This window comes from Nocardia nepalensis (assembly GCF_048910785.1).
Taxonomy (GTDB): domain Bacteria; phylum Actinomycetota; class Actinomycetes; order Mycobacteriales; family Mycobacteriaceae; genus Nocardia; species Nocardia nepalensis.
Genome location: NZ_JBKBET010000019.1, coordinates 1 through 57,671 on the forward strand (window position 1 = coordinate 1; position 57,671 = coordinate 57,671).

Annotated in this window: 43 protein-coding genes and 3 CRISPR repeat arrays (1 of these 46 running past the window's edge); of the genes, 20 read left to right on the plus strand and 23 right to left on the minus strand. The window is 62.2% G+C overall.

What is annotated here, in order from left to right; genetic code table 11:
• Positions 1–67 precede the first annotated feature (67 nt).
• The gene (gene istB / locus ACHQ4I_RS10910) at positions 68–862 is read right to left on the minus strand and encodes an IS21-like element helper ATPase IstB (protein ID WP_420771240.1); all 795 of its coding nucleotides are present in this window, start codon (positions 860–862) and stop codon (positions 68–70) included.
• Positions 862–2,103 carry an IS21 family transposase gene (gene istA, locus ACHQ4I_RS10915; protein ID WP_420771243.1) on the minus strand — a complete coding sequence of 414 codons (1,242 nt, stop codon included), beginning with the start codon at positions 2,101–2,103 and terminating at the stop codon, positions 862–864. The genes istB and istA overlap by 1 nt, the downstream gene beginning before the upstream one ends.
• A 79-nt stretch (positions 2,104–2,182) precedes the next feature.
• Positions 2,183–2,818: direct repeats of the CRISPR family, unit length 24 nt; unit sequence CATCCCCGCGTGCGCGGGGAGCAC.
• Positions 2,819–4,806: 1,988 nt separating this feature from the next.
• A CRISPR array of direct repeats spans positions 4,807–5,079; the repeat unit is 29 nt; unit sequence CGGATCATCCCCGCGTGCGCGGGGAGCAC.
• A gap of 1,337 nt (positions 5,080–6,416) precedes the next feature.
• Here istA and ACHQ4I_RS10920 point away from each other — a divergent pair.
• Genes ACHQ4I_RS10920 through cas6e (ACHQ4I_RS10940) form a run of 5 tightly spaced genes read left to right on the plus strand, consistent with a single transcriptional unit; the run spans position 6,417 to position 11,461 of the window.
• Positions 6,417–7,985 carry a type I-E CRISPR-associated protein Cse1/CasA gene (locus ACHQ4I_RS10920; RefSeq protein WP_420771579.1) on the plus strand — a complete coding sequence of 523 codons (1,569 nt, stop codon included), beginning with the start codon at positions 6,417–6,419 and terminating at the stop codon, positions 7,983–7,985.
• On the plus strand, positions 7,982–8,548 hold the full coding sequence (gene casB, locus ACHQ4I_RS10925; protein ID WP_420771580.1) for a type I-E CRISPR-associated protein Cse2/CasB: 567 nt from the start codon (positions 7,982–7,984) through the stop codon (positions 8,546–8,548). Before ACHQ4I_RS10920 ends, casB begins: the two co-directional genes overlap by 4 nt.
• Before the next feature lie 2 nt (positions 8,549–8,550).
• On the plus strand, positions 8,551–9,870 hold the full coding sequence (locus ACHQ4I_RS10930) for a type I-E CRISPR-associated protein Cas7/Cse4/CasC (protein WP_420771581.1): 1,320 nt from the start codon (positions 8,551–8,553) through the stop codon (positions 9,868–9,870).
• Positions 9,867–10,724: a type I-E CRISPR-associated protein Cas5/CasD gene (gene cas5e, locus ACHQ4I_RS10935; protein ID WP_420771582.1), complete on the plus strand. Its 858-nt coding sequence runs from the start codon at positions 9,867–9,869 to the stop codon at positions 10,722–10,724. Before ACHQ4I_RS10930 ends, cas5e (ACHQ4I_RS10935) begins: the two co-directional genes overlap by 4 nt.
• On the plus strand, positions 10,721–11,461 hold the full coding sequence (cas6e, locus tag ACHQ4I_RS10940; protein ID WP_420771583.1) for a type I-E CRISPR-associated protein Cas6/Cse3/CasE: 741 nt from the start codon (positions 10,721–10,723) through the stop codon (positions 11,459–11,461). The genes cas5e (ACHQ4I_RS10935) and cas6e (ACHQ4I_RS10940) overlap by 4 nt, the downstream gene beginning before the upstream one ends.
• 122 nt (positions 11,462–11,583) lie before the next feature.
• Here the strand turns inward: cas6e (ACHQ4I_RS10940) and ACHQ4I_RS10945 are convergent, their stop codons facing one another.
• Both ACHQ4I_RS10945 and ACHQ4I_RS10950 read right to left on the minus strand, forming a co-directional pair.
• Positions 11,584–14,862, minus strand: a complete 3,279-nt coding sequence (locus ACHQ4I_RS10945; protein ID WP_420771584.1) for an NB-ARC domain-containing protein — start codon at positions 14,860–14,862, stop codon at positions 11,584–11,586.
• A 146-nt stretch (positions 14,863–15,008) separates the two neighbouring features.
• Positions 15,009–15,488 (minus strand): hypothetical protein, encoded by a 480-nt coding sequence (locus tag ACHQ4I_RS10950; protein ID WP_420771585.1) that lies wholly within the window; start codon positions 15,486–15,488, stop codon positions 15,009–15,011.
• 57 nt (positions 15,489–15,545) lie between these two features.
• On the opposite strand from ACHQ4I_RS10950, the gene ACHQ4I_RS10955 reads away from it, so the two are divergent.
• Positions 15,546–16,076 carry a hypothetical protein gene (locus ACHQ4I_RS10955; RefSeq protein WP_420771586.1) on the plus strand — a complete coding sequence of 177 codons (531 nt, stop codon included), beginning with the start codon at positions 15,546–15,548 and terminating at the stop codon, positions 16,074–16,076.
• Between the two features lie 444 nt (positions 16,077–16,520).
• Positions 16,521–16,793: direct repeats of the CRISPR family, unit length 29 nt; unit sequence CGGATCATCCCCGCGTGCGCGGGGAGCAC.
• Positions 16,794–17,266: 473 nt separating this feature from the next.
• On the opposite strand, the gene ACHQ4I_RS10960 is transcribed toward ACHQ4I_RS10955, so the two are convergent.
• The 3 genes from ACHQ4I_RS10960 to ACHQ4I_RS10970 all read right to left on the minus strand — a co-directional run bounded on the left by ACHQ4I_RS10960 (position 17,267) and on the right by ACHQ4I_RS10970 (position 20,547).
• Positions 17,267–17,875: a nuclear transport factor 2 family protein gene (locus ACHQ4I_RS10960; protein WP_420771587.1), complete on the minus strand. Its 609-nt coding sequence runs from the start codon at positions 17,873–17,875 to the stop codon at positions 17,267–17,269.
• A 518-nt stretch (positions 17,876–18,393) separates the two neighbouring features.
• Positions 18,394–19,053, minus strand: coding sequence for an MmyB family transcriptional regulator (locus tag ACHQ4I_RS10965; RefSeq protein ID WP_420771588.1), 660 nt, complete (start codon positions 19,051–19,053; stop codon positions 18,394–18,396).
• 783 nt (positions 19,054–19,836) lie between these two features.
• On the minus strand, positions 19,837–20,547 hold the full coding sequence (locus tag ACHQ4I_RS10970) for a hypothetical protein (RefSeq protein WP_420771589.1): 711 nt from the start codon (positions 20,545–20,547) through the stop codon (positions 19,837–19,839).
• A gap of 165 nt (positions 20,548–20,712) precedes the next feature.
• Here ACHQ4I_RS10970 and ACHQ4I_RS10975 point away from each other — a divergent pair, with 165 nt between their 5' ends.
• A complete protein-coding gene (locus ACHQ4I_RS10975; protein ID WP_420771590.1) occupies positions 20,713–20,991 on the plus strand; it encodes a hypothetical protein in 279 nt (92 codons plus the stop codon).
• A gap of 817 nt (positions 20,992–21,808) precedes the next feature.
• On the opposite strand, the gene ACHQ4I_RS10980 is transcribed toward ACHQ4I_RS10975, so the two are convergent.
• Entirely contained in the window at positions 21,809–21,940 is a 132-nt protein-coding gene (locus ACHQ4I_RS10980) for a hypothetical protein (RefSeq protein WP_420771591.1), read from the minus strand.
• A 33-nt stretch (positions 21,941–21,973) separates the two neighbouring features.
• Entirely contained in the window at positions 21,974–22,156 is a 183-nt protein-coding gene (locus ACHQ4I_RS10985) for a hypothetical protein (protein WP_420771592.1), read from the minus strand.
• A gap of 642 nt (positions 22,157–22,798) precedes the next feature.
• Here ACHQ4I_RS10985 and ACHQ4I_RS10990 point away from each other — a divergent pair.
• Positions 22,799–23,284: a hypothetical protein gene (locus ACHQ4I_RS10990; protein WP_420771593.1), complete on the plus strand. Its 486-nt coding sequence runs from the start codon at positions 22,799–22,801 to the stop codon at positions 23,282–23,284.
• Positions 23,285–26,049: 2,765 nt separating this feature from the next.
• Here ACHQ4I_RS10990 and cas6e (ACHQ4I_RS10995) read toward each other — a convergent pair.
• From cas6e (ACHQ4I_RS10995) to ACHQ4I_RS11050, 12 genes are all read right to left on the minus strand, one after another.
• Positions 26,050–26,673, minus strand: coding sequence for a type I-E CRISPR-associated protein Cas6/Cse3/CasE (gene cas6e / locus ACHQ4I_RS10995; protein ID WP_420771646.1), 624 nt, complete (start codon positions 26,671–26,673; stop codon positions 26,050–26,052).
• Positions 26,674–26,778: 105 nt separating this feature from the next.
• On the minus strand, positions 26,779–27,942 hold the full coding sequence (gene cas5e, locus ACHQ4I_RS11000) for a type I-E CRISPR-associated protein Cas5/CasD (RefSeq protein ID WP_420771594.1): 1,164 nt from the start codon (positions 27,940–27,942) through the stop codon (positions 26,779–26,781).
• Positions 27,943–28,521: 579 nt separating this feature from the next.
• Positions 28,522–29,046 (minus strand): hypothetical protein, encoded by a 525-nt coding sequence (locus ACHQ4I_RS11005; RefSeq protein ID WP_420771595.1) that lies wholly within the window; start codon positions 29,044–29,046, stop codon positions 28,522–28,524.
• A gap of 327 nt (positions 29,047–29,373) precedes the next feature.
• Complete coding sequence (locus ACHQ4I_RS11010; RefSeq protein ID WP_420771596.1) at positions 29,374–30,069, minus strand: alpha/beta hydrolase; 696 nt, start codon at positions 30,067–30,069, stop codon at positions 29,374–29,376.
• Positions 30,070–30,104: 35 nt separating this feature from the next.
• Positions 30,105–31,991: a primary-amine oxidase gene (locus ACHQ4I_RS11015; protein WP_420771597.1), complete on the minus strand. Its 1,887-nt coding sequence runs from the start codon at positions 31,989–31,991 to the stop codon at positions 30,105–30,107.
• Positions 31,988–32,902, minus strand: a complete 915-nt coding sequence (locus ACHQ4I_RS11020; protein ID WP_420771598.1) for a 3-oxoacyl-[acyl-carrier-protein] synthase III C-terminal domain-containing protein — start codon at positions 32,900–32,902, stop codon at positions 31,988–31,990. The genes ACHQ4I_RS11015 and ACHQ4I_RS11020 overlap by 4 nt, the downstream gene beginning before the upstream one ends.
• Entirely contained in the window at positions 32,899–35,370 is a 2,472-nt protein-coding gene (locus tag ACHQ4I_RS11025; RefSeq protein ID WP_420771599.1) for a class I adenylate-forming enzyme family protein, read from the minus strand. The genes ACHQ4I_RS11020 and ACHQ4I_RS11025 overlap by 4 nt, the downstream gene beginning before the upstream one ends.
• A 16-nt stretch (positions 35,371–35,386) precedes the next feature.
• Complete coding sequence (nadE, locus tag ACHQ4I_RS11030) at positions 35,387–36,277, minus strand: NAD(+) synthase (RefSeq protein ID WP_420771600.1); 891 nt, start codon at positions 36,275–36,277, stop codon at positions 35,387–35,389.
• A gap of 476 nt (positions 36,278–36,753) precedes the next feature.
• Positions 36,754–37,941, minus strand: a complete 1,188-nt coding sequence (locus tag ACHQ4I_RS11035; RefSeq protein ID WP_420771601.1) for a hypothetical protein — start codon at positions 37,939–37,941, stop codon at positions 36,754–36,756.
• Positions 37,935–38,207 carry an acyl carrier protein gene (locus tag ACHQ4I_RS11040; protein ID WP_420771602.1) on the minus strand — a complete coding sequence of 91 codons (273 nt, stop codon included), beginning with the start codon at positions 38,205–38,207 and terminating at the stop codon, positions 37,935–37,937. The genes ACHQ4I_RS11035 and ACHQ4I_RS11040 overlap by 7 nt, the downstream gene beginning before the upstream one ends.
• Positions 38,208–38,231: 24 nt before the next feature.
• On the minus strand, positions 38,232–39,230 hold the full coding sequence (locus ACHQ4I_RS11045) for a PLP-dependent cysteine synthase family protein (RefSeq protein WP_420771603.1): 999 nt from the start codon (positions 39,228–39,230) through the stop codon (positions 38,232–38,234).
• Positions 39,227–40,171: a radical SAM protein gene (locus ACHQ4I_RS11050; protein WP_420771604.1), complete on the minus strand. Its 945-nt coding sequence runs from the start codon at positions 40,169–40,171 to the stop codon at positions 39,227–39,229. The genes ACHQ4I_RS11045 and ACHQ4I_RS11050 overlap by 4 nt, the downstream gene beginning before the upstream one ends.
• A 697-nt stretch (positions 40,172–40,868) precedes the next feature.
• Between ACHQ4I_RS11050 and ACHQ4I_RS11055 the strand changes: the two genes are divergently transcribed.
• The 10 genes from ACHQ4I_RS11055 (at position 40,869) to ACHQ4I_RS11100 (ending at position 53,743) form a co-directional block, all read left to right on the plus strand.
• Positions 40,869–42,044, plus strand: a complete 1,176-nt coding sequence (locus tag ACHQ4I_RS11055) for a PLP-dependent aminotransferase family protein (RefSeq protein WP_420771605.1) — start codon at positions 40,869–40,871, stop codon at positions 42,042–42,044.
• 570 nt (positions 42,045–42,614) lie between these two features.
• Entirely contained in the window at positions 42,615–43,403 is a 789-nt protein-coding gene (locus tag ACHQ4I_RS11060; RefSeq protein WP_420771606.1) for a hypothetical protein, read from the plus strand.
• Positions 43,396–44,265 (plus strand): 2OG-Fe(II) oxygenase family protein, encoded by an 870-nt coding sequence (locus ACHQ4I_RS11065; protein ID WP_420771607.1) that lies wholly within the window; start codon positions 43,396–43,398, stop codon positions 44,263–44,265. Before ACHQ4I_RS11060 ends, ACHQ4I_RS11065 begins: the two co-directional genes overlap by 8 nt.
• Before the next feature lie 382 nt (positions 44,266–44,647).
• Positions 44,648–46,963 (plus strand): excinuclease ABC subunit UvrA, encoded by a 2,316-nt coding sequence (locus ACHQ4I_RS11070; RefSeq protein WP_420771608.1) that lies wholly within the window; start codon positions 44,648–44,650, stop codon positions 46,961–46,963.
• The gene (locus ACHQ4I_RS11075) at positions 46,960–47,910 is read left to right on the plus strand and encodes a hypothetical protein (RefSeq protein WP_420771609.1); all 951 of its coding nucleotides are present in this window, start codon (positions 46,960–46,962) and stop codon (positions 47,908–47,910) included. The genes ACHQ4I_RS11070 and ACHQ4I_RS11075 overlap by 4 nt, the downstream gene beginning before the upstream one ends.
• Positions 47,907–49,088, plus strand: coding sequence for an alanine racemase (locus tag ACHQ4I_RS11080; protein ID WP_420771610.1), 1,182 nt, complete (start codon positions 47,907–47,909; stop codon positions 49,086–49,088). Before ACHQ4I_RS11075 ends, ACHQ4I_RS11080 begins: the two co-directional genes overlap by 4 nt.
• 57 nt (positions 49,089–49,145) lie before the next feature.
• On the plus strand, positions 49,146–50,060 hold the full coding sequence (locus ACHQ4I_RS11085; protein WP_420771611.1) for a cupin-like domain-containing protein: 915 nt from the start codon (positions 49,146–49,148) through the stop codon (positions 50,058–50,060).
• A gap of 103 nt (positions 50,061–50,163) precedes the next feature.
• Positions 50,164–51,105, plus strand: coding sequence for a fatty acid desaturase family protein (locus ACHQ4I_RS11090; protein ID WP_420771612.1), 942 nt, complete (start codon positions 50,164–50,166; stop codon positions 51,103–51,105).
• A 2-nt stretch (positions 51,106–51,107) separates the two neighbouring features.
• Positions 51,108–51,830, plus strand: coding sequence for a dithiol-disulfide isomerase (locus ACHQ4I_RS11095; RefSeq protein WP_420771613.1), 723 nt, complete (start codon positions 51,108–51,110; stop codon positions 51,828–51,830).
• Entirely contained in the window at positions 51,827–53,743 is a 1,917-nt protein-coding gene (locus ACHQ4I_RS11100) for an ATP-dependent DNA helicase (protein WP_420771614.1), read from the plus strand. Before ACHQ4I_RS11095 ends, ACHQ4I_RS11100 begins: the two co-directional genes overlap by 4 nt.
• A gap of 723 nt (positions 53,744–54,466) precedes the next feature.
• On the opposite strand, the gene ACHQ4I_RS11105 is transcribed toward ACHQ4I_RS11100, so the two are convergent.
• Both ACHQ4I_RS11105 and ACHQ4I_RS11110 read right to left on the minus strand, forming a co-directional pair.
• Positions 54,467–54,634 (minus strand): site-specific integrase, encoded by a 168-nt coding sequence (locus ACHQ4I_RS11105; RefSeq protein WP_420771615.1) that lies wholly within the window; start codon positions 54,632–54,634, stop codon positions 54,467–54,469.
• 202 nt (positions 54,635–54,836) lie between these two features.
• Positions 54,837–55,109 carry a hypothetical protein gene (locus ACHQ4I_RS11110; RefSeq protein ID WP_420771616.1) on the minus strand — a complete coding sequence of 91 codons (273 nt, stop codon included), beginning with the start codon at positions 55,107–55,109 and terminating at the stop codon, positions 54,837–54,839.
• A gap of 276 nt (positions 55,110–55,385) precedes the next feature.
• Here ACHQ4I_RS11110 and ACHQ4I_RS11115 point away from each other — a divergent pair, with 276 nt between their 5' ends.
• Positions 55,386–55,589: a hypothetical protein gene (locus ACHQ4I_RS11115; protein WP_420771617.1), complete on the plus strand. Its 204-nt coding sequence runs from the start codon at positions 55,386–55,388 to the stop codon at positions 55,587–55,589.
• Positions 55,590–55,806: 217 nt separating this feature from the next.
• A protein-coding gene (locus tag ACHQ4I_RS11120; protein WP_420771618.1) for a hypothetical protein crosses the window boundary here: on the plus strand, positions 55,807–57,671 show its 5' portion. The gene runs 1,234 nt beyond the window's last position; 1,865 of the gene's 3,099 nt are visible here — the first part of the coding sequence; it begins with the start codon at positions 55,807–55,809; its stop codon lies beyond the right edge, outside the window.

Sequence of the window (57,671 nt, forward strand, 5' to 3'; positions counted from 1 at the left end):
TGTCAACTCCGGTTGAATCGTGACCCGGTCGTTCCGGTTGAATCCGGACCCACCCCTGCTGGTTTGGTTAGTCGTTGGTCTTGGCCGCTGGGACGCGGCCGAGGTCTCGGTCTTTGAGTCGGTAGCTGTCTCCCTTCATTGAGATGACTTCGGCGTGGTGGACGAGGCGGTCGATCATTGCGGCGGCGACGACGTCGTCGCCGAAGACCTCGCCCCAGCGGCCGAAGGGTTTGTTGCTGGTGACGATCAGCGAAGCTCGTTCGTAACGGGACGAGACGAGCTGGAAGAACAGGTTCGCGGCCTCGGATTCGAACGGGATATAGCCCACTTCGTCAACGATGATCAGCGGAATCCGGCCGAGCTTGATCAGCTCTGCCTGCAGTTTTCCGGCGTGATGAGACTCGGCCAGCCGGGAGACCCACTCGGCAGCGGTGGCGAACGCGACGCGGTGACCTGCTTGGCAGGCGCGGATCCCGAGCCCGATCGACAGATGCGTTTTGCCGGTGCCAGGTGGACCGAGGAAGACGACATTCTCCTTGGCGGTAATGAAATCCAAGGTCCCGAGGTGGGTGATGGTGTCGCGTTTGAGCGAACGCTGATGGTCGAAATCGAACTCCTCCAACGATTTTCGCGACGGAAATCGAGCACTGCGGATGCGTCCTTCACCGCCGTGGGATTCGCGGGCGGAAACTTCTCGTTGCAGGCAGGCGGCCAGGAACTCTTCGTGGCTCCAGTTTTCCGAGCGGGCGCGTTCGGCCAGTCGCTCAACCGCGCTGCCGAGTGTCGGTGCCTTGAGTGCTCTTGCGAGATAAGCGATTTCGGAGGTTACGTTGCGTGAACCATTGGCGGTCTTGGTGGCCATCAGGCGATTTCCTCGCTGCTGCTCGCCTCGTCGAGGTCGAACATGCGGTCATAGTCGGACAGGTTTCGATGCTCGACATCGGTGTCGATCGCGGGAACCGCGACCAGGCGCCGGGATCGGCGCAGATCTGCGGCTGCGGCCGCATGATCGGGATCGGTGATGGATTGGTGATCGGCCCAACACCGTTGATGGCGAGCAAGTTCGGCGCCGGCCAGGGTGATCACCACCTCGGTCAGGTCGGCGCGGACTTCCACTCGCCGGCCGATCGCGACCGGATGAACGGAGTAGTCGTTGGAGTCCAACCGGACGTAATGATCGCGAGGCAGCCTGGTCGTGAGCCTCCATCCGACCACCGGATCCACCGGCGGCAGCTCGAGCATCGAGCGCCGGTCGGCATCCCAGCGATCAACCGGGCGACACTCCAACCGCCGATGGTGACGGTGGTTGGCCTTGACCAACCATTCACCCAGCTGGGTGTTGAAATCAGCCGGGCTGGTGAACACACGGCCGGGCAGGAACGAGGTCTCCAGATATCCGTTCGCTCGCTCGACCAGCCCCTTGGCCTCCGGATCGCCTGGCCGGCACTGAATCACCTTGATGCCCAACGTTCCCCGGAACGCGTTCATCGTCTCGGTCAGCTGCGGTTTGCCGCCGCGCCATTGCCCGACCGCGGACTCGTTGTCCCAGACCAGAGCTCGCGGAACACGCCCCCAATCCGAGATCAACGCCCAATGCCCGGCCAGCAGATCAGGGCTTTGCCGGGTCGGGATCATCGTCGCCGCCATGACCCGCGAATAGCCGCTGACCATCACCAACACCGGCGGACGACCGACATGGCCGAACCCCAACGGAACATCGACCGGCGGAAACCACAAATCGCACTGAGCAAGCTCGCCGGGCTGATACTCAGTGCGCGAGGCCGGGTCCACCGGCTTGAACAACGGCCGCAGCTGCTGCACTCGCTCGAAGAACACCGTCTTGCCGCGTTGCCAGCCAACACGTTCCATGATCACCGTCGTCGGCATATCCGGGAACTCGGCGAGCACCGCCCGAATCTGCGGCTCGAACTCATCGACCGCCGACCCCTTCGGCTTGCGCTGATACCGCGGCGGCTCATGGGAACCGAGCGCCTTCTTCACCGTGTTCTTCGAAACCTTCATCCGACGAGCGATCGCGCGAATCGCCATCCCCTCAGCGCGATGCAACCGTCGGATCTCCGCCCAGTCCTCCACGTTCAGCACCTCATGATCGTTCACAGGGTGGGTCAGCATTCACCCGGAATCAGAGGGTCAGTCTTCAGGCGGAAGCGACAGCCCGGATCATCCCCGCGTGCGCGGGGAGCACTCGAAGATCCGCATCATCGAATGGGGCTACACCGGATCATCCCCGCGTGCGCGGGGAGCACCGCGATGCGGTGAAGTCGGACATACTCGTCGAGGGACCATCCCCGCGTGCGCGGGGAGCACGGCAGCATCCACGCCTGGCCGGAGGTCACCCCGGGATCATCCCCGCGTGCGCGGGGAGCACATCGTCGGTGTCGCCAATACCGCTCGTCAGGCCGGATCATCCCCGCGTGCGGGGGGAGCACCTCGCGGTGGCTGACACGAGACCACCTTTGGTGGGATCATCCCCGCGTGCGCGGGGAGCACATGAAGATCGCGTTGGAGCGGTGCCCGCCGAGCGGATCATCCCCGCGTGCGCGGGGAGCACATCCCGGGCAAGACCACCACCGGGGCGGGCTCGGGATCATCCCCGCGTGCGCGGGGAGCACACGGACGAACGCAACGTCGCGGCCCTGTGGGTGGGATCATCCCCGCATGCGCGGGGAGCACGATCATGTCGGGTATCTCGGATCCGTTGCGGCAGGGATCATCCCCGCGTGCGCGGGGAGCACTGCTGGGCCAGGCAACTGGGGTTGTCCAGGTTCGGATCGTCCCCGCATGCGCGGGGAGCACCGCACCGCCTGTGCGACCAGCGGCGGCCGGATCATCCCCGCGTGGCGGGGAGCACGCGGTCTGCGCCAGCGACAGGTGCGACAGCGACGGATCATCCCCGTGTGCGCGGGGAGCACGCCAGAGCTTCCCGGACGCGATGGTGTCAGCTACGGATCATTCCCGCGTGCGCGGGGACCGCGGCCGGTTCCGTTGGTGCTCATGCGTTTTCGCTGGATCATCCCCGCGTGCGCGGGGAGCACTGCTTTTGGCCCTCACTCAGGGGCGGCGCGTTCGGATCATCCCCGCGTACGCGGGGAGCACACTTCCCCGCGTGCGACACGGGCTTTCGCTGCCGGATCATCCCCGCGTGCGCGGGGAGCGCCCGAGCGCGGGCATGTGGACGCACGTCACCGAGGGATCATCCCCGCATGCGCGGGGAGCACTCGAACGGAACCTCGCTGCGCGCCCGTGAGGACGGATCATCCCCGCGTGCGCGGGGAGCACGCGGCCACCATTTGCCATGCGTTCACGGTCGGGGGATCATCCCCGCGTTCACGGGGAGCACCCGTCCTGATGCTCGCCCTGCTGGTCGACGTGCGGATCATCGCCGCGTGCGCGGGGAGCACTGCTCCTGTGGGCACTCGCCGTACCGGTAGTCAGGATCATCCCCGCGTGCGCGGGAGCACACCAAACGGCTACGCAAGGTCGTGGACAAGCAGGGATCATCCCCGCGTGCGCGGGGAGCACTCGTTCGAGTTGGTCGACGGCGATACCGGCCCGGGATCATCCCCGCATGCGCGGGGAGCACGCCCCCTCCAAACAGCTGGATTGCGATGTGGTGGGATCATCCTCGCATGCGCGGGGATCACGGCGCCGCATGGTGTGTCGCACGGCTGGCCGCCGGATCATCCCCAATGCGCGGGGAGCACTAGTCGTGGTCGTATTCTCTGGTGTCGTCGTAGGGATCATCCCCGCGTGCGCGGGGAGCACTCGGGCACCGCGACACCCTCACCGGGCGATAGCAGATCATCCCCGCGTGCACCGGGGGCACAGGATCGATCAGAAGTGCCGCACTAATCCGGACGGATCATCCCCGCGTGCGCGGGAAGCACGGAGCCGTCATCCGCTCCTGGCGGTCAATGATCGGATCATCCCTGCGTGCGCGGGGAGCACCGCGGTGTCCCTGCGGTCAGGTTCGATAACGAGGGATCATCCCCGCCTGCGCGGAGAGCACTAAATGTATCTGATGTTCGCGGCTGTCGGCAGCGGCTGGTCTCCGAGGATCATCCCTGTGCGCGGGGAGCACATCATCGCGGCGGCCACCTGCGCGGTCTTGCCCGGATCATTCCCGCCTGCGAGGGGAGCGCCGTTCGTCTTCGGTGAGGCGTATGCGCTGATCGGGATCATCCCCGCGTGCGCGAGGAGCACTCCGGCTGGATCGCTTGGGCGACGTCGTGCAGAGGATCATCCCCGCGTGCGCGGGGAGCACCGCTTCGTTTCCTGGGCGGAGCCGCCGGTGTAGGGATCATCCCCGCGTGCGCGGGGAGCATGCTGTAGTCCCTCCAGCGCAATCATGAGGGGCCGGATCATCCCCGCCGTGCGCGGGGAGCACGGGTGCCTTGTGGCGACTATCACCAAGCTCGCAGGATCATCCCCGCGTGCGCGGGGAGCACACTGGCATCGCGCCCCATAACTTTCTCTCGTCGCGGCTCATCCCCGCGTGCGGCGGGGAGCACTCGTCCGCCAAACCCGCGTGCCGGTTCCCCTGCGGATCATCCCCGCGTGCGCGGGGAGCACCCCAACTGCTTGAGCCATTCGCTCAGCTTCGACGGATCATCCCCGCGTGCGCGGGGAGCACGGCCCCGGTAGACGCGGCATGAACCTGATGCAAGGATCATCCCCGCGTGCGCGGGGAGCACGAAGGGTCGTGCGGGGCGTGATCCATATTTCGAGGATGCTCCCCGCGCGCGGGGAGCACAGCGCATCCACCGGTTTGACTGTGGCGCAACAGGGATCATCCCCGCGTGCGCGGGGAGTACCAGGTTTTCCACCGGCCGCGGTCGTCTTGGAACGGATCATCCCCGCATGCGCGGGGAGCACTCGGTGACGCGCACGCTGATTGCCCACGACGCCGGATCATCCCCGCGTGCGCGGGGAGCACTTGTACATCCCGGCATCGCCGTCGTACGTCCAGGGATCATCCCCGCTTGCGCGGGGAGCACCGCATGGTGGTCGTCGTCAACCGGGGCGTGGGCGGATCATCCCTGCGTGCGCGGGGAGCACGGACAGCCGAATGTAGCAGTCGATTTCGCCGGAGGATCATCCCCCCGTGCGCAGGGAGCACGTCTCGAACTCGCTGCGAAGCTCTCCGATGTCGGATCATCCCCGCGTGCGCGGGGAGCACTCGGGCTGGCTTGGCGCGGTCTTGTTCCGGTTCGGATCATCCCCGCGTGCGCCGGGAGCACATCGCTTCGGTGAGCGCGCCCCTACTGCGAGCGGGATCATCCCCGCGTGCGCGGGGAGCACGTCGCCGGCTACATGCTGGTGATCCAGAACTTCGGATCATCCCCGCGTGCGCAGGGAGCAGCGCAGCACCTGCTTGCGTGTCTTCTCGGCCTGCGGATCATCCCCGCATGCGCGGGGAGCACGCCGCCGATGCTGTATCCCGCCTGACTGGCGATGGATCATCCCCGCGTGCGCGGGGAGCACCGCAAGCAGATCGGCCGCACCTGGCTGTTCGACGGATCATCCCCGCGTGCGTGGGGAGCACTCAGTGGCGCGCAGGGGGGAACTGAACTGGGCGGGATCATCCCCGCGTGCGCGCGGAGCACCTGTCTCGGCAGACCTGGCGGTCACCGCTGGGCGGATCATCCCAGCGTGCGCGGGGGCACTTCCCGAATTCTGGACAGCTAACGTTGGGAAACGGACCCGCGTGCGCGGGGACCACCACACCCCATGGAGGTCTTGCGCGGCGGCGGTCGGATCATTCCCGCGTGCGCGGGGAGCAACGGGAGGCATCTCAGAAAGCCCGTCATGTCTTAGGATCATCCCCGCTTGCGTGGGGAGCACAACGTCGCTGCGGCAGCGTTTCATTCGGTTTCGGGATCATCCCCGCGTGCGCGGGGAACGCGGGTCGGATCGGCGAGCAGCAGGTTGTTCGGTCCGATTATCCCCGCGTGCGCGGGGAGCACCTACGTCGAATCATGGTCGCTGCCGCCCACGCATGCGGGGAGTACCAGCAAGATCATCAAGCTCCCCGCCTTCAGGCGGATCGTCCCCGCGTGCGCGGGGAGCACCCCGAGGCGCGGCAGACGAGGACCATCTCGCATGCGCGGGGAGCACTGTCGCATGGACCGTTCGGGCGGTTTCGTCGGCGGATCATCCCGCGTACGGGGGAGCACCAAAGGGACCGGCTGATGAATCGGTGTTACCAGGGGTCATCCCCGCGTGCCGGGGAGCACTGTCCATGTCCTACACCCCGTATGACCGGTTCCAGACCATACCCGCATGTACAGGGAGCACCGTCTACCGGCCATAGTTTCGGTTCGCTGAATTGAGTTGCTATCGGTCGTATTCGGCGTAATCTGCACAAGGTCATCTTTCACCTGGAGGGGGCAGGAGTGGCAGAATTCGAAACATCATGTAGTCCAGTATGTTTCGACCTATCCTCCGAACCGTGCATTCCTGTCCTGACCTCTGAGGACGGGTTGCAGTGGCGAAGTCTGCGAGACGTTTTCGCCGCAGCCGACTCGGATGAGATCGCCGTCAGCCACCCATGCCCCGGCACTGAGATCGCCTGTTACGAGCTCCTTCTCGCGATCTGTCACGCGGCCGGTTACACCCCTCGTGCACCCCGCGAGTGGTCCCTGTGGGTCGACCAGGACCGATCATTCGACGATGTGGTCGACTGGCTTACAACGGGTGACGGCCGAGGCCATTTCGACCTGTTCGATCCCGAACGACCCTTTGGTCAGAACGCCTTTCTGGCCGCGCCGCTCAGGGACCTCGGCTACAGCCCGGTCCAGCTGATGCTGGAGCGCGCGAAGAACTACAACCAGTTCGCCGACCATGTACATCTGCACGATCCAGATCCGGTCAGTGCTCGCGACGCGTTCTTATCGATGATCACTCAGCATTGCTATGGGCTCGGCGGCCGGATGATGACCGAGGGTGTTGTGAAGCAAGTGGAGCACACTCTCGGCTACAAGGATCCTTTCACTCGTGGTGCTGTGGGTCGCCTCGGGGCTCGGGTGCGTGTCCTTGCTCTCGGCGACACGCTCGGCGACACGATTCGGCTCAACCTCAGCATCAATCGAACGAGTGGCACGTTCAACGCCACGTGGCGCGGTCGCCCGCGACGACGATTCATCTCCGCTCGGGAGAGCCGGACGATTGATGGACCTGCCGACTGGCACAGCACCCTTGGTCGCTCGGTACTGTTGCGCGGCAAGAGTATCGGTGAGGCGACTCCGACCGTTGATCGTGTGCTGCTCGGCATGGGTGAGACGGTTACTGTTGCAAATGACAGCGACAGCTACGCCGACCACGACACCGTGTATCTCGGCACGAAGCCACTGCAAGCCAGCCTGAGCAGGGCGCTGTGGCGCGATGCGCACGCCATCTATTCGGCCAGCCTCACCCCCGGAAGCGGTGATGGGCTGTTCGGCCTGCTGGGAAACGAACTCAAACGTCCGGTGCAACTACTCGCGGTGGGGCTGGCCGCTAATCAGCAGAGCGTAGATGGCTGGGTTCGGGATATCTTCCCATTCGACCCGGATCGGAAGAACTCACTGAAGCAAGCTGCCGAGCTCGGTGTGCAGCTGACCGATGACGCTGTCACGGCGTTGAATTCTGCAGCATCTGAAGCCTTCCGCTACACCTATCCCGCCTGCCCACGGGAACAGCGCGAGAAACTGATGAAGCGTTTCTACGCCTCGGACTATGTGTGGGCGCGAGCCGGCACGCCGTTCCATCGACTCCTCGACCGCGTCGCGGCTGGACACGACCCGCGACCCGAGCTGCTTGCGCACGCAGAGACAATCCGCGATATCACGATCGAAGCACTCGACGAACGGCTGAGATCGCTGACACCGAATGCGCGCGGCTGGCAGGCCAAAGTCCGTGCCCGGGAGAAGCTTCTGAAGGGGCTACAGGCACGTCACTTCAAGCACCAGTTGGGACCGCAATGACCGACAACGGCGCAGTTAGCCCACCGGAGCGCGACGCGGACGAGCGGGCTGCGGCACGCCTCGCAAGCTGGTTGCACGGCCTGATCGCGGCAGGGAACATTGGGTACCTGGCCGATCTGCGCCGAGCCCGCGCCGACACAGTAGCGCGGCTTCTGGCTGGCAACTACGCAGCGCCCAATGGTGTTGCTCTGGGCCCGAATTCGATCAAGGTGTTCGAAACGGTCGCCTCTCTATTCGCGCGGTTCCATGCAGGCGAGTCGACCTTGCAGAGGGGGTCGGGGTCGCTCGGGTATGCGATGACCAAAGTCGGCAACCCTGGCCACCGGGGCACCGAGAACCCTGGCTGCGTACGACTGATCAACCAGATCCTGGTTTCCCGAGAGCCTCCGTATCGCCGTATCCAGCACGGGATCGATCTGCTACGAGCCGATTCGGGCACGCCGCCGAACTGGTACCAGCTGGCTGTCGATCTACTGCGCTGGACGGACCCAGACCGCACGATCCAACACCACTGGGCCCGGGACTTCTATCTGCCCCATACCAACTCGAGAAGGGTGCGCTGATCGTGGATGATCAGTACCTGTCCCTGCACGCGATCACGACGTTCTCTGGCGTGCTTCTCAACCGCGACGAGAACAATCTGCCCAAGGAGCTTGTGTACGGCGGAGTCACTCGTACCCGTGTATCGGCACAAAGCTGGCGCAGGGCCGAACGGATGTACATGCGAAACCAAGCCAACAACGGCAAAGGGCCACTGGCAGGCCACACCTTCGGGATTCGGACTCGCGAGTGGGCGATCGAAACAGCCGATGCGCTTGTAGAACTCGGCTGGCCGAGAGAGAAGGCCAACGACATGGCACGGCTCGCTCTCGAGCATTGCAACTTGAACTTCGGAGATCCCGACAAGGATCCGATGAAGACCAAGGTTGCCATCTTCGCACCCGCTGACGCCGGCAGCAGGATGGCGACAATCCTGCACTCTCCCCCCGTCACGCTCGACAGCTGGTTCGAAGCCGAGACGAAGCGACTGCGCGAAGAGGCCGAAAGACGCGCGGCTGTTCAAGCTGCCAAGAAGAGTCGGAAAGGCCAGACCTCCGAACCAGCCAGCACGGAGCAGCAGCTCGAGGTGACGCCCATCCCGAAGAAGGTGCGTGACGCTCTCGTAGCGGCTCTGGCTCCGGCCGACGCTATCGACATCGCGCTCTTCGGCAGGATGCTCGCCGAGATCGCCGAAGCGACCGATGTGGACGGTGCCATCCAGTCCATGCACGCGTTCACCGTGGACGCCGCAGAAGTTGACGACGACTTCTTCACCGCGGTGGATGACCGGAAGGAAAGCCGCAGAACTGCATTCGATGCGATCGATGGCTGGTCGGGCGACGACAGCGGTGCCGCTATGACCGGGTATCAAAGCCTGACATCCGGCACCTTCTACCGGAATGCCGTTCTCGACCGCGCTCAGCTTCGCCGGAATCTCATCCGCGCCAGCATTCCTCCCGAGGTAGTCGCAGAACGCGCTGACGCCGCGGAACGCGCATACATAGAGTCCTTTTGCCACTCTGTGCCGAATGCGAAGAAGAACAACACCGGCGCGCTCGGCACATTGCCAAAACTTGTTCTCGCAGTATGTGGTTCGCGTCCAGTCAACTATGCCTCCGCTTTCGAGCAAGCTCTCGTCGCCAACGGCCAGTCGGTCAGTATCCAAGCCGCCCAGCGACTCCTTCGCCAACATGAGTTCGCGGCGGCGAAACTGCCCGGAATATCAGCCGGAAGAGCGTTGACCTACGACATCGACATCGCTGATCAGATTCTCGGCAAGAACGATTCGACGAGCGTTGTCTCAGTCGACTCGCCCGCGGAGCTGATGCACGCAACGCTGCGATGACGTCAACGCTGCTGATTCGGCTTGCGGGTCCTCTGCAGGCGTGGGGAACACTGTCCAAATTCCGGCACCGCGATACCGATCCCGACCGTCCAACCAAGAGCGGCGTTATCGGGCTGCTAGCCGCCGCGGACGGGCACGACCGCAGTGGAACCAACCCTGCTTATCCGGACGCGCTACCACTGGAAACACTCGCAGCACTGCGATTCGGAATCCGAGCCGACCGCCCCGGCGTGTTGGTGCGCGACTATCACACAGTCGGTGGCGGGCGCTTCCCGATCCGACCGCGCGATCTAATCCTCGACGGGCGGCGTGTTTCGGCAGCCCATCTTCCACCTGAATCCAGCGAGCCGACCCCCTTCGGCTCGTTCGATGCCCCCGGCTGGTATGGGGCTCCCAAAGGCATTGCACCTGATTCGTCGGGGGTTCTGCAGGCAAACTCCGCATTAAGGCGCAACGGGCTCGTCACCGAACGCTGGTATTTGTCCGATGCCGCATTCGTGGCCGCCGTCGAGTCCGATGATCCGGAACTACTCGGGCGGCTTGCTGAGCGCCTCGACCATCCGCGTCGCATGGTATGGCTGGGGCGCAAGAACTGCCCGCCTGCCGAGCGCCTCAACCATGGCGTCCACGAGGGAAACCTCCGGACTGTCCTCCTCAGCACTGCCCTGCTTCCCAATGCTAGTGAAGCCGAACCATATTCGTGGATCGAGACTGGCCCCAACGAGCCGGATTCCGTACCCGTCCAGGATCAGCCCGTCTCCTTCTCCTCCCGGCACCGAGTCCACATACAGAGATGGGAGCGTCGGCAGCGCATGGCAATCACAGATCCGATAATCACTTGGGAGGTGCCATGAGAGCCGCGCTGATCGCCTGCCACAGCATCCTCGAGCTGAATGCGCGACACCCCGAGACCCAACGCGCTTTGCTCGATGCCCAGGCGATGCATCGTCTGGTGATGAAGGGTTTCCTTGGCTGGGTCGAGGATGGCGCTCCCGACGCTCGCGCCCAGATGGGCGTCTTGCATACCTCGAACGTCGACTTGAAGAACCAGCTGCTGACCGTCGTCGTTCAATCCAAGGTCCCACCGGACTGGTCCCGCCTGGACAAACGCCAGCTCAAGGCCGAACCCCAGGTCATCAAGGTCGACGAGTCTATCGAGACCGGCCAGCGGTACCGGTTCCGCACTGTGGTCAACCCGGCCCGAATGAGCGATCGCCATCTTCCACCCAACGCCAGAAAATCAAGCCGACCCGAACGAAAGCGGCTGGCCGACACAACGGCTGAGCACGCACAGCAATGGTTCGCCGAACGTCTTCAGTCGCTGGGGGAAAGCGCCGTCAATCAGCGCGGTGTCCACCGAATCGGCGCAGATGCGAACCCTCTCCAGCTCGCTGTTCGCATTCTCCCGAAGCTGAGCCATCTCCAAGGAAAGCCCGGCATGCGAATCGGTCGGGCAGAAGTACGCGGCGAATTAGAGATTACCGACCCAGATGTCTTTGTCGACACCGTCATCGGTGGACTCGGGCACGCCAAGGCATATGGATGCGGGCTGATCCTGATCAAACCTGTACTTGCCAGGGCTGCCAACTGATCTGGACAAATGCCGATCTCCGCAGTCCTAGTGCCCTTGAACTCGGCCGGGGCGGAAGAAAATTCGAAGCGAAGATGAAAACGACTTGGTCACCCCTTATCTCTGCATGACATGGGCGCCCGTCAATGCCTCGGGCAGGGCTCGCGCAAGGACAGCACGACCATCTGTCCGGACTCGTCGCCGTACACCATGGCGGTGGGATCGTCCGGGTGGCCAACGCAGGCTGTGACAGTCGTTGTGTCGGTGACCCAGCGTGCTAGCTCCACTCCGCTCTCCAGATCCCATAGCCGCAATGTCCGGTCGCTGCTACCGGAAATGATATGTCGGGCGTCCGCCGTGACCGCTACCGTACGGACCCAGCCAGTGTGGCCTCGCAGGGTATGTACCAGGCGTTTGTTGTCCAGGCTCCAGACCCGTACCGTCTGATCCTGACCGGCGGACACGATATAACGACTGTCGACGGTAACTGCCAGCGCGTCGATCCTGTCGTCGTGGCCGTGCAGGGCGCACTCCAGTTGTCCGCTGTTCAAGTCCCATACGCGCACGGTCCGGTCGTAGCCAGCGGAGACGATGCGCCGACTGTCGGCGGTCACCGCCACCGCGTACACCTCGCTATCGTGATGTTTCAGGATGCGTTCCAGGTGTCCATTGTCCAGATCCCATACCCGCACGGTCCCGTCGCTACTGCTGGTAACGATGTGCTTGCTGTCGGCGGTGACCGCCACCGCGTAGACCACGCCGATATGGCCTTCCAAGGTGTGCAGCGCTTCTCCGCTGGACAGGTCCCAGACGCCTACGGGCTGGTCGTAGCCAGCGAAGACAACGCGCCGACTGTCGGTAGTGATCGCCACCGCGTTAATTGAGCCGACCTGACCTCGCAGAGGGCGTTGCAAATCTCCGCTGGCCAAATCCAAGACGCCCACAGGCTGGTCGTAGCCAGCGAAGACAACGCGCTGACCGTCGGTAGTGATCGCCACCGCGTTAATTGAGCCGACCTGACCTCGCAGAGGGCGTTGCAAATCTCCGCTGGCCAAATCCCAAACCCGCACCGTCTTATCGTGGCTGCCGGAGACGATATGCCGGCCGTCGGCCGAAACCGCCACCGCGTAGATATGGCTTGCGTGGCCTTGCAATTCACGTTCCAGACGGCCACTGGCCAGATCCCACACTCGCACGATCTGGTCGTCGCCAGCGGAGACGATCTGAATGCCTTCTGCGGTGACCGCTACTGCGTGGACAGAGCCGGTGTGACCGTGCAGAATGCGTCCACAAACTTCATTGTCCAGATCCCAGACCCGCACAGTTCCATCGCGGCCACCGGAGACGACATACCGGCCATCAGCCGAAACCGCCACTGCTTCGATGTCCCTAATGTGGCCTCGCACTGTATGTTTCAGATCTCCGCTGGCCAAATCCCAGACCCGCACCGTTCGGTCGAACCCGCCTGAGACGACATACCGGCCATCAGCCGAAACCGCCACCGCGTTGACATGGTTGTTGTGGCCCGGCAACGTGCATTCCAGGCTTTTACTGGCCAGATTCCATACTTGCACCTTCCGGTCGCCGCTGCCGACGATAACGCGCTGGCTGTCGGCAGTGACCGCCACCGCGTAGATGTAGCCGGAGTGGCCTTGCAGAGTGTGTTCCAGACGTCCGCTGGCCAGGTTCCACACCCGGACGGTCCCGTCGAAGCTACCGGACACGACGCGTTGGCCGTCGGCGGTGAGCGCCAGCGATTTGACCTCTTGCTCATGGCCTTCGACGACGCGTTTCAGTTGCCCGCTCTCCAGATCCCATACTCGCACGGTCTTGTCGCGGCTCCCGGAGACGATGTGCTTGCCGTCGGCTGAGACTGCCACTGCGTTGATGCGCTCGTCGTGACCTTGCAGGATGCGTTCGAGCGGTCCGCCGGGTTCAGTGAGACTGCCAGGAGTTCGGGGGCACAACCAGAGATGTTCATCAGATGGGCAGGCCGTATCTAAAAGGGCGCAAATTTTCGGCTCAGGGTTCCCGAGCAGGCGGCCAACGAGCTGGCCGGCGAGCAGCCGCGGTTCGTGAGCCAAGGTGTGCGCCGAGAGCTGAAGGGCGCCATGAGCTGCTTCGACTGGAGTTGAGCGGCGCCGCTGATAGGAATAGTCGGCGAGCAGATCGCTGATGCCAGTCACCGAGAGCTTGCGTTCCATCCATGCGAAACTCATGAGCAGTTCGTCGAGCCGCTCATGGCGCTCAGCATGCGCAAGGTGGAAGGCGAGATTCTGGAACAGGTAGCCGTCGTCCGGGCCACTCTCCCACGGAACCGGGTCGCCCTTGCCGCCACCGGGGTCGGTCACTTGCAGTATCTGTGAGCGATAGCCGTCGATGAAGCGGCCGTGAGTGGCCATGACGCCACCAGGACTGGCGGTGAGCTGATGGGCAGCAACGTCGAATTCGAGATCGTGCAGGGTGTACCACTCTCGGGTGTCGCGCTGCACCAGGCATCGGTCGACGAGCCGGGTAAGTCGCCGTTCGACATCCCCGACAGCATCGCCTGCAGATACCCACAGGGCCCTTACCGCGTTGAGCGGGACGCTGCCGCGGCCAGCGAATACGGCGAGCTCCCGATAACGATCCCGATCAGCCGGGGACAGGTCGTCCACGCTGAGGGTTATCGAAGCCAGGACACTGGCATGCTGATAACCGTCAGGCCCGTACTCGTCCGCGATCGCCTGAACGTCTGCCCCTTCGAGCAGGTCCGATACGTCCTGCCAGACCTGCGGACTGCCACCCCGAGCCTTGATCATCCCACCGAGCAGCGCCACGCCCAGCGCCAGATTGCCCACCCGTAGGCACAGCGCATCCGCCACGGGCGGGAGTCGATCGAAAGCAGTATCAGTCCAGCGGCCCAGCAGCGTCAGGGCTTGGTCAAGCGTCAACTGGTCCACCTCGTGCGTGGTGGCGCCGGAAGAACGAGCGATCCCGCGGTCGCGTGTAGTGAACAACAGCGCACCCCGTGCGCCAACCACGTCGAGTGCCCGTAGGATATCGATGCCCCAGACATCGTCGACGACTAGTAGAACTGCTCTGCCAGCAAGCAACTCAGCGAGACGGTGCCGACCCGCCTCGACAGTCGAGAAGGACACCACCTCACCGGTTAGCAGCCCGACAAGCCGTTCCTGTAACAGCGTAGGCGCCACGCCGCGCATCGCATCGACCCAAACAATGCCTTCGGAGAAGGCCGCCTGCATGTCCGGGTGCCGTGTGATCGCAGTCGCGAGAGTCGTCTTTCCAGCACCGCCCATACCGACCAAAGCCACCGTGGCACGCGCTAATACCTCACCTCGCGCCACCTCGACGATCCCGGGCCGCGCGATATACCGCGACGGGACGTCGGGGACGAAACCGATGAACGCGGTACCCGACACCCGTGGGAACTGCGGGGTAGCAGGGTGCCGGGCCGGTAACGGGGCTGTCGGGGCGTGGACAATGGTTATTTTCTCCGCGTTCACCCCCGCGAAAGTGTTGATCGCTGCCCCAGGTCCCCAGCTGGGTGAGGCGGCCGGGACAGGGGCTACCGGCGCGCCGACGAAGGGTCCTGTTGGTCTCGGCTTCCCGCGCGCACTGACCCAATCTCAATGTCACCGTCGAAACTGCCCTCGACCACCCGCACCCCGGTGCCAGCAGAGTCCACCTCGCGGATCCGCAGCGCCGCGGCCTCCACCCGTTCCAGATCAACCCCTACCGCTGCACCGGCCGCAGCTTCGTGGGCGCGGACCGCCGAGAGAAGCGCTTGAGCGGCAGCCAGCAAGTCCACATCACCACCAGCACCCGCGGCCGCCAGATCCTCGGCGAATTCGTCCCGCCGGTGCCGCGAGTCCGGTCGCTGTTCTAACGTCTCCACCTCGACCTGTCCATAGCGGCCCGTAACCAAACCCTTCAGCCGCTGATATGCTTCAGCGACCGCTGCTTTGGCCGTATCCCGCAGACCGGCAACCGCCCCAACCGCTAGCGCTTCGGCCACGACCTCTGGCACCGTCTCCAACATCGACATCCCCTCTGCTTCCGCGCTGGCAGGCGAAATCACTGACCGAGCCCCGACTGTACTACTATGTTGAGCTTTAGCGAGAACGAATCGCTCTGCGGTATAGCAACTTTCGAGTGTATACCGACTGTTGGCTCGCTCCCCCCCGTCGGCGCCAGCCCACTACAAATCCTCACCACCCTGCGGGCCATCGTCACCGTCCTCACCGGCCGCGACGACACGAAAGCCACCGAACTACTCAACGCCATATCGCCGGTCCCTGCCGGCCAGGACGACACCGGCGTCGCAGGCAGTATCGGCGTCGGTACCAGCCTGCTCGACGACTGGCTGTCGGGCCGCGCCCCCGAAACACCGAAAGGGCTGGCCACCGCCGTCCGCCTGCCCCGCGGCCACTGGACCGGCGAACGCGCCGCCACCTACCTGCTCGCGCTGGCCCGCAACACCGCGCCTTCGCCAAAACAAGACGCCGTCATCGCCAACCACGGCGGCCTGCACGTCCTCTACGGCACCGCGCTCGCACTCACCGGCCCCATCCACACCTGGGCGCAACTCACCAACACCCTGGTCACCGAACTCACCAACACTCACATCGCCTGAGTATCAACACATTTCACGAATTCTGCGCGCCAGAGCCCTTCAGGCTGGCAGGCGACACAAAACGCACTATGTCTGATATCGGATCATCCCCGCGTGCGCGGGGAGCACGGCGGCAACCACGGTGGATATCAATACAAAGAGGGATCATCCCCGCGTGCGCTGGGAGCACCGGTCGCGGATTTCGCGGTCGAACATCTCGTACGGATCATCCCCGCGTGCGCGGGGGGCACCACACCCCATGGAGGTCTTGCGCGGCGGCGGTCGGATCATCGCCGCGTGCGCGGGGAGCACCGGTAGGCATCTCAGAAAGCCCGTCATGTCTAAGGATCATCCCCGCGTGGGCGGGGAGCGCCCGAAGGACCCCGTCGTCGAGTTCCCTGGCCGGATCATCCCCCGCGTGCGCGGGGAGCGCATCACCGTCCTGCGCCGCGCGGCCCGAGACAAGGGATCATCCCGGCGTGCACGGGGAGCACTCCATCGAGGACGTTTACCTGATCATCGACGCGGGATCATCCCTGCATGCGCGGGGAGCACCCACGAAGATAGACCTCCGACCCGAACCAATCCGGATCATCCCCGCGTGCGCGGGGAGCACCTCGAACGTTAGACGTCAACCTATGGTGCGAGCGGATCATCCCCGCGTGCGCGGGGAGCACCGCGCACTCCAGGACACCGACTTCGCCGGGAACGGATCATCCCCGCGTGCGCGGGGAGCACACTTGTTGACCAGCGGTGATTCTGCCAGAGTTGTTGATTCTCATTCGGTTTCACCCATGGTGCGTCCTGTTCTGGGGTGATGCGGATTCGGACCGAACGGTCACGTAAGAATGCAGCCGGACATCCTCTCTTCCCACGTCAGTCATCACATGCCACTACCCACAGGATCACAGCTTCCGGCAGCAGGACGGGACCCGGACCTGTCACCAGTCTCTAAGTAGCCGAATTGAGTGCATTCGGTCGGCCGCGTGCGGAGGCGGTCTGGGCCGGTTTGAGGGTGTCCGTGTTGGCTCGGCAGGGATGGCAGGGATGGCAGGGCCGAGCCGGTACAGCAGCATCGCATCGTCATGCGAATGCCAGTCGATGGTTCTGTGAGCTTCCGTCCGGCTCCGATCGATGCTCAAGCATCGGCGACCGGGTGCCTGCAACCTCTCGAGTCCGAGCAGCCATGACGGCACTGTCCGGAGCGCGTCTCAGCTCTGTGCGACGTTCGCCTCGGCCAGCCATGCGTTGCCTGCTTCCAGAATGGCCGCCTCCTGCTCGCTGAAGCGAGTCGGGTAGGTGCCGATCACCGGGTGCCCGGCGGTTTCGAGCAGGTAGGCCAGCGCCGCGTACTCCCGAGGATGACGACCGGAAAGCGACTCCGCGTCGATGTCCGGGGCACCCGCGACGCCGAACGGGTAGGTGAATCCGCCCATGTCGTAGACGGAGTCACGATGCTCGATGCGCCAGATCCCATCACGTCGGCTCACACGGTCGAGGAATCGGTTGTGGATGGTCACGCCGATCCCCGCACCAGTGAGTTCCGCGAGGAGGATCGCGTTGGTCTCGACAAACGCGCGATCGCCCGCGAAGCGGATGGTGGGAGCGCCGATGAAGTGCTTGCTACGCAGCGGCCCGTGCCCCATACGACGAGCGCCGTCGACGAAGTCGTGGGCGGAGCCGGAGAACCACAGGATCCTCAGCGTGGCGTCTTCATGGAACAAGCCGGCCAGCTCGTCCCACTGCTCCTTGTCCCGATGAATCCAGCCTATCATCAACTCGCTGATCGCCCAGCGGTCTTCGATTCGGTTGTCGCTCATGGCTTCCCACCATGCCTCAACACACCTCAGCCCGCACCTCTACCGCCATCACCGTCTGGACCGGACACACAGGCGCCGTCCAAATTCGTGGACACTACACCTGTCCGAATTTCCGGTGCCGTCCAAATTCGTAGACGGACTCCGTCCAGATCAGTCCTGCCTCTTCATTCACCCGGAATCCGTTACCAGCGACTGCACCTCGTCCAGACCAGCGACCCCGCAACGCTGCCGCCGCAGCCGCCTGTTTCGCCGCGCTGCAGGACGTACGCCGACCGGTCGTCACCGACAAGCATGCCGATGCACTGCGGATGCCGGACAAGCCGCGTAACAACCTGTCCGGCAACCAGACTCGCACGGTATGCGTTATGGCCATCGCAGTGGTCGAATGCTCGGCAGACACACCGGCCAGACCTGCGAGACGCTTTTCTGGTGGCCAGGCCTTCTTCACGCATCGGCACCAACCAGAACGTGCCATCCCACGGAGCCCGAACCAAAGCCGTTCACGCAACCACCCCGCACTACCCCACCGCCGCGTGATACGGCTCCCGATGCTCCACCCACGGACGCTGCCGCTGCTCCTCACTCATCGCCAACAACTCACGCAAATTCACCCACGCCACCTCATCGGTCGGGGTATAGATCTGCATCCACGCATGCGGAAGCGACGGCAAGGACATACTCGTCAAGAACATCTCCAACTCCCCCACCGCCAGATTACGAATCTGCTTGGTCCGGCTCGCCGGAACAGCTACATCATTGCGCGCCCACAGCGACGCGAAAGTCTCACTCTCCGAGCATAATTCAGCGATGAAATCTTCCCAACCCGGATCACCCAGATTCTTCGCATGCGAACCACGCAGACAACCAACCATGCGGCGCAAATCATCCCAATTGTGGTGGTAGGTATCGCAGCACTCTGGAGTCAGAAACACCCGACGCGCCACATTCCGCTCTCCCAGCAGGAAACCCGGGCACAACACCTCATACGGTTTATTGTGAGCAAGCACGTCATAACGCGCGCTCAGCACCACACCCGGCAACGGCTCCAAATGATCCAAAATCACCTGAAGCTCTTCCGGCAGAGCAGTTCCCGCATGCGCGGTCGGCACCGTGGGCACATCAGCGAGGCGGTATAGATGCGCCTTCTCCGCGGCATCCAGCGACAGCGTACGAGCCACCGCATTCAACACCTGTACGCTGACATTTATATTTCTGCCCTGTTCCAGCCAGGACAACCACGGAAAGGCGTCGCCATGAGCAACGCCTCCACCGGAGCGCAAAGACGCAGCTCAGAACCACCTTTCGCGTGGATGCACTTCTCGAGACAGCTGTATAGCCGGCTTAACGCGACACGAACTCCAGTACTCGACCGGCAGCGTCATGGACGACCGGAAATGGCGGACCGCTTCAGCACCTGCTGTGACGAAAACATGATCAGCGAGCCTTCCAACCATCCCCGCGCCCACACAACGCACCCAGCAGATCGCTGTAGCGCCGGCATACCCAGGCGAGCCACGTACCGAACTGACAGGGTCAGGACACCGCCCTCGACTCACATGCGATCCGCCGTAGAGCAGACTGGGCGCGCTGGGCGGATGCTCGACATCGCTTCGTCGCTTCGCCACAAGAGTCGATCCCCGAACCCGCGTCCAATGGATTATGAGCCAGAGGCTGAACTCGACCTTCGATCCAGTTCGACCAGCTTCGAATTCCTACACCTAGCTACACGAACACCTTTGAAGAGAGTGGATTCGAGATGCGATGGCGTTCACTAGGTTTCGATTGGATTCGGATGAAAAGTAAACAGAGACCTGCTGGGCGCAGCACACTGATCGAACCTCCGCCCCAGAGTCTACTTCAACCGCCAGTCCTCCTCCCGCGCGAACACGCGAGCAATCAATCTGCAAACTACTCGGTTTGATGATTTTGATCCGATGGACGTGTGGGCGGGTTCGTTGTGGTCAGGACGACGATTCGGGGAACATCTCGTCCAGAAGCTTTTCAACGGGCCCAATGATGCGTTCTAGCCACTCGACTCGGTTCTTCTCCGCCCAGTTGTCGATTTGCTCACCGAGTAGTCGCATATCGACAGCCTTGATGGTCTTGAAGCTCGGTACGGGGCCGCGGAACGCCTTGTTGAGCCAGGCCTCCACCGTTTCCGCAGTCGGTGCCTGCCTTCGGAACGGGATGGATGAAGGGCACGGAATCGTTGGGATATCGGCTCGTCCACCAAGCTTGGCGTAGAGATCGCGCCTGATCCGCAACCATCGGTACATCTGCATCGTCGGCTGCAGCAGCATAGCCGGCAACACCAACGATACTAAGACCACGATCGCACCCACCCACTCAGAGACTCGAGAGAGAAGGAGGGCGACCCCATAGAGGCCCAGCGGGATCGCCACGGCACTGAACAGTTGCAAGAATATAAGAAACTTCTCGTAACCGGTGTAGCGGACAGCCTCGTAGGAGGCGACACGATACGCCTCACGAATCATGCTATCTCGCAACACCTTTGGGCAATCCTCTCCGGTCACATTGACGATCTCTGCGAACCGTTTCACCCGGTGGACATGTCGTCGCCGCCTCGACAGTGGCACCAGAGACCACAGCGACACCAGAGCCGCCACAGCCCCTGGCACCGCGACGAGAACAGTCGGCCACGGAGCAGTCATGCAAGGAGGATAAGCGGCCCGGAGACGTCGGAATCCCGATCAGCTGGCGGCAGCATCGACCTCCGATTCGACTCGGGCAGTGGCGGACAGGGAGTCGGTAGCTTGTAGCATCAACTAGTGAAAACTGGAATGTGCTCTGTCGCAGGCGCTCTCGTTGTCGCTGCAGTGTCCGTCGCGGCTCCCGCTGCCTCCGCCTTCCCCATCCCCGGCTCAGCCGGGGATGGGGACAGCCGGGAAGTGGTGATCATCGACGGCCAACTGGAGCTGAGCGACCTGGACTCGTGCTGGGCTAGTGGCTTCCCGCGTGACATTCGCTTCGAGAACCGTAGTAAGCGCAATTTCCTGGTGTACGCATCCAAGGATTGCAGCGGTGAACCCACTGCGACCGTGGCTGCGGGTGGATCCGCGACGTATTACGGCTGGTCGGCCGTGGCGGCCAAGTAAGAAGCGGTCGGGCGCGTAAGGAGCAAGCTCCGAACGAAACTGGTTTCGTTCGGAGCTTGCGTTTCATGAACCGTGCCTCTCAGTCCGGCAGGCCGCAACCGGTGCTGGCAGCGGACAACTCGAGACGGTCGGCCTGGTCGCGAATTCTTCGGTCCCGCAGCAGCTTGCGGAGCGCGCGGCGGAATCTCTTGTGTAGCCGCCTTACCGACGGCCAGACATCTGCGTCCAGCTCGTTGATCGCCACACCACCACTGGGGACGCCCGCCATAGAACGTGGCACCGTGCGGCGTGGGAATGACGGTGTGCGAGATCATGCCCCATCATCACTCCCGTTCGGGGCTGGCCGATAGAAGTCCAATGGTAGAACTTCTGCTTCTGGCACAACAGGATTCGGCTCTCTACGATCATCTTCGCTTACATACTTCTACCAGCATGAATAGCTTGTAGCTATCTTCTGTCGAATCAAGCTGCGTCGCATCGGATTCTGCCGAATTCGGCTGAAAATATGGAGTAAAAGTGGAGTTCCGGATGCTCCTCGCCTCATGTGGGCGGCGCAGCAGCTTGGCTCTTCGGGCCAATCCGGACCTGCGATCTCTGGGTTATGACAGACACCGATACAGCCACCTTCGGATGGCTTCGGTTTCCTACATCTACCTGCACAGACTCAAGTCCTGACCATGCGCCTACCTGACATCGCATTCGGGCGTATTCGGACCAAAAGATCCAGTAAAGATCCAGCAGGAGAATCTTTTCAGCAAGGCCGCAGCCACAAGCGCCGCACCTCGTCGAGAACAGCGACTACCGCCGATTCAGAAGATCACACCGTCGCTTCCGGCTCGCGCGTGGCCTCGGTAGCGGTCAACAACCGGAAATAGCCGATGAGCGCGCTTGCGGTCCCGCACATCTGGTCCGATACGGCAACGTGGCGGATCGCGATCCGCTGCGCCACTGTATGCTCGAAGGCCTCAACGATGCCCTCGACCTACTCGAACGCACCGCCCAGCCGAATGAAAATTGAAGTGGTCAGGCTGTCTGACATCGCGGTGAGCGACGTTATCAAGGCGTCAGATGGTGACTTGTGGCGAAAGGTCGAGCGGATTGAGTCGATCGCCCCGCAGTCGAAGAACGACAGGTCCGGTGAGTACTGGAGCGGTGCTTCTTTCATCGGTCCCGTTGTGACCGGGGATGGGTCCCTGGCCTACGACACTGTTAGCGACAGGTTCAGCTTTCGCGAGGATGAGGAGATAACCCGCCGGACAATTCCATAGCCCTAGCCCGGCCTGCCGGTGTACCGTTCCGCCGATGCTTGGGTCTTGCGCTCAAAGAGGGGTCGCTGCGTGGCAATTCGATTGGAATGGTTCCACCGTCTGGAGTCGGTGTTCGTTAGCCCAGCGGATGTAGTTGGGGCGACATTCGACACGACGGTCGCAGGCTACGCGGCAACGGTCCACTTCCCATCGCAAGGTAAGGCGGGAAACCTTTGGCCTCCTGAAGGCGTAGTCCAGAAGCCGTCGGCTGAGTGGGGGACGCTGGCTATGGCGCCAGGTAAGGCACCGCCTGGTGTTGTGATTCAGAGCTTCATGCTCAGCGCCGACGTGGATTGCGATGAAGGTGGCCTGCAAGGCGTAGCCGAGAGCATTGTGGAGGCGAGGACCCGTGGTGGGAGGCAGCGAGCTCATGGCTGGAAATCGTTACGGGGCAGCGGTTAACGGCTGTCGGGCACGAGGCGCGAGCTGGATTCCGCAATGCAACGCCTATCTGGAGGGTGTCGGCGGATGGTTCGGAACCGGCGCGCTTCTCTATCGCAATGACGTTCGATGTGTTTCCGCCAGGCTTCACCAACGGGGCATCAGTAGAGATCCTGCGGCATTGCTTTACGTTAGCGGGGGCGATGAAGACGCCTTCGCTTCCGTGGCTCTTGATCAGGGATGCACGATCACTGCACCACGTGCGCCAGTATCGACGCGCGGTGATCGACGCTGGGAGCGCCGCTGAGATCGCGGTGAAGGAGCTGATCCGTGCGAACCTCCCTGCAACGCTTCCCCCGAAACTGGCCGAGAAGCTTACTGAGGGCCAATTGGGTCCCGCGCTCAACACTCTCAAGGATTCTGGCTACATCACGACACCACGCGACTTCACGACGCGCCTGGTGCGGGTTCGCAACAACGTAGTGCATATGAACGCCGATGGAGCAGTGAGCGGTGCTCAAAGCTTGGACGCAATTGTGGTGGCAGCTGAGTTGGTCGAAGCCGCCGAGCCGTTGCCTCCTGGGCTCGTCCGAGAATGGCTGTGACCCGCCATCGCTCTTCCTTCGCTTCCTCATACAGACCATCTCTGAGCTGACGGTAGGGGCTAGTCAAGGGTGCCGTAGGCATCACGGAATGACGCGAAGCGCGCTTTACTCGTCCGGACGGTTGTCAGGTGATCGGGCCAATGAGGAAGTGGGGGAAGTCCGCACGTGTCACCGAGTTTGGTTGAAGCCGCGGCTTCTTATCGGACTTCCTTCGGCGGGACCACAGCCAGTCGAGTGAGCAGTGCTGGCTGATTCGGGCTCGGGCTGCGGGAGAGACGGGCGGGGACGGCTCACACGCTGTGCCCACACTTCCGCACCCACGCGGGCGGGCGGATCATCCCCGCGTGCTCGAGGAGCACTTCGGCGCTGGTTTGTGGTGGATGTTGACCGCGGATCTTCTCCGCGTACGCAGGGGGCACATGACGCGGCGGTGTGCGATGAATCTGCCGGTTGGCGGCTCATCCCCGCGTGTGCGGGGAGCACATGGACGAACGCGACGTCGCGGCCCTGTCGGTGGGATCATCCCCGCATGCGCGGGGAGCGCGGGCTCGCCTCGTAGACCGGCACGCCCATGCCAGGATCATCCCCGCCTGCGCGGGGAGCACGTCGCTGCGCAGCTGCTCGCGGTCAGCGCGGGCGGATCATCCCCGCGTGCGCGGGGACACCCCGTATCGAACACCTTCGGTGCCTTCAGGTTCGGATCATCCCGCGTGTGCGCGGGGAGCACCCCGTGACGATCGAACGTCGTTGGCGTTGGCCGGGATCATCCCCACGTGCGCCGGGGAGCACGACGTTGGCCGCCGACCATAGTGCGTCCATGCCGGATCATCCCCGAGTGCGCGGGGAGCACGCGAACACGGCGGTAGCGATCTTTCCGGCCTTGGGATCATCCCCGCGTGCGCGGGGAGCACGAGTTGATCAGGTGCGGAAGCCCGGTGGTCAGCGGATCATCCCCGCGTGCGCGGGGAGCACGAATTCTGATGCGTCGGCATCCAGCAGCAGTCAGGATTATCCCCACGTGCACGGGGAACATGCGGTGCTGCCGAAGAAACGCGGCGCCATCGTGGGATCACCCCCGCGTGCGCGGGGAGCACTGCTCGCGTAGGTCGGCAATTCACTGCCGCCAGGGATCATCCCCACCTGCGCGGGGAGCACGCATCGCCACCCAACCTGTCAGAGGCGTGAAACGGATCATCCCCGCGTGCGCGGGGAGCACATTGCGCAGGTGACCATCCCATACGAAAGCAGCGGATCATCCCCGCGTACGCGGGGATCACGTCAGGTCTAAGCCGTACCAGTTGCGGTAGTAAGGATCATCCCCGCGTGCGCAGGGAGCACGCGGTGCTTGCTCGTGTCTACAGCCGCGTGTTCGGATCATCCCCGCGTGCGCGGGGAGCACGGTACCCCGACCGGTGGCACTTTCACGCTGACCGGATCATCCCCGCATACGCGGGGAGCACGATGTGGGTTGAGGACCGGGCGGGCCGCCGGATCATCCCGCGCGCTCAACGGCTCATCGACGAAATGATCGAGTACGGATCATCCCTGCGTGCGCGGGGAGCACAGAGGCCCAGTCCCCCAACGCAATTCGGCCCACGGATTATCCCCGCGTGCACGGGGAGCACGCGCTCGACAAAACCGGCGACGCGCTCAAAGAAGGATCATCCCCGCGCGCGGGGAGCACGTCGGATTGGGTTACTGCGGGCGACACCGTCGACGGGTCATCCCCCGCGTGCGCGGGGAGACGGTGACCGACCTGTCGAAAGTCCTGCGCGCCTTCGGATCATCCCCGCGTACGCGGGGAGCACCCAAGTTCGCCGAGTTTGACCATGTGCCGCAGTGGATCATCCCCGCGTGCGCGGGGAGCACCCAAGTTCGCCGAGTTTGACCATGTGCCGCAGTGGATCATCCCCGCGTGCGCGGGGAGCACACATCGACGCCCCACCACTGTTGTTACTCGCGAGGGATCATCCCCGCGTGCGCGGGGAGCTTGCTCACCCGGTTCGGCACGCTGCTGGTATCCGGGACCATCCCGCGAACGTCCAGCGCCTTGCCCACCGCTCAGTGCACGTGTGGATCATCCCGCGTGCGCAGGGAGCCCGTACCGTTTCTGATGGGTACTATTTTCGCCCGGGGAACATCCCCGCACATGCGGGGACCATTTGGAACTGGGCAATAATGTCAGCGTTCCAGTCCGGATCATCCCAGCGTATGCGGGGAAGCAGGACACACCGGATCGGGAAGGGGCTTTTCTTCGCGATCATCCCCGCGTGCGCGGGGACACACTCTTCGATCGAGATGTGCGCGGTCTTGGCGATCGGATCGTCCCCGCGTGTGCGGGGAGCACTCCGGTTTCCCGAACAAGGTGACGATGCCGACGGGATCATCCCTGCGTGCACGGGGAGCACCCGAAGATCCGGCGGGGGGCAGAAGCTCGGCGGGGGATCATCCCCGCATACGCGGGGAGCACCTATCGAGACGGGGCCGGGGAGGTTACAGGAGGGGGCCATCCCCGCGTGCGCGGAAAGCACTGTCTCAGCTAATTCCCGCATTTCCGTCGCCCAATCCCCTCGTGTGCCGGGAAACACACATGATGACGTTTCGGATGTTGGTGCCGATCCCGGGCTCAGCCCTGCGTGGACATTGAGCACCCATTACTGAGTCACTGTGAAGTTTTCAATGAGCTAATCACTGCGTCATGGATCGTCCTCGCGTACCTGGAGGCGACCAACCGCGTCGGGTCGGTCTCGGTGACTGCGAATGGATCAGCGTATTGGCGCAACGGACATTAGGCCGCACCCGTATGCTCGTCCGTGGCCGACGCCGGCAAGGATCGCGTCGTTTATTGCGCGAGGGTCGGTGACAATTGTGGTGCCCTCGAAGGTTGTCGTGTCGATGACAAGCCGTGAACGCCGTCCGTCTTTTGAGCGCTTGCCAGTAAGTCGCGTGTGAGCCGTTAGATCGGTGCTGGTCAGTTCCAGTCCGGATTGGTTGGCTTTGCGAGCCCACCACGCTGCCGCTTCGTCTCCGGCCAATGCTTGGAGGCGTCCACGTTTGTCCGGTCCTTGCGGGATGCTTTTGGTTGGGTTGGCGAGGATGCGGTAGCGCACGTGTGTGCCCGCGTTGAGTTGGTCTAGCAGCGGTGCGAGGTCGACAGAGCCGACGACGTCGTAGCCGGGAGTGAGGCGGTCTCGGCTGGGCTGAGTGAGGGATTGCATCAGGATGTGCACCCCTGCGGCAGTGTGTTCGATGCGGTAGAGCAGTCCGGCGGCGGATCGGCTGGAGGGGCCGAAGTCGGGTCGGCAGGCCAGAGTGGTGAGGACGTGGTGCATTCTTTGGATATCGCGAAGGTCTTGTCGCACTTGGGGTTGTGCCGCGTTGGCGATGATTTTGGTCGAGGTTGCGGGTTTGTGTGGTGAAGGTGGTCATCGGTGTCTCCCCATCGGCGGGGTGCGTCCTCGCGTGTACGGGTTCCGGGTGGTTGTCGTGGATGGTCAAGGTGCGGTGGCTCGGAAGTCGATGAGGGCGTCGAGGTAGTCCGATCCGATTCCGGCGCATTGTGTGGCGGGCATGAAATATGTTGTGTGCCAGGTGGTGTGGGGTTGATAGGTTCGTGATTCGCCGAAGCTGACCGGCCGGGTGGTGTTGGTGTCGGTGCGCACCGGATCGTTTGTGTCCGGCGGTTTTTCGGTCACGATCTCTACACTGACCCGGTCCTCACCGCGGGGCTTTTCTCGAGCGATGGGAACGCTTTGGCACAGGGCGGTGATCGGGTCGTCGTGCTGGCCGATGACGAGCGGTCCGGCTGGTGGGCAGGATCGGCGACCAAGGTGTATCCCGTATCGGGGTGCTTTCAGCGCAGCCCCCAACTCCTCGAGTAGCTCTGTGTTGGTGCTGGTGACCGCGACGGTGAAAGCTGCGTCTGCTAGGTAGTGTCGGTGAGAAACGATGGTGCCCTTGCCTTCAGCGCGCCGTCCACCGTCGGCCAGGGGAGGTGTTTCGTCGCGGGAACGTCCGCCGCCGACCGTGTGGAAGTCGACCACCATCCGGCCGGGGCGGTCGATTCTGATGGTGAACTCCAGATCGGCGTAGCGTCTGAGAGGTTCGTTGCGTTGGTGGCCCATGGCGGCGGCGAGCATTTCGATTAGGCCGGAGCGGCTGGGGTAGGCCAAGGTGTCGCGGTGGTTCCAGTGTGAGCGGGTTCCCCAGGATTGCATCGGCCTACGGGAGCTGCTCGTCAACGCCCACCAGTATGCCGATCTCGCGATCACGGTATACAACGAATAGGTGTCGGACATAAGAGGATCCCTCAATAGAGGAAACCGATGACGCCTCACAGCATTCCTACCAAACACGCCGACCGCCAGATCCCTCGACATCAGACTGCGCGCCGTGTTCCATATAAGGACCATTCGCCACAGCAGGTACCGGCACCACACACGCGCCGCGAGATCGCGGCGGCTTGGGAGGGGGTCCCCCGCATGGATGTCGACATCACGTGCCCGCACTGCCACCAACTCGACGTCGTTCAGAGCGTGCCAGCCGTCCACTCCGATGGAGTGGCGATCAGCTCCGGGACGAATCTGTACTCCGGTGTCGGAATAGCCGCCGCTGGCCTGGTTCCGGTGTTCGGGAGCGCGACGGTCGAACGTACTCACACCACAGCGTTGGCACGTAGTCTCGCACGCGAACCCAATCATCGTCCGGTGGCGCGGATAACCGCGCTCGGCCTGTTGTTGCTGCTACCTGCACTGTTGGTCGTCGTTATGGGTATTGCTTCTGTGGCGACGTCGGATGACCCTGAAGCAACGAACGTAGGCGTCTTGGCTGGAGCAGCCTTGTTTGTCGGTGGGATGGCGGCACCCGGCTTGTTGGTCCTTGGTGTTGCCGTGTTACGGAGTCGTCGCAATGGGCGTATAACTCGCGGACGCCGAACCGCTCACAGTGTGTGGCAGGCAGCGTTCTATTGCCATCGCTGCGGCTTGGCGTTCTGGCCCTCCTCTCCGGCACCAGGCGTTCCCGCCAGGCAGGCGTTCGCACCCCAGCACTTCCGATGGTTCGTGTGGAACGCCGGCGGCTACGCCAACATCTGATGTCGCCACGGGATCAGAGGCTATTGATACGAGCAAAACGCTCATTGGTGAAGTTAATCTGGTTGATGGTCTTCCGATCCGAGCGACGCCGTGCTCGCGCACAGCACATGCAATGCGGAGCCTCGAGTCCCGGCAAGTCATCGATCACACGGGGTCGTCAGGTGATGGCTCGGTGAGGCGTCCTCGCCCGCTGGTCTCGACTGCATCGGCTGGCTCGGCGCCTTCGCCCGCAAGCTTTTCCGGCACGGGGTTCAAATCGACACCTGGAGCATCCCGATGGGGCTGCTGAGTCAGCGTTGTTGCGCTCTTCAATGGCACGTTTGGCGATGTTGTACTGCCAGTTGCGCGTCCAGCATTGATCAGTTGCCGGGCATGTTTGGTACTGATTTCGAGCAGTTCGGCCACGTCGTCGTCGCTTTGACCTTGGTCACGGATCAGAGCCGCAGCACGAGCTTGATCGGCTCGAAGCCGGGCTATGTCCTCAGCCGCTCGTGATTCGACCACGCTGATTTGCAGGCGCAGCGCCTCGACTTCTTGATCACGCTCGGCCTCGCGCGCCGTGATCGCCTGCCAATGGTTGAGGTAGCGCTTCACCGCGTCGGCGATCGTTCGCTCTTTCTCGCGTGCCTCTTCTCGTCGTGCACGGATACGCGCATGCGAGCGTTCCAATCGTTCAAGGACTTCCGGGGATCGAGGTGTCCGCGGGGACCGCGGTGGGCGACGCAAAGGCATGGCCAGCCTCCTAGTCGGGCCCGCCTGCTGATTCTCCCGCCATAGATCCTACGCGTTACCGCACGTCACGTCGGCGTTGTTGCGCAAGCCACCTCTAGAAACCTGCGAGCGTCACCCGAGCCGGGCCGGACGCTATCCACTCAGCTTGGCTAACAGGAAGTCCCGGGCGATTCGAGATGCTCGCTCGAACTGTTCCTCGTACACGGCGAAGTGCGGGCCCGGAATCAGCTCCAGTTGTTTGGGTTCCAGTGCCCCGGCGTAACTCTACAGGGCGATATCGGCGGGTGCCAGGGTGTCCTGGTCGGCGATCACCATCAGCAAGGGTGTCGGAGATACGCGGCGCAGGAACGCTTCCGGGGCGTAAGACTGGAATTTATCGATGCTGGAAAGGGTGACCTCGTTGCGCCAGGTGGGGACCTGCGGGCCGTTGGCCATCAACCAGTTGTAGACCTCGATACCGGGCATGGCGACGAGTTCGGTCGGATCATCGGAGGCCGCCTTGATCGTCTCGTACGGTTTCCCGGAAGCGCGCGCCAGACGGTCGGCGGCGATGGCCGCATGGACAGTCGGCAGCATGATGGACGGCACCAAACTGCGAAAGTTGGCCCAGCCGTTGGTAAGTGGCACCTGTGAGACAACGGCGCGCACCCGCCGGTCGGTCGCCGCGACGACCAGCACGTGGCCACCCGCGAAACTCGTTCCCCAGATGCCGATCCGTTCCGGATCGATACCGTCCAGTGTCTGCGCGAAGGTGATCGCATCACGGTAACCCTCGGTCTGGGCGGTGGGGTCGACCTCGAAACGCGGTTCACCATCGGAGGTCCCAAATCCGGGGTGGTCGTAAACAAGACAAGCCAAATCGGCGTCGCTGAACACCTCAGCGAACGGGGCAACCCATTCCTTCACCCCCGCAAGGTCACTGCGCCACTGTGGCTGCGGCGAACCGTTGGCTGCGGACATCCGTTCGGACTTCGATCTCCTAATCGATCAGAGGTTCACCCGTTCGGCGCGGCTAGGTCGAGTGCTGGATTCCTGTTGAAGAATCCCGATGGCTTGAGCGTAAAACCGATGTAGTCGCATGGCATCACTGGGAAATCCTCGGGCCGCGCGAAGTGCGTACTACCAGCCGTGTGCCAGAGCACAATATCTGTGTCGACCAGTGCACGATCAGCATCTACCCACCGCGGCAGGCCGTCGCCGCCCGCGTGCTGGTTAGGAAAGTCGCCGGCAGGTCGCCGCTCATGTCGGTCGAACGCAGTCACCCAGAGGTGACGTGTGGCAAAACCTGCTCGTCGACTAACCGGCGACTCAGGTTGGGCAAGCAAAGCAGCGGCGTGGGTAGGTATCAGTCGGTATCCCACCGGCTCCCCGCACACATTGCGACTGTTCTGATTTGTCACAAGCCAGCTGCGGGCGCGCTCCGGCGCGGCGAATCGCGCTGCGTCGGATTCCCGATCCAGACGCGTTCGTTGCTCGACGAAAGCGGTGCCGTGGGGGTTGCTTTCGCTGAAAGGTTCAGCGACGGCATCGACTTCGTACACCGTGTTGTTCGGGCCGTCGAGGAAGAAGTCGATGCGAAAGCCGAAAAGATGTTGATGATGCGGGCCAGCAAGCCCCGGTGCCACCGGGTTCGCGTGGCGCGGCCGAGAACCGAGCGCTGTCGCCTGAGCGAGGATGACACCGGTCAGCTTGACCTCGGCTTGGATCGTCCCGTCGAGGTACAAGTACCAGAAGAATCCGTAGTCATAGTTGCCGACTGTCGCGAAGGCGGACAACACTAAACGTCGAGACCGACGTACCTCGGTTACCCCTGTCACGACATCTTTGTGCCGCCACAAGACTCCGTAGTCCTCTTCGTGCAAACAGATCGCCCGCGCCATTGTGTAGATGCTCCCGTCCTCGTCGAGCATGTCGACATCGACGTACGTGATCTCGCCCAAACAATCACACCCGAGCTCCAGGCTGACAGCGGCCTTGCCGAGCCCGCACTCTCCTATATCGAAGGCATTCTTCCACCAGTGATTAATACTCGTCGATCCGTACGGGACGACCATTTCTGCCACGCTGACCCGGTAGATTATCGGACGTTCCCTGCCCGCATCATCGTATCGAATATCGTGCAGCACTAGCCCTTCCAGCGGATGCATAGAAACACGGAGCCGCCAAGGACCCCATCGGACGCGCCCGTCGGACACATCGAAACCGGTGCCCGATGGCTGGGTAATCCTGAGCGGGGCGAGGTGGCGGACGGAACCGGTACTGTCATATCGGCCGGGATCGGCTGGCAGCGGTACCGCCTCTCCATCGAGGAGATCCACAACCTCGCCGGTGTCTCGATCGATGACCGCCACCAGGTTCTCTATCGGGCGGGTATACGGATTATCGCCTGGGCGCTCAACCACGTAGGCAACGCCGCGCCCCAGCCGGCGCCCGGTTCGGTCGAGATCGGTACCGAAGTTGCCGGCCGGCCACGGTTCGACGCGCACCATGTCGAGGTCCGTTACGCCGCGGCGCAGCAGGGCTTCTTGGAACTTGGGATCTCGCTTGATTGCGGCAGCATCGTTGAACCATTCCGCATTCAGGATCTGGGCTTCCCCCTTGCTGACCAGTTCGACATGCACGACCTTCTGGCCGGTCAGCGAGACAGTAACCAGTTTCGTCTGGCGCTCTTGGCACTCATAGACAGCACACAATGCCCGGCGCTCGAGCGGCATTGCTGCCGTGTCCAGTTCGAGCACTTCCTGCTTAGTCGGCTCATCGAGCGCGCACCACACGAACCGCGCGTCTACGGCTACCGCCTCAGCACGACGCACCACAGCTACCGTGTCCTGCAGCTCTGTGGCCGTCAGCGGTGCCAACGGATGGCGAGCGTGCACAGTCATGACACCCGAACCAGGGTACAACCGCGGGTCCCACCAAAGCCGGGGCTAACCAAAGCCGCGATGTCACCGGAACTCAGTCGGCCGTCGCGTATCGCTGTGATCATATGCACGACAACATCATTGGAGTTGAGATGACCTGTCTCGCCGATCCTCTGATCAAGAATCCGCTCGCGCGGAAACTTGCAGAGTTGCGCGGTTGTATCCCAGATCGTCCGGTAGGGAGTATGTGGCACGATCGCGCTCAGATCGCTCCACGTCAGATCAGCTTTTGCAAGCGTGTCGGTGATTGTTTGCCGGATCGCGGTCGGGTTCTGCGCTCGGAAGCGCGCGATGTCATCAGCGGACGATGCGGCCCCGTCGGCCGCAATCACGTGCCACGACGAAGAAACGGCCAAGATCTCACCGAGCGCCGGCACTCCGCCAAAGGTCATCCCCACCACCGCATCACCCATCGCTGAGCCGAAAAAGAAACGGTCGTCATGATGCTCGGCCACATCGCCACCGAGTAGCAGAACCGTTCCGTCAGGCCTACGGCGCCACAGCCTGGCGGCCAACTCCACGCCGAGGTGGATTATGCTGCATGGCCGTCCGGAGACCAACAACGGCGCTTGCTCGAGTGATGGAATAGCCTCCGTCAGCAAATCGACCAAGCGTCCACAAACCGTATCCTCGAGCTCGAGAGAATGCGCGAATACCACCGCCCGGCAATCGGTTTGCGCCAGGCGCTCGATTACTTCGCGAATGAGACCTGCCAGATTCAACTTCGCAACCGGCACGGCGAGTAGACCGCCGTCTCGCAGCTTGTGGCGTTCGGCCTCGGGCAGGCCGACGTCGAACGCGAGAGCTTGGACATCACACATCCAGGTGGAAGCCGCGGAAGCCGCCGCTTGAAGGGGTACAGCGACAGTCATGTGAGGCTCGCCTTCTGCTTGACGGCAAGCTTGGTGAGGTTGTCCTCGATGTCGGCGGCAACACGTAGTTGGTTGGTCATCGACTCACCGATCAGCAGACATCCGTGCGCATGTGCGAGGGCTTCGACCTGCCGGTTCCACAATTCGGATAATCCTCGCCACCGATCTGAGTCCGGTAGCAAGGTCGCTACCAGCTCTGCGAATCGGCCCGCCAAACGTGCTCGGGCTGCGGCTGCGGGCAGCAGCAAACTTAGCGCTCTCTGACCACTGGGGGTGAGGTCGAGCGCAGCCAAGGTTCGGTAAGCCGCTGCGCCACCGTCAACTGCTTGGGACGCACTTTCCAGATTGTCGATGGCGGCGTCGGCTATGCGAGTAACGATGCTCATCGGTTCCAGCTCGGCGCGGCCAGCGCGAACTCGCCTCAGCATGAAGCTGCCGCGCCCTTCCGGAACATGTTCGGCTGACCAAGCACGCGCCAATTCATCCGGTTCGATCTCGACCTGCACGTGGCCCTCGGGGTCGATCAACACAATTGCGCCCCGAACAGTGCAACCAACGGCCACAACGTAGTGATCGCAGCCGCGCAACGTCTCGGCGAGACCGTGATAGGTGAGCCAGCCCAGATCCAGCGGACCGAGTAAAACAGGCCCCGTGCCGAGCCACTCGACAAGTTCAGTTGCTGCTGGATCCTGGCTTTCGTGCCAATGGACATCGGTGTGCAGCCCGAATGTCCCGGCGGCCCGGTCCAAACCGATATCTGGATCGAGCCACGGCGTCAGAAGTCGATTCGTATCTGTCGGTGTGCTCCTGACGCCGAACGTAAGCGTCGTGGCCAGTTCGAACAACGCGGGGTCCGCCAGCGGCTCAGGCAAGCAATAGGCACTCAGGAAGGCCTGGGTGTGACAGTTGATCAGGTTGCTCGAGCGAGGGAAAGTCGACGCGGCGACCAATATCCCGACTGAGCGCTCGGCCGTATCGATCTGCTCGAAGCTGCACTGTCCGTTCGAGGCTTGCAGTGACGCGCGATCGATCTTGCCGTGCAGTGTGCGGGGCAATCCCACCGAACTGATCTCGATCTCCGGAATCGCCCAGGCCGGTAGGGCCGCGCGCAGAGCGCGAACGAGCGCGTCATGTCCGGCCGCTGACTGGATATCCGCGCGCAGCCGCACTCGAAGCATCGGCGTCTGGCCACGTTCTGGATCGGGCCTGCCATAGGCGCCGGACTCCAAGACTACGCCGGAAAGTGCTGCTGCACTCTCGATTTCAGCAGGATCGACACGATAACCAGAAGTCTTGATCAAGTCGTGGCTACGACCCACCCAATGGAGCCAACCCTGCCGATCCATCCGCAGCCGATCCTCGGTCCGGAGCACTCGGTGCCCGCTGCGGCGATCAACAACGAAGCGCTGCGCCGTGGCGGATTCATCGGCCAGGTAGCCAAGAGTGAGATGTGGGCCGCTCACCACAAGCTCGCCGGCTTCGCCGAAAGCTGTACGGACTCCCCCATTGTCCAGGATCGCGACGTCGGTGCCCGGGAGCGGACGCCCTACCGCGCCAGCTGGACGCACAGCATGCAGCGGTGTGATTGCCACGCGTTTGCATTCCGACAAGCCGTACATCGGCGCGATGACCGCGTTGGGAAACGCGGCCGCCGCGGCCTGAGCATCAGCCTCGGTGAGAACGTCGCCTGTCGTAGTGACGAGCCGTATGGACGAACAGTCCACCCTGTCGATGAATGGTGAATTGACCATGGCCCGCAGCATGGTAGGCACCAAGGGCAGGACGCTCGCGCCCGCGCGGGCAACAGCCGCCAACACATTCGCCACTGTGCCGAGTTGGGGATCCACGATCACCGTGCAGCCGCTACGGAACGCCAGAAACAGCTGGTACAGGCCATAGTCGAAGCACAATGGTGAGACCACTGGAACAACATCGTCATTTCGATATCCGAGGTCACGCTGGATCAGCCCGGTCGCCATTACTAATTGTCGATGCGGAGCCGCGATAACCCGCGGCCGACCAGTTGTGCCGGAAGTCGACACACACAAGGCGATCGCAAGGTCGGGACGAGACGACGGCGGCGACCAGAGTTGACCAGTCGGCCCGTAAGGCTCGGGATCAACCCGGAGCCCGCTGTCGTGAACCTTGATCTGCGCGATCGGTCGAAGCCTGCCAATTCCGCTGTCAGCGGCTCGGATCGGCATCTCCGGATGGATCACCAGCAGAGCGTGCCGGCTACGCAGCACACCGACAACGGCAACGATCGCAGCCAGGCAATTGGGTTCCTGAAGCAGGACCAGTCCACGTCCTGACAGCTCGTCGAGTTCGGCCGCAAGACAATCGGCGCTGCGATCCAATTCGCCGGCCGTCAGCACGCCACTGTGGAGATCGGCGCCGACAACATTATCCGGATCGATCTGCGCCCGGCTCCAGAGTGGCTCGGTGACTCTCACGTTTCCCAGATCCATATGGCCGGACGACTCGTCAGATCGTCGAGGCACTATCGCTACTCAGGCGCGACAGAGTGACCCCCGTCGGACGGCCTTTGAACCGCGCGCTTCGCTTTACCACCAGCTCGACTTTTGCGATCAGGTCCGGCGGCAACGGTGCCTCGCCGGTGACGCCCCCCTCACTCAGAATCAGCAGCAGCTCGTCTAGGGCGGTCTCATCCAACTTGCGGCTGAACTCGCCAGCCTGCGTCACCTCGTCGTCACTGAATTCGCGCTCTCGTTGGATCGGCCCCTCATTGACCAACCAGAAACCGATGTCCTCGCGATCGGTCTGATCTATCCAGAAGCCGGCCGACGGCGGCTGACCCAACACCGACTCCGAGGTTCCTACCGCGGCCGCGATCAATCGCACCTCGGTCTTGTACAGATGGGCTATTGGACCGATGTGCCAGATACCATCGCCGAACGGCAGGAAGAAACCGAGCTCGGATTCGGTGCGGTTGCCGGTACCGATCACGACGTAACCACGGTCCTGGTAAGTGGACGTCAAGACGGTCCGCAATGAGCACTTCATCCGAGCAGGGTCGAGTAGACCGAGCGGATCGAACTCCTCTTGCTGATCCGCGGCCGCCAGCCGGTAGAGCACCTCGAGATGCAAACCACGCATATCGATTTCGATCAGCTCGACACCCAACTGTGCCGCAAGTGAGCGCGCCTGCTCGAGATGAATCGGGCTCATATCGTCTTGCACAACCGTCAACAGCTTCACCCGCGATACCCCGAGTGCACGGACCGTAAGGCGCGCGACCACATCCGAGTCGAGACCGCCGGAGACAAACACAAGTCCACGGTCGTCGCCGACACCAGACCGGATGAGATCGATCAGGCGGGCGACTTCCTCGTCAACGTCGCTGGCCTGCAGCATTTTCCACAATTTCTTACTCCATCACGCGGTAAAGCTTGCAGTGATCATCGGAGGTGGCCTGTGCCACCAGATCAAGGAACCCGTTGCCGAGCCGTCCCGGTGCTGCTGCGGCCGGACGTGCCAGAGATCGTCGCCTTGGACCGGCCCCCTGCCACAGAACGGCGCTCCCCACGTTCACCGAGCCCGTCGCACCAACCGCGATCAGCAATGCGCATCGACCGAGCGGCAGTTCCGAAGTAAGGAGATCGAGTGCGTCCCAAGCATTCTCGGCGTCGCTGGTCCAGCACGCCACTGGCTCGGCACGAACCAGCCCTAGGGCGCGCAATAGCCGATAGGTGCTGGTTGAGCTCGGGCGAGCGACGGCGGTTCTTCCATCGATCACCATGACCGGCTCGGGCTCGTCGGCCAACCGAGCTTGCAGCAGCTCAGCGATCCGGGATTCCCCGGGTAACTCATCGACACGATGCACCCCAACGCTACTGGCCCACATCGACAGCCACCCCCTTAATCGGATAGGACGCAAATGCGCGGTGTATCGCCGGCTCCAGCCGCGGTCGTCGGGCCCGCCATACAGATTCCAGACCAAGAGATCTCGCAAGATGGTCGTAGTGGTCGACGATGCAGGCGGCGATCTGTGGTCCGCTGGTGGGTGGCTGTGTCAATGCAGGCGGCGGAGCGCACGAGCATCGAGCGTCGTTCAAGTCAGCGACTATGCCGAAATCCATTGTCGCCCGGTAACGATCAAGTTCGCTGATCAGCCGATCGTGGCATGTCGAACAGCCGCTGGGCGACACCGATATCTTCTTCGAAGTGTCGTAGTAGCTCTTGTACCAGGCGATTTCGGTGCGTCGCCCGAGCTCGGGACCAAGAGAATACAACGCCTCGACCAAGTCCCATAGGGAGACCGGTTGGTAGCGGTCGTGATCGCTGAGGAGCGCCAGTAGCGTGTACGGCTTGATGTGCAGCGGGAACAGTACGGCGGTGTCCGCACCGTGATCAAGTGCCCAACGCACGGTATTCACTGCGTCATGAACTGCGGTGGCCCGATCAAGAAACGCGGTACCAAGACTGACGTTCGCATACATATCAGCCCCGCAAGCGTGCACAGCGCGCGCGGCAGTGGTGAACGCAGCCGCATCACTGCCCTTGTTCACGCAATAGGCAAGCACCGAGTCGAACGCAGACTCGAGCCCGACCTCCACCCCCAGCTGGATACCCGGAAGTGCTGCCCGCATCTGGCTCAGGCGTTCGGACCCGACCGTCTCTGCGCGGGTCTCGACGAGGAACCGACCCGGCGCAGCCGTTGCCGCCAAGGCATACACCGGAGCGAGAGCTGCGGTGGGAACCTCACCCGGATCCCACATACCCCCGGACGGCGATATCATCAGCTCATCGGGAGGCAGCGCCAGCTCATCGAGTGCAGCTCGAACAGCATCGGTGATGTCGGCCGAAGTCACGGCGTTGCCGTAGCCGTAGTTGCACATCGTGCAACCACCGGCGTGGTCCCAAGTGCATCCACCTGTGCGGAACCAAATTTCGACGTAGTTCCCGGCGGGGACGTGCTCGACGCGTGTGTAGAACGGCTGGTCCTCGGGAAGGATCGGCCGACCGACCCGGATCGCCCTCATGACAGCTCCGAGGAAGGGATTCGTATCGCTCAACATCCGTTGCCCTTGGCTGCGAGGTAGTCGATATAGGCGGCGAGATGGGCTGTGGTCTGGAACGCCTCCACCAACTGCTCGTCGAACGGATCGAATATGACGTGAAAGTGCTCCTCGACGGCGACCTGCAGCTCGACCAAGTGCACGGAATCGAGCCCGAGGTCGCTGCGTAGGTCTGCAGCCTGGCTGGGGTGGCGGTTCCAATCGAAACGGTCCTGGACGATCGAAAGGACCTGCTGTTCGGTCGCGGATACTGGTATTGACGTCATCAGCGGGCGCTCCTAACGTGCTGGTTACTGGGACATTCCGAACGCCGCAATCTGGATCTGTGAGGTATCGCCGACCTGGAATCCACCGCTAGCCAACGTTTGCAACGCAGGATGAAAGGAGCGCCCGCGGTCAGGCGCGACTACGACGACTTGCTCGTCGTACTCTGCGGCCAGCATCGCTGCGACCGAAACCGCCGCACCGGTCGTCGCGCCTACCTCGAGGCCGAATCGGTGCAGTAGGTGTTGTGTCCAGGCCGCTGCGATCCCATCGGGGACCTTGGCAAACAGGTCAACCAGATCACGGTGCCGCGCAACAATTTCTGGCATTCCGCGCATGCCGGAGCCAGCCGGAAGGTAGTCGCCCTCTTCTCCGCCGGAGATGGTGGAACCCACTGGCTCGACACCCACGATCAGCGGCGCCCGGCTGTAGCCGCGCAACGCTGCACTGATTCCGCACAGTGTGCCGCCCGTACCGACCGAGGCGACTACGGCATCGACGGCACCGTTCATCGCCTGCCAGATCTCCGGCCCGGTGGTCTGTTCATGGGCGTACATGCCCTGCTCGTTGTCGTATTGGTTCAACCACAACCAATCGGGTTGGCTGCCTAGTTCTTTGGCGAGCGCAATGCGGCTTTCCCGGAAAGTCATGCCAGGCAGACACCGCTCGACCACGCGCACTGCTGCACCCGTTCGGCGAACGTCCGCGATGCGTCGGCTCGGCAGCGAAGCATCCATGACCAGCGTCACGGGCACCTTCAGCTGCCGGCCCAGATGAGCAAGAGCGATACCGAGATTGCCCGATGTGCTCTCTACAACCCGCACACAGTCTCCGACTTCGGCACCGGCCCAGGCCAGCAAGTACGCGGCGGTCCGGTCCTTCACGCTCCCGAAGGGGTTGGTGTACTCGGCCTTGAGCCACACCGCTCCACGAGCAGTGATGTCCGGCAGCCTGATCAATGGCGTGTTTCCAATATTGAACGCGCCCATCAAATTACGTCCAGTCGGAGCGACGTCGACGGTCATCGGTCACACCGCAGCTGTACGCGACTGATACAGTCTCCGTCGTCGCTGAGACCGCCGCTGACCGCAGACGCTTCGAGCAGGTCGAAGAAGTTTGACGCGGTCGTATGGGTGAAGACGTCCGGCGCGCCGTGCGCCGTAACCTTCCATGGACTGATACCGACTGTACCGTCGTAGTTGACTGTGCAGTTCGCCACTGCCGGAAGCCAGCGCACCTTGATCCCCGCCCCCGCAAGCTCTCCCTCCCGACCCCGCACTGCAGCGATACGGCGCCGAGCAAGATTGAGAGTCACCAACTTCAGGCCGGCCGGACGCGACAGCGCGGCGAAATCGTCGAGCAAGCAATCGACGTCGTCCGCAGACGCGCTGAACAGCGCATCCTGACCTATTCCTCGACCAGACGCTTGGTACTCGAACAACGACAACCGCGCAACTTCATTCGCCTCCGTCCAGGCGAATATCTCGCGCAGTCGCCGAATATTGCGACGGTACAGCGTCATACGCACCGTGTGAGATATCCCCTGCGAACGCAACTTCGTGCAGGTATCGAGAACTGGAGCGACATTCACGCCCCGCAACTCTTGTTGCAAGTCGTCGGTGTGGCCGTCTATCGATACACGAAGGTCGCCGAGTGTGGCCAGCACCGTAGCGGATGCCAGCATGCGCACCGTACCGTTGGTGGTAATCGTAATTCGACTCAATACAGCTGCATCGAGCGTCGAAAGCATGTCACCCAAGCCGGCGCGCATAAACGGTTCACCACCTTCGAGGGAAATGTCCGCATCGAAGCGTTCACAAAGTCCGTTAAGTACCCTCGCAACCTCGGGCAGCGACAGCAAATTATCGGGCTGTCGACCGCGCTCTAACGCGTCGTAGTAACAGTGTGGACACGACAAGTTACATCGCGGTGTCACGTAAAGATGGACATCAAGCGGGATGGCCATATTGCCCCCAGGTCAGAAAATTGCAGACCCGAATGGTACCTCAGATCTTCCCAGCTGGTCCGTACGTCGATCGAATGACATCGCGGCCGCTCGAAACAGGGCGAGCGCCATGCGTCTGCCTATACACACCCACTTCAATATCAACAGAATCAGTCAAAATGCTGTCGAAGATGGGCAATTTGCCAGTTCAGCGATGTGATGGCGTGTGAGTTCAGCCAGAGATGAGGCTACCCTAATCACTTGGCCGCCACCCCAAGAAATAGCTCTCGTTTCGCTGAGGTCCGCCACCCTTCGGGTTCGCGGTATTAGCACGTCAATCCCCGTGGATGAACAGTGTCTTCCGACCCTAGAATCAGCGTGTCCGGATAGATGTCAAATGGTCTCACAAGGCCAATTGATAGGTAACCCTCCCCTTTGTCGCTGCACGACCGTTGACCAGAAACGATCCGACAACGAACCCTGCCGAACAGAACCTCTAACACATGTCGGCCGTCAACCCGCCTACACCAACCCGATAAGCCCAGCCGGCAGGGAAAACGCCAATTCAGCCCGTCATCCCAGCATGATGTAGGTCGAACAGACGACGGATACGAGCCGCCATGTTCCGCTACAGTCACGGTCGACACCCCCAAACCCGCACATCGGCATCGAAGCATCGATCGGGTCAACGATTGGACGAACGCTAGGAGGGGTAGGTGTGGACATCCAGTCCCTTCTGAACGCACGCGAAAGCCTGAACCTGTTCCCGACCGAGAATAGGATGTCGCCAAGAGCCCTTGCAGCACTTGCAAGTGACGCGACCAACCGATATCCATTACTGGATTTGCCGGAAATATTCCTCGGCGACGTCATGGGGCTCGAGCAAGTGCGCGATGAATGCGTCGACCTCGCCCGAGAATTCTTTGGCGCCGAGTACGCATTCGTCCCCTTCCTGTCCGGGTTGCAGACGATGCATTCAGTGATATCGACCCTAGGGTACGTAGGATGCCGAGTTCTCATAATGAGCCCAGCATGCGGCGGACACTACGCAACAGGACCGATATGCGAGCAATACGGGTATACATATTCCTACATACCGTTCGATAAATCTACGCTCCTGATCGACGTCGAGGCACTCAGTGAAATGGTTTCAACCGTGAAGCCACATCTGATCTATCTCGATATCTCGTCCGCGATCAGGCTACCTCGGTCTCGTGACATCCGCGCCGCCGCACCCGATGCGATCATATGCCTCGATGCTTCTCATATTCTCGGACTGCTTCCCGCAGCCCCCGAAACTTTTGTTCTTGACGGCGCGCTGAATACTTGTTCGGGAAGTACGCACAAAACCTTTCCCGGGCCACAGAAGGGTCTTCTTGTAACAAACGACGACGCGGTAGCAGAAACACTGTCCACACGGTTGCCTTTTTCTGTTTCCAGCGCACATATGGGTAGCGTCGGCGCACTAGCCATCACCTTGGAGGAATTGATGCCCAACAAGACCAGGTATGCCGAGAACATAATGGCGAATGCGAAGTTCCTGGCATCATTCTTGGCAACGTCCGGCTTCGAGGTCTCGGGCCAGGAATTCGGATTCACCGAGACGCACCAGGTGTGGATCGAGATGCCGGCTGAGCTGCCGCTATCGGAATGGGGAAAGCGGTTGGCGGCGGCAAATATCCGCTCCACGACCGTCATGCTGCCCAGCAGTGGACGCCCAGGCCTACGCCTCGGCGTACAGGAGCTCACGCGCGTCGGCATGGGCAAGGACGAGATGGGTTCAGTCTCTGAACTGCTGTCATCGATCCTTTTGAAGGATGCCGAGCCCGCGTCGCTCCGATCCGAGGTTGCCAAGATCGCCAACCAGTTTCCCGATGTTTGTTATGCGACCTAGGCGGCACCTGGGCGTGAGCGCCGGTTGCCGAAGTAACGATAGAGAATTGTCCTTGTGCCAGACATGGGGGACCCGGAAACAGGAATATGGGGTCATCGAATGCGCATGCCGCTCACGACTAGCCTACTCAGCAGGGTCGCAGTCGGGATCAGATCGAATAGGCGTGAGTACACTCCGCCTGCCGGCTACCTGAGCCAGGTCACACCGCAATACGCGGAGGCCTGGTTCCCATCCAAAGGTTGCTATTGGGATGCAATGGGCCATTGCACAACGTGTAATTACGGCGTCTCCGCCGAAGTGTCACCAGATCAAATGGTGCGAGCGGCCGAAATCGCGGTAGACTCACTTGCGCCCTCGACTCGAACACTATGGATTTCCGCTTTCGATACCCTGCACGACCGCGAGGTTCCCCCGGCCGCACGCCGGCAGATCTTCGCAGTACTTGCTCGCAGCCCAGTAGATACCATCCTTACCGAGGCCCACCCGTCCTCAGTGCGAAGGGATAAGGTGCGGGAATGCGTTGACCTCCTGGACGGACGCACATTCGGGATACAGTTGGGCGTCGAAACAATGGATGAGTTCATTCGCTATGCTTGCGTCAACAAACCCTACAGCAATACCCTCCTTGCTCGTGCGGTCGATGTCATTCATGATTCCGATGCCGTGGCTTATGCCAATCTGATTGCGGGTATACCGTTCCTGACCGAGCGAGAGGTTATTGCGCAGACAGCCTTGTCCGTACGCAAGGCAATATCGATTGGGTTCGATCAGATCGTACTGTTTCCGAATCACGTCAAAGAACACACGATCGCATTCGCACTCGCCGAGTCGAATAGGTACTCACCTCCGGATTTGTGGACAATACGCGACGTCTTGGTCGCCGCGTCAGACCTCGTTTCAGCAATCCATCTGGCGTGGCTCGACCTGAAGCCGCATCCAGGGGCCGCAGAGGTCTCGTTCGAACCTTCACGTGAAACCACGAAACGTCTGTACTACCTGCTCAAGCAATTCGACGACAGCCGATCATACAAACCCCTTCAAGAAGCTTTCGATCTGGTTCGCCCACGCGCCGAACAAAGCACAGAGGATAGTCTCGAGTCCCGGCTCTTGGACAGCTATGAATGGCTGGCCACAACCTTCGGCCATGAGCAGTGGTGGGTCGAGAACGAAGACAGAATCACGGTGGAAGTACTACTGGGGTTGAGTAGATCATCCGTCAATCACTCGACAGAAGGCCCACCCGAGACGGGCAGCCCATCTACTCGAACAGGTCGTGTTGTCGCAGAATTCACCCGGGACACAGTCGACTCAGCTTCCATGCTTATACCTGATCCCGCCAAGGGGGTGGCTAATGGCTGAGAATGCCGAGCGCCTCCCCACAGCAACACTTTCGACAGATCGAGCGGACGCGGATCAGATCCGTGCGTCGCTGCAAAATTACGGCGCAGTGTCACTCGTGCTGTCCGACGCAGAGACAACCACCCTCGGCGCGTTAGCGCGGGAATCCACCTCGTTCTTCGACCTTCCTGATACGAGCAAAGACGCCTATGCGCCGACCTCGTTGTCCGACTGGAACGGCTATATGGCACCACGCAGTAGCGGTCTCGACGACAGGGGTGACGATTTCGAGCGCATATCGCTCTCACCCGGATCTCCGTCGACGGCGCAAGTCACCGCACTCGCCCACGACCTGCCACGCTTGCAGAACGCGGCCGACACGGTCTTCCACGCTCTCGTCGAGAGATGCCGACGGCTGAACATTATGCTCTCGACAATGATCGGAGTCGACGCTGACGAGGCCGACAGGATCTGGTTCGACGAGCACTCGAGCAGACTGGCGATCAATCACTACCCCCGATCGGCATCCGTGGCGATCGCACCACATCGAGACTTCGGTGGCATCTCGCTCGTATACGTGGGAAAGGACTCGTCCGGACTGCAGTTATTCAGTTCAGCGGATAACCAGTGGTGTTCCATCACGACCGGGGAAGCACCGACAATTATCGCCCTGCTGGGTGAATTATATTCTTATTGGACGAATGAAACGTGGCCGGCGGCGCTGCACCGGGTCGCAGATCCTCGCCCTGGACGGCTGTCGGTAATCTTGTTCCACACGCCGAACCGTCAAACCGAGTTGACCGCCATCGGATCCGCTGATTCCACGGTGCTGGTTGAATCATTTCTCAGCGAGGTCGAGCAGCGTTACATTCGCATCAAATGATTAGTTTTGTTGTTTTACTCTCGAAGGCGACATCGCCGCCCGATCAGCCCAGAAGACCGTGTACCGCCGCCAGATCAGTGCCGTGCAGCGAGCACTCTCAACCGAAACCTGTTTCCCCTGAGCACAGTCCGCCGCTCGGACGCGCCATCGTTGGCGGAACCAGCGGCTGTGTCCAGTATGTCGTGTACCGTTCGACGTCGGCGTGCGGGTCCGACGAAGACTCCTCTTCAATGATCATCGGAAAAATGCTCCAACATTACTGTCCGAAGCTATGATCATTTGCCGGTTAGCATCACAGAACATCGGTGGTACCGTACGCTGTTTTAACGAGCAAAAATGCTGAGCTGAAACTCTACCTACGAATATCATTGGAGCGTGGTCGGTGGCAGGAAAACTGCAAGAAGATCATGAATGCCCGACAGAACGAGAACCTCGGCGAGGCCGGACACGTGCACTGGCGGACGTCACCGGCGAAACCATCAGCGTCGTCGGAGCGCGCACACATAATTTGAGAGACCTGACGGTCGACATCCCGCTCGATCAATGCACGCTGGTCGTCGGCCCGTCTGGATCAGGTAAGTCCTCACTCGCCTTTGGCACCATCCACGCCGCCGCCCACGCCGCATATCTGGAAGGAATCAGTTCGTACTCGCGCTTCACAGAAGCTCGGTTGGCGACACCCGAGGTCGATGCGATTCATGGACTGCGGCCGACCATAGCACTGGCCCAGGGCTACGGCGGCCGATCATCTCGGTCTACGGTGGGAACCGTCACCGACGCCCTTGGCCTGCTGCGCTTGCTGTTCTCTCGCCTCGGGCAACCCGGATACAGCGCTAGTCAATTGTCGTTCAACAACACTGAAGCGGCGTGCGAGGAGTGCGGAGGCGTCGGCACGCTACTGAGTCCGATGGTGGAGCGGATACTCGACAAGAGCCGCACCTTGCGGGAGGGCGCGATCCTTCATCGCGCGTGGAAGGTCAACGGCCGCTACTGGAACATCATCGAGGCAACCGGCGAGCTCCCGTTGGATACCAGGGTATCCGCGCTGTCCAGCGGTCAGCTCGACTTCCTGCTGAACTCCCCCGCTTTCGAGGTGAGCAACCGTAACCCGGGATTTGTCCAGCGCTTCAGCTACGAAGGCATCATTCCGCGGCTGAAGAAACGAGTAGGCGACGCGCGTGATCTGACAACGCGATCGTACGACTTGAACTTCTTCGAACAACAGCCATGCCCGTCATGCCACGGCACGAGGCTCTGTGCCGCGGCTCGCACTGTTCGGATCGGGGAGCACACCTTCGAAAGTGTTCTCGGAGCAGAGGTTACGGAGTTGTCCAGCTTCCTGCAGACACTTGATCAGCCGGTCGCAGCACCGATCCGGCGGCGACTGGTGGCACTGCTCGAGCGCATGTCCGATATGGGGCTGGGGCATCTTACGATGCTGCGCTCGACCACGACGCTGTCGGGCGGGGAGTTGCGGCGCGTGCGTATCGCACACCAACTCATATCTCCGTTGTCCGGTCTCATCTATGTCGTCGACGAAGCCGGAGCGGGGCTGCATTCCGACGAAGCGCGCGCGGTGTACGCCGCGTTGGCGCACTTGTGCGACGGCGGCAACACTGTCCTGTTGGTCGACCATTCCGACGGTGCGCGTGCGGTCTCGGATTATGTCGTACAGATGGGGCCAGGGGGTGGTCGAAATGGCGGAAGGTTGGTTTGGTCCGGCCCGATCAGCGACTACAAAGGGCGCTACGGATTGCTGCCGGATATCGACCGTAGATCGCTACCGACCAGCACCGACAGTCCCGCTCTGACTATCGAGGCACGATCGAACAACCTGCACCCTAGGCTGGTCCGCATTCCGACGAATCGGTTCGTCGTTCTTGCAGGCCCCTCCGGCTCGGGGAAGAGTTCGCTCGCGCTCGATATCGCCGCCCAAACCGAAGGTGCGACGCTGCTGTCGCAGCGCGATATCGGGGGCTCGGTACGTTCCGTGATCGCCACGTATTTGAAAGTCTTCGACCCTATTCGGAAGCTTTTCGGACAAGCCAGTGGACGACCGCCTGGCGACTACAGCTTCAACGGCGCCGGTGCCTGCCCTACCTGTGGCGGCTGGGGCTATCTGCGGATGGACATGCAGTTCCTAGAGGACGTGACAAGCGTCTGCGAGGAGTGCCGCGGCGGCCGGTATCGCCAAGAAGTACGTGATATCCGCGTAGAAGACCACACCATCGCGGAGGTGCTCGACCTCACCGTTGACGAAGCCGTGCAGGTGTTCAAACGCCACGGCGCGATCTTCAGACCGTTGGAAATTGCCGCTTCAGTCGGCATCGGACACCTGGTTATCGGCCAGTCGACCGACACGCTCTCTGGTGGCGAAGCACAGCGGCTGCGTATCTCCACTGAGGTCGCACAACCTCGCCGTGGCGTTCTGCTACTCGACGAGCCAACCCGCGGCCTCGGGTACGACGAGGTTCCACGGTTCATGGCCGTGGTCGACAAAGCGCTCGATGAGGGACGGACAGTGGTTGCAATCGAACACAATCTGGCCGTAATCGCGGCTGCGGACTGGATCATCGAACTCGGCCCAGGCAGCGGCCACCAAGGAGGACAGATCCTCGCCGAAGGCACCGCAGATGATGTTCGCGACGCCGATACCGTGACCGGCCGAGCATTGTCGAAACTGGCGCACCGAACATGATCACCGACAGCCTGCGGACTATCGGCACCGGATATGTCGGGAAGGAACCGTTCGAATACACCGCAGACGTGCTACGCAACGTTGTACGCCTGACCGGCGGCGATCTCGGTTTCGAAACCTGCCTGACCAGCCGCCCGTTCACCGCGCAGACCTACTTGCCACTGCGCCCCGGAGCGATGGCTTTCGGACGCCGCGGATCTGACGGTCCCGACCGTGTCGCTGCCGAACTCGCCGACGGACTAGAGGTCCTCGAGGTGTCCGGCTTCCATGTCGAGACAATCGACAGACTGAATCCGAACGCGCAGCCCCAGCGGCGGATACTCGTCGCTGGGCCCTTTCTGATGCCAGGACGCTGGGCGCCATCGGCCGACCGGCTGGTGTTCGGCGACGTCTGGCGGCACGTAATCGTCGACCCAGACGCCGACATGAGAGTCCAACACGCGGTAATTTGTCTTGACCCCGTTTTCGGCGGCTACACCGCTATCGAACACGAAGCATTCGAACAACCAGGCGTGATGGTTCTAGCTGTGGTACCACCAGACCGGGCGATCGAAATCCCCGAACTAGCACGTCGCTGCTTGCGGCGCGGCGCTGGCTGGCGAAGTACTGAAGCTGGAGAGAACCGCGACCACCGCGGCTTGGAAATGGCAGCAGCAGTGGCGGAATCGCTCTCCATCGGCGGCGCTCAGCGACGTCTACGCTCAACGCTGGCAACGTACGCGTTGCACGCGTTACGGTCTGGTGCGCTGCTCGGCTACTGCGGACCGCTGACATTCGACGAACTCGCACTGGCCGATCTCTTGAGCGAGTTGGTTGTCGATTGCCGCACAACGCAAGCAGCACTGAACGGCCGCCCCGAAAAACTGGCCACGGGGCTACATCGGTTGGCAACAACTGCTGAGACAGTCAGCGAACTGTACGAACGCATTGCCGCAGGCACGGAATGACCCGACTCGTACTCGGCCCAGACGAGGCAACCCTGCAACAGATCAAACTTGCTGCAGCCGAAAAAGATACCCCGTTCTACCTATACGACATGGAAGTGTTCGGTGCGCGTGTCGAGGCGCTCCGCGCGGCTCTACCAGGATGCGATCTCTACTACTCGGCCAAGGCCAACCCACATCCGAATATGCTGAGCACAGCAGCGGCTATGGGCTGCGGAATCGAACTAGCGTCACTTGGTGAGCTGAATGCGATCGTCACTGCCGGCATCGAGCCCGCCCGCACAGTACTGGTCGGGCCAGCCAAGTCAGAACGACTAATCGCGGCTGCGATCGAGCAGGATGTGACCGTCGTCGTCGAGAGCGAGAACGAACTCCTGCGAATCATTCGGCTGGCGACCGGTCGTACTCGCTCTGTTCAGGTGATGCTCCGACTGAATATCACGGGTGCACGCGGTGGGCTGCGGATGTCGGGCCATCAGTTCGGCATGAGTCGATCGCAGATTCTGACATGCCTCGAGTTGTTGTCGACGGCTAGAGAGCTATCGTTTACCGGCTACCATGGCTACCTCGCGTCACAGCTTCTCAGCGCGGCCGATGTCATTCACAACGCCAAGCTTGTTGTCGACGTAGTCACCGAGCTCCGCGAACTCGGCTTTCCTGCCACGAACATCGACCTAGGTGGCGGCTTCGGAATCGGCTACGCGCAGGGCGAGAAAGAGCTCGACCTTGCTGCACTGCAGCCAGATATACCTCACGTTCAGTCAGCTGCCGGCGGCGCGCAGTTGATGTTCGAGTCCGGCCGTTTCATCGCGGGGCCCGCCGGAGCACTGGTCTGCCGTGTCGTCGACATCAAGACAATCGACAACCGACGGTTCGTACTCCTCGACGGCGGCATGAACGCGAGCGGACTGTTCGGAGGCGGCAACGGGATGCGAAACCTCAACCACAGCGTGGTGCGCGATGCCACCGTTGTGACCGGTGGAACACCAGCGAACATATGCGGACCTCTGTGCACGCCGATGGATCGGCTCGCCACCAACGTCCCCTGCGCCGCCGCCATAGACGACCTAGTCGTCTGGTGGAACATGGGCGCGTACGGCCTCACTGCAGCTCCAGTGGACTTCCTCTCATTTCCTCACCCAATCGAAGTATTTCATGATCAGCTCGCCATACGCTTATGACGTCTCTCTCACTATCACTAAAATGCCACCCAGCGCCTTTATCAGAGGAGGCGAAGAGTGCCACGATTACATCGCGCATCCCAGCTCAGCGCCGAAGCCTTTGTTGATCATTATGTGATTCCCCGAACCCCGGTCATTGTCACAGACGAAGTGACCCGCTGGCCAGCTTCCCATCGCTGGAGCTGGGACTATCTTGTCAACTTGCTCGGCGATCAACTCATCGATGTATATGGGGACTGGTTCACCCCTGCATTCACCACTACCTTCGCCTCATTTATCGCCACGAATATACTGGCAACTCCCACCACGGACTACCGTTACGTGCGGTGGTTCTCCCGAAACCGACCCGGTGCCGGCCTCTGGGCAGACGATGCATTCGCTGCGCTGAGCGATGATTGGCATGCGCCAATTCTATTCCCGTCCACCGGCTATATAGTTCCGCCGGTGACACCACCCAGGACAATCGATCCGACCATTGACCCACTGCCCTACCGCGCGCTATTCGTCTCGGGCGTCGGTGCCAGAACTCGACTGCACGTAGACCCATGGATGAGCTCAGCACTGTTGTGCGGCGTTGTCGGTACCAAATACCTCACCATGTGGTCACCGGAAAATCATGGCGCCATGCTGCGGCACTCCGAGCGAGGTGCGGCCGGCGCCGGATCCGGAGTCGCTCCAACCTTCACCGATATTCTCCACCCCGGCGAGATGTTGTTCATACCTGCTGGCTGGTGGCACGAAGTGGACACGGTCACGAGCTCAGTTTCGATCACATGGAATTTTGTGCATCAATCGCACGCCGAATTATTGCGGGACCACATCGCTCGATTCCCGAACGATCCAGAGCTCGATGTTCTCGACTATTTTATTGACGGGGGCCGCTCTCACGCTATTAGCGCTCATCCTGCGGCGACATCCTGCTACGTCCCGGCGGACTACATGCCCGCCGAGCGAACATGGCCGAAACCATGACGACGAACGGAGCGTTTCGATGTCGAGAGCCAAATTATCGAATTACAAACCTCTACATTGGGAGCCAATAACAGGACCGAAACGTACCATCGCTGTACGGGCAGTGCGCAAGGATGTCGTCATTGCCGGCATGAATCATGCAAGTGGCGGTCGTGCGCTACTTCGAGGATCAGTGCTGATCGTGCCGCTGATCGCGACCTCCTATCTCGCTATCAACGTCACGGCGTGGTGGGCATGGGGGCTCCACCTGGTACTGGCAACTTTTTTGTTCTGCACCCTGCCCGCCGTCTATCACGAAGCCGCGCATAATAATCTGAGCCGCAGCCCGACGGTGAACGACATCGCCGGAACGCTAGCTGCCGCGCTGCACGCGGTTCCCTTCGCGACCTGGCGATATTTCCATCTGGCGCACCATGCCAACACTGGCACAGCGAAAGACTCCGAGGTATATGGGACACGATGGTCGCGCGCGAGACTGATCTTGTTCCCGTTCACTCAATGGGCGTTCCTGGTCATCCTGTGGCGGTGGACTTTCAGCACGGTCGCGGGCCGCGGTCCGCGCTGGATCAGGAGCGACCGACAGCGAAGAGCAGTCACTGTCAATGTGATCGCCACGACGGTTGTCTGGTCGGGCATGATCCTCGGATGCGTGTGGCAGCCACAGCTCATCATCCTGCTGATCGCCCCCTGCGCGCTCAGCATCGTCGTCGCGGCCTTGACACTCGTGCCAGAACATTTCCCCGCCTACGACACCGAGCCGGGCGATGCGGACCAATTGGACCGAACCGCAACCTTTCGATCCAATCGGATCCTACGGCTGATCTTGTGGAACTCGAACTTCCACGCCGCGCATCACTTTGCGCCGAAGGTGCCCGCGCACCGGCTACCCGAGCTCGACAAGATGATCAGCAGCATCCAGGACCCTCGATGGCGCTGGCTGGGCTACTACCACTGGTACTGTCATCACCTCGCCCGACTCTCGTGGGCAACGGTCGACCTGGCCACAGGGAGCAATAGAATCGCTGAAACCGTTGAGGAGAAGTGATCGTGCACGAGACCGACGACCGGCTTCCACGTGCGATTAACACCGTCGTCATCTATTCCGACCTCCATTGCTCTTTTGCGCACTTGGCCATCCACCAAATGCTCAGGGTCCGTACAGCTCTCGGTCTCGACGGTCGTATCTGGTTCGATCACCGAGTGTTCCCGCTCGAGCTGCATAACCATAGGGTCAATTCGTTGCGAGGAGTGAACTCGGAGGCCGCAGTGGTCGGCGCGTTGGACCCAGACGCCGGTTGGCAGCTGTGGCAAGCTCCCGATTGGGAGTACCCGGTGTCAGTGCTGCTACCAATGGAAGCTGTCCAAGCAGCAAAGCAGCAAAGTTGGGCCGCTGGCGAGGAGTTGGACCGAGGGCTGCGGACGGCGTTCTGGAAGAGCAGCCGCTGCATATCGATGCGCCACGTGATCGACGACATCGCAGCAGCATGCCCGTCGATCGACCACAACCGCCTGTTCAACGACCTCGACCGCGGCACCTGGCGGCACCTTCTGTTCGAGCAATTCGCCCAGACTCTCGGCGGCCTGGTCAACTGCAGCCCGCACGTCTTTCTTTGGGACGGCACAGACGCCGCCAATCCTGGAGTCACCAGTCGCTGGATCAACGGCCGGTTCGGAGTCGGTTACCCAGTTATCGAGGAGTACGACCGGGCCGTCTACCAGCGACTGCTGACTCGCGCCGCCGACCTCGCGGGTATCTCGGTCTCCGGATGACGCCGTCAGACATCGATCACGAGGAGGCGGCGCACCTCGACCTCGTACGCGCAGTATCGGAAGAGTTCGACGCGTTACAAGCACGCGGATTTCTCTCCGAACGACGGCCCGGCCAACTCGAGATGGCGGCTTTGGTCGCCGAAGCCGTAGATCGCCGACGCCATCTCGTGATTCGAGCAGGCACCGGTGTCGGCAAAACGTTGGCATACCTGATCCCTGCAATCCTCTCGGGTCGGCGCACGGTTGTGTCGACTGCGACAAAGCAACTTCAAGAACAGATCGCTGCGCGAGATCTACCTGCACTGTGCAAGGCGCTCGGCCGCGACATCACCTGGGCAGTCGTCAAGGGACGAGGAAGCTACGTCTGCCAACAACGCCTCATCGAGGTCGACGCCGATCTCGATGATGGTCGACCGGCCGCCTACAAACGGCTCTTCGAGTGGGCTCAGACCACTGAGTCCGGCGATCGAGACGAGTTGACCACCGCCGTATCCGACACCTTGTGGCGACGGGTATCTGTCCGGGGCGACGAGTGCCCGGGCCGCGCCCGCTGCCCCTCCGGCGACACTTGCTTCGCCGAGCGCGCCCGCAGCCAGGCAACCACTGCCGATGTGGTGGTCACCAACCATCACGTCTATGCGGCCACCCTTACTTCTTCGCATCAGATGCTTCCCGACCACGCAATTGCCATATTCGACGAAGCGCATCAACTCGAAGAGGCAATCCGCCAGATGACCTCGACGTACGTAGATGTTGCGCGAATCGCCCGCATCTCCGGAGCACCTGCAGACAGTCCGCTTGCGGATCTGCTCGAAGCACTGACATTTCATGTCGGCACGCATCTCGCCCAAGCGCCGGAGAACCTCGACACCACATTGAAGGCAGCCACGGAGATGATCTACGCCGCCGCGGCCGAGCAACGGGCACTTGTTTCAGCAGGGCAGGACAGCGCGCGGCGCCGCGCCCATGCCCTCGCACTGATCGGTGAGAATCTGGCCCTCAGCCAAACAACCGCGGACCGACCCCGCTGGGTCGAAGGAACGCTGAGCCAACCCGTGCTCCGCTCCTATTCCGCAGACAGTGGCGTGCATCAGATTCTCGGCGACCCGCAGCGACGCACAGTCATCATGACCAGCGCCACGATCGGCGACGACATACCCGCTGCATTCGGAATCCCCTCCGATGCAGCGACAACAGCAACTGTGTCCAGCCCTTTCCGATACGAAGACCAGGCAGTCTTCTATTGCGCCGCCGATCTGCCCGACCCACGACAACCTGGGTGGGCAGCAGCCGCACACACCGAACTAGCCACCTTGATCAAAGCCGCAGGAGGACGAACCCTGGCGCTGTTCACATCGTGGAACTCCCTACACGCAGCTCGCGGGGCAGTTGCACCGACACTCGATGTAGACGTGCTGGTTCAAGGCGAGCTGGGTCGCCAGGAACTGCTACGACGCTTTCGCGACGACAATACGTCTTGTCTCTTCGGCACCATCGGACTCGCTCAGGGAACCGACATCCCGGGAGACGCATTAACTCTCGTCACCCTCGACCGCCTTCCCTTCCCTCCGGCACGCGATCCCTACTACCAGGCGCGGCGAGCCACCGCCCGTGCCAGAGCCTTTCAAGACGTCGATCTCCGACACGCCCAAACCCTGCTCGCACAGGTAGCTGGCAGGCTCATCCGCAAAAGCACAGACCGCGGCGTCTTCGCTGTACTCGATCCGCGCCTCGCTAACGCCGGCTATCGCTGGTCGCTGGTCAACGCCGTACCACCGATGAGACGGAGCCGAGACAGCGCAGAAGTCTGCGAATTCCTCCGGTCTCTGCGTCCCGTCGATCCAGACGCTGGGGTTACATCCCCGTTGGATCCCAAATCCCCTGATCAGAATCGATTTCGCCGAAACCCGTGAGCTGAAGAACACCCATCGGATCCGAACATTCCCCATCTAAAGTGTGAGATTTTGATGAGACGGGTCGAGTCGGGAACCTGCGGTGGATGTCTTCCACCGAGCGTGAATCAGTGCCACCCTTCGACTCGATTCTGATGCCCGTCGGAATCACTGTGTCTGGTCCATCGGCGGACGCGTCAGGGTCTGGTCGTCGACCTCTTCGGCGTGTCGTAAAGCGGACGCGCCGATACATCCTCGCCGTCAGCTATCTCTTGGCCATTGCGATCGGCCACCGCCTCACGAGAGCTGCTGGCTGCCGACCGCGGAATCCGAATGAGCCCAGGACCCGGTCTAGCACAGAACACACGGGTGTTCCGCAACGGCGAATGGCGTGACGGAAAGACGGTCTTCATGCGCTGCACCACATGTCAGTGCACCCCATGGGGTACCGCGATCGCGGATGCCGCGAACTTCTCGCCGCCCGGCGTCCACCCAGCGCCGGTGATGGCCCGAGCACATGCCCTCCACCACCGCGAGCCCGTCGCAGACCGCCGCCATGCATCCGCCGGCCCGCCGATCGGCGGGGCGGACGGGTCTGCTCGGACGAGCGGCTCGGCGAACTGCGGCCCAAACCGTTCCCGCAGCATATGTTCCAGATCCGGCTGCGACGAAGCGGCCAGGAGAGCTCGGTGCGGACTGGTCACGATGCTGCTTCCTCGGTCGAGTCCGGCAGCAGGCTCGCCGTTACCAGGGCTCGCCGTACGTTCTCGACGTCGAGATGGCGTAGGTGTGGGTGATGCTCGAATGATCCATGAGCGTCTGCACGATCTCGGCCCGGACGCCGCGCCGCGACAGTTCGGTGGCGTAGCTGCGCCGAAAGTGAGGGGTTCGGGGCTGATGGTGTAGTTCCATTCGCCGTGCCAGTCATAGCGGGTGATCGGCATGGCGCCGAATTGTTCGTCGCTCAATCCTGGTGAGGCATGGCCGACGACGCGCAGAATATGCGTACCTGCGCAGATGTGAAGCAGTTTCGCCCGCGATGGTCCGCGGCAGCGTAGTCATCAGCCGGACCGCGGATCCGTATGCGGCCCGCCACAGCTCGTCTATGTCTGGATCACGCATCCATCGGCAGTGACCGATTTGTGCCGCCACCAGCTGATATTCGCCCGAAACCCATCCCGATCACCCTGTTGACCGGCATGACACCAAGCTCGCGGCCCGGCCCAGCGGCGCCGACGACAGCAGTGCGCGTCCGCACCTTGATGATCGCGGCACCGCGCTGGCGCGTGCCATCGATAGCGGCCCGGCGCTCCGACTCAGCGATCCATATCCTTTGCAGCAATGGATATTCAGAGGTCGGAGTCGTGTTCGCCGGTATGCGGAACATGCCGAACTTATCGCTGGCAACGCGGGCGCAGCGAGGCTAGTCCCGCGGTATTCGGCCCGCGCAGCCGCAGCGGCCCCGTGCGCATCGACCATCTCTGAAAGAGAAGTAGCTCCAATTCGGCGCAGACTGCCTCGCGGTGATCTGTGCGCTTGGGATCGTTCGGCTGGGTTCGGTTCGGTGGGGACAGCACGGGCGTGTCCGCTGGTCCGGCGGGGTATGCGGTTCGATTAGCCAACCATGCTGTGTCCGAACGGTATTCGCCCAGATCATGGTGGCATGATTCTCGAAATTCTCACCGGGATCGGCGCGTTCGTCCTCATTCTTCAGTCCGCTACCCAGGTCCCCGTCGCAGTTGCCGCGTTGGTGCGTGCCTGCGGAACGGTTTTCGACGCGGTACGCGAACTCCGCGACACCACTACCCGGCCCGCAAGCCACCCTCACAATGAATCCGACAAGCACTACAGCGGTGATGGCCGGTGAACCACCGACGTCCGCGACTGGAAGAGCGGACCCGCAGAGTCGCTGTCGCTCTGTTCACCACGGCGGCTTCGGCGTCGCTTCGCCCTCTGGCGCAGAATACCGGGCTCTGGTGGGATCCTTGCCGGGCCGGAGCCAAGAGGGCAGTAGGACCGAGGCCATACTGTCGCAACGGCATCGAACGCACGAAACGAGATCGAGGGAGATGGAGGGGTGAATCGTGGTCGATGTCGCTGAGGTCCAGACACCGGCTGAACTTCGCTCAGCCTTGAAGGCGCTGATCAAGCACAAGCATCTAACCTACGACGCCATCATTGCGGGGGCGGAGATCGGCCGGGCGACGCTCAGCGAAATGCTAAGCGGCAAAACTGGTTTCCCCCGGTGGGGCACCATTGAGAAGGTGCTGGCGGTCTGCAAGGTCACCAACCAGGAGTTTACGGCCTGGGAACGCGCCTATCAGCGAGCCAGTGTCGAGGGCATCGGCAAGCCACTCAGCCCAAACCTGGATCCGTTCGAGCTGGAGGTGCACCGACCGATCGCGGTGACCACCGCCGGTGAACTCGCGCCGCTGCCGCCCTACGTCGCGCGAGGACACGACTTCGAGTTAGCGCGCGTGGTGCAAAGCGCTGCCGATGGCGTGAGTCGACTGACGGTCCTGCGGGCGGGGTCCTCAGCGGGAAAGACCAGGGCGTTGTGGGAGGCGTTAGGGCCCCTGATCGCCGTGGGTGGGTGGCGGTTGTGGCATCCGATCAGCCCGACTCGCCGCGGTGCGCTCGCAGAGCTGGACCGGGTGCGGCCGCGGACGGTGGTGTGGCTCAATGAAACCCAGGAATATCTGCAAGGGGACTCCGGGGCCTGTGACGAGCGGACCGCGGTAGCGTTGGCCGAACTGCTCGCCGACGCTACTCGGGCGCCGGTGCTGATCCTGGGTACCTTGTGGCCCGACGACTACAACCGTCTGTGCGACGAACGGGCCTCCCAAGTGAAAAAACTGCTCGCTGGCAACGTGATCGACGTACTGGACTCATTTACCGTCGCGGCTCTAGAGCAGTTGCGCGGTGCCGCAGGCAGTGACCCACGGTTGAAGCTGGCCCTGCTCGGCGCCGAGGATGGGAGGATCACCCAGTACCTGGCCGGAGGCCCGGAATTGATCGAACGGTACCGGACCTGCTCCCCGGCCGCCCGAGCGATCATCGAGGTCGCGATGGACGCCCGTCGTATGGGCCACCGCAACGCCATCCCGTGCGCGCTGCTGCGGAGAGCCGCCCCGGCATACATCAACGACTACGACTGGGACACGAACTGCGGCGAGGACTGGCTGGAGAAAGCACTCGTCGAAACCAGCAGACGCTGTCGCGGCGTGCGTGGGCCGGTCACCCCGATCCGCCCTCGTCCCGGCGGTATCGGTGATCGCACCGATACCCACCACAATACGAGCGAGGCCCTGTATCAATTGGCCGACTACCTTGATCAATACGGTCGCGTCGCACGCCGAGAATCACTGCCTCCCAGCGAATTCTGGTATGCAGCTGCCTTCCACGCTGACCCAGCCCAGTTGACGATGATGGCGGACGCCTCTGCTGCGCGTGGCCTGTACCGCGACGCCGCACGCATGTACAAGAGAGCCACCGCTCACGGTGACACAAGTGCTGCGGACAAGCTCCTGCTCAAGCTCCAGGACTTGCACCCACACGATCGTCGACCTGCTCTCTGGGTGATCGAACACCTCGGTCTCGCAGACATGTTCGATCACCATTCGCCGATGATGAGCTTGCAGTTCAATTCCGCCACGGCCGATTTGGTCAAGGAATTGGCCCGCCGCGCAGCGGCCACCATGCATCTCGATGACCCACACCGTGCGGCGCGCCTGGTGACCATACTGCACAAGACAGAACAGACACACTTGATCTCCGATGTCGCTTGGCGAACTGCCACTAACCTCGCCCTCGGCCCCGAGGCTGGCGCCCTCGCGCAACTCCTGAACGAACTTAGGAACGTCGGCGAGGTCGCGCCAGCGAGATACCTCATCGACCGAATCGCTGACAGCGTTCCCCTGAAGGACCCGCACTACACGCAGCAACTTCT

Excerpts from the sequence above, each read along its gene's own strand:
- istB (WP_420771240.1), bottom strand. The coding sequence starts at position 862 with ATGGCCACCAAGACCGCCAATGGTTCACGCAACGTAACCTCCGAAATC.
- casB (WP_420771580.1), top strand. The coding sequence starts at position 7,982 with ATGACCGACAACGGCGCAGTTAGCCCACCGGAGCGCGACGCGGACGAG.
- cas5e (WP_420771582.1), top strand. The coding sequence starts at position 9,867 with ATGACGTCAACGCTGCTGATTCGGCTTGCGGGTCCTCTGCAGGCGTGG.
- cas6e (WP_420771583.1), top strand. The coding sequence starts at position 10,721 with ATGAGAGCCGCGCTGATCGCCTGCCACAGCATCCTCGAGCTGAATGCG.
- ACHQ4I_RS10950 (WP_420771585.1), bottom strand. The coding sequence starts at position 15,488 with ATGTCGATGTTGGAGACGGTGCCAGAGGTCGTGGCCGAAGCGCTAGCG.
- ACHQ4I_RS10955 (WP_420771586.1), top strand. The coding sequence starts at position 15,546 with ATGTTGAGCTTTAGCGAGAACGAATCGCTCTGCGGTATAGCAACTTTC.
- ACHQ4I_RS10960 (WP_420771587.1), bottom strand. The coding sequence starts at position 17,875 with ATGAGCGACAACCGAATCGAAGACCGCTGGGCGATCAGCGAGTTGATG.
- ACHQ4I_RS10970 (WP_420771589.1), bottom strand. The coding sequence starts at position 20,547 with ATGACTGCTCCGTGGCCGACTGTTCTCGTCGCGGTGCCAGGGGCTGTG.
- ACHQ4I_RS10985 (WP_420771592.1), bottom strand. The coding sequence starts at position 22,156 with ATGAAAGAAGCACCGCTCCAGTACTCACCGGACCTGTCGTTCTTCGAC.
- ACHQ4I_RS10990 (WP_420771593.1), top strand. The coding sequence starts at position 22,799 with ATGACGTTCGATGTGTTTCCGCCAGGCTTCACCAACGGGGCATCAGTA.
- ACHQ4I_RS11010 (WP_420771596.1), bottom strand. The coding sequence starts at position 30,069 with ATGTCCGCAGCCAACGGTTCGCCGCAGCCACAGTGGCGCAGTGACCTT.
- ACHQ4I_RS11015 (WP_420771597.1), bottom strand. The coding sequence starts at position 31,991 with ATGACTGTGCACGCTCGCCATCCGTTGGCACCGCTGACGGCCACAGAG.
- ACHQ4I_RS11020 (WP_420771598.1), bottom strand. The coding sequence starts at position 32,902 with ATGACTGTCGCTGTACCCCTTCAAGCGGCGGCTTCCGCGGCTTCCACC.
- ACHQ4I_RS11025 (WP_420771599.1), bottom strand. The coding sequence starts at position 35,370 with ATGGATCTGGGAAACGTGAGAGTCACCGAGCCACTCTGGAGCCGGGCG.
- nadE (WP_420771600.1), bottom strand. The coding sequence starts at position 36,277 with ATGCTGCAGGCCAGCGACGTTGACGAGGAAGTCGCCCGCCTGATCGAT.
- ACHQ4I_RS11035 (WP_420771601.1), bottom strand. The coding sequence starts at position 37,941 with ATGTTGAGCGATACGAATCCCTTCCTCGGAGCTGTCATGAGGGCGATC.
- ACHQ4I_RS11040 (WP_420771602.1), bottom strand. The coding sequence starts at position 38,207 with ATGACGTCAATACCAGTATCCGCGACCGAACAGCAGGTCCTTTCGATC.
- ACHQ4I_RS11045 (WP_420771603.1), bottom strand. The coding sequence starts at position 39,230 with ATGACCGTCGACGTCGCTCCGACTGGACGTAATTTGATGGGCGCGTTC.
- ACHQ4I_RS11050 (WP_420771604.1), bottom strand. The coding sequence starts at position 40,171 with ATGGCCATCCCGCTTGATGTCCATCTTTACGTGACACCGCGATGTAAC.
- ACHQ4I_RS11060 (WP_420771606.1), top strand. The coding sequence starts at position 42,615 with ATGGATGAGTTCATTCGCTATGCTTGCGTCAACAAACCCTACAGCAAT.
- ACHQ4I_RS11065 (WP_420771607.1), top strand. The coding sequence starts at position 43,396 with ATGGCTGAGAATGCCGAGCGCCTCCCCACAGCAACACTTTCGACAGAT.
- ACHQ4I_RS11075 (WP_420771609.1), top strand. The coding sequence starts at position 46,960 with ATGATCACCGACAGCCTGCGGACTATCGGCACCGGATATGTCGGGAAG.
- ACHQ4I_RS11080 (WP_420771610.1), top strand. The coding sequence starts at position 47,907 with ATGACCCGACTCGTACTCGGCCCAGACGAGGCAACCCTGCAACAGATC.
- ACHQ4I_RS11100 (WP_420771614.1), top strand. The coding sequence starts at position 51,827 with ATGACGCCGTCAGACATCGATCACGAGGAGGCGGCGCACCTCGACCTC.
- ACHQ4I_RS11105 (WP_420771615.1), bottom strand. The coding sequence starts at position 54,634 with ATGGAACTACACCATCAGCCCCGAACCCCTCACTTTCGGCGCAGCTAC.
- ACHQ4I_RS11110 (WP_420771616.1), bottom strand. The coding sequence starts at position 55,109 with ATGTTCCGCATACCGGCGAACACGACTCCGACCTCTGAATATCCATTG.
- ACHQ4I_RS11115 (WP_420771617.1), top strand. The coding sequence starts at position 55,386 with ATGATTCTCGAAATTCTCACCGGGATCGGCGCGTTCGTCCTCATTCTT.